This window comes from Achromobacter sp. KK8 (assembly GCF_054188005.1).
This window is the reverse complement of sequence record NZ_CM135178.1, coordinates 2976985-3033273: the sequence shown is the minus strand read 5'-3', so window position 1 is coordinate 3033273 and position 56289 is coordinate 2976985. Positions and strand designations below refer to the sequence as shown.

Here is a 56289-nt window from a genome sequence, read left to right as displayed (position 1 = left end):
GGCACCTCACATTATGCTCCCGTCGAGGCGGGAACCGTCCACGCCGTCCGCATGACGGACGGCGCGCCCCGCATTACAGCGGCTTGGACAGCTGTTCCAGGATGGCGGGATTTTCCAGCGTCGACACGTCCTGCGTCACTTCCTCGCCCTTGGCCACCACGCGCAGCAGACGGCGCATGATCTTGCCGGAGCGGGTCTTGGGCAGGTTGTCGCCGAAGCGGATGTCCTTGGGCTTGGCGATCGGGCCGATTTCCTTGGCCACCCAGTCGCGCAGCGTCTTGGCGATGGCCTGGGCGTCGGCGCCTTCGGGACGAGCGCTCTTGAGCACCACGAAGGCCACCACGGCCTCGCCGGTGGTGTCGTCGGGACGGCCGACCACGGCGGCCTCGGCCACCAGTTCGTGCGCGACCAGCGCCGACTCCACCTCCATCGTGCCCAGGCGGTGGCCCGACACGTTCAGCACATCGTCGATGCGGCCCATGATCCAGAAGTAGCCGTCCGCGTCGCGCTGCGCGCCGTCGCCGGCCAGGTAATAACCGCGCAGTTCCGACGGGAAGTAGCTCTTCTTGAAGCGCTCCGGGTCGCCCCAGATGTTGCGGATCATCGCCGGCCACGGGCGCTTGATCACCAGGAAACCGCCATTGCCCTGGTCGACGTCGCCGCCGGTCTCATCGACGATGGCGGCGGCGATGCCCGGCAGCGGCAGCGTGCACGAGCCCGGCTTGGTCGGGGTGGCGCCCGGCAGCGGCGTGATCATGTGGCCGCCGGTCTCGGTCTGCCACCAGGTGTCGACGATGGGGCAGCGCTCGCGGCCGACGTTCTTGTGATACCAGATCCAGGCCTCGGGGTTGATGGGTTCGCCCACCGTGCCGATGATGCGCAGGCTGTCCAGGTCGTACTTGGACGGATGGGTGTCGGGCGCCGCTTCGGCGGCCTTGATCAGCGAGCGGATCGCGGTGGGCGCGGTGTAGAAGGTGGTGACCTTGTGGCGCGCGATCATGTCCCAGAAGCGGCCGGCGTTGGGGAACGTCGGCACGCCTTCGAACACCACCTGCGTCAGGCCCGCGGCCAGCGGGCCGTAGGTGATGTAGGTGTGGCCGGTGACCCAGCCCACGTCGGCCGTGCACCAGTAGACGTCGTCCTTGCGGGCGTCGAAGGTCCACTTGACGGTCAGCAGCGCCCACAGCAGGTAGCCGGCGGACGAATGCTGCACACCCTTGGGCTTGCCGGTGGAGCCGGACGTGTACAGGATGAACAGCGGATGCTCGGCGTTGACCGGCACCGGTTCGCAGGTGTCGGCCTGGCCGGCCTCGACGTCGTGCATCCAGAGGTCGCGGCCTTCGTTCCAGGCGACCTTGCCGCCGGTGCGGCGGTAGACGATGACGCGCGTGACGGCGTCGCAGCCGCCCATGGCGATGGCTTCCTCCACCGCCGGCTTGAGCGGGATGGTCTTGCCGCCGCGCACCTGTTCGTCGGCGGTGATGACCAGCGAGGCGCCGACGTCGACGATACGCTCCTGCAGGCTCTTGGCCGAGAAGCCGCCGAACACCACCGAATGCGTCACGCCCAGGCGGGCGCAGGCCTGCATGGCCACCACGGCCTCGATCGACATGGGCATGTAGATGATGGCGCGGTCGCCCTTCTTGTAGCCCAGCTTGGCGATGCCGTTGGCGAAGCGGCACACGCGCGCCAGCAGTTCGCGGTAGCTGACCTTGGTGACCTTGCCGTCATCGGTCTCGAAGATGATGGCGGTCTTGTCGGCGTTGCCGTTGGTCAGGTGCACGTCCAGGCAGTTGGCCGAGACGTTCAGTTCGCCGTCGCCGAACCAGCGGTAGAACGGCGCGTTGGACTCGTCCAGCACCTCGGTGAACGGCTTGGTCCATTGCAGGTTGTCGCGGGCCTGGCCGGCCCAGAAACCGTCGAAATCCTTCTCGACCTGCGCGCACAGCGCGTTGTACGCGTCCATGCTGGGAATCGCGGCGCCCTGCGCCGCGCGCTCGGGCGGCGGGAACACCCGGGTTTCCACCAGTACGGACTCAATAGCATTCGACATGATCTTGTCTCCAATCTGTGATTCTGTTGTTGATGCCGCTTTTATCTGACTGCCACTCGCAACCGTATCGCCGCGCTCTTACGGGCACCTTACGCAAAATACGGGCCATAAGCCCGTATTCCGCAGGAACGCGCGCCAATCGTGACGGCAACGGCATCGACAACCGACAACGCAATACGCAACCCGCCGGATGCCGCCGCGCCGCGAGGCGCCGCGGCGGCATCCGGGACTTCATAAGAATATCAGTTGCGGCGACCGCACGCGCCCTTACGCGGCGCGGCGCGCCAGGCCGCGCGCCATGTCCACGCGCGACAGCAGGACCAGGCCGCCGACGAAGAACAGTCCGGTCACCAGGATCGCCAGGCGGTGGTTGCCATGCGTGCCCCAGGTCACCAGACCGTAGGTCAGCGGTCCGATGACCGCGGCCAGTTGCACCGCGAACGTCCACAGCGAGAAGAACTCCGCCAGGCGCCCCGCCGGCGCCAGCGCGCCGGTCATGGCGCGGCCCGCGCTCTGGGTCGTGCCCATGCACAAGCCGGCCAGCGTCGCGGCCACCCAGAACACAGGCGCCGTCACCGCGGCGTAGGCCACCAGCACCATCAGGATCCAGCCGCACAGCGTGATCGCCAGCGCCGGCTTGTGGCCGATGCGATCCTGCACATAGCCGAACGAGAACGCGCCGGCCGCCGCGCCGATGTTCACGGTGAACACCAGCAGCATGATCTGCGGCGTGGTGAACCCCATGACCTCGGAGGCATACACCGCCGCCAGCGTGATCACGACCGAGATGCCGGCCTGATAACAGGCGATGCACATCAGCAGCCGGCGGAACTCGGGAAAATGCTGGCCTGTCTCGCGCCAGGCGTAGGCCAGCCGCTTGAGCATGGCCAGCGCCGCCTGCGGCTCGCCGGATGGCCGCGCGCGTTCGCGCAGCAGGAAGAACGAGGGCAGCGCCGCCAGCGCGAACACCGCGCAGGTCACCAGGATGACGCGCGGCACGAAGTGCTCGGCGTCGAGCCCGTCGGCCTCGGCCAGTTTCACCACCACCAGCGACAGGCCCAGGGTCAGCATGCCGCCGCAGTAGCCGAAGCTCCAGCCCCAGCCCGACACCCGCCCCAGCGCCGACGGCTTGGCCAGTTCGGGCAGGAACGCCGCCACCACGGACTCGCCGACGCAGTAGCAATAGTTGGAGACAACGATGGCGGCCAGCGCCAGCCAGACGTCGCCCGGCCCGGCCTGGGTCAGCACCAGCGTGGCCGCCACGCAACCGATGGTGCTGCTGTAGAGCAGCCGCCGCTTGCCGGCGCGGGCGTCGGCGCGCGCGCCCAGCGTGGGCATCGTCAACATGATGAGCAGGTAGGACAGCGACAGCGCCGCGGTCCAGGCCAGCGTGGCCCACGGCGCGCGGCCGCCGACCACACCGACGAAATACGTGCTGAACACCGCCGTGAGGATCACGGTGGTGTAGCCGGAATTGGCGAAGTCGTACATGGCCCAGGCCCAGACCTCGCGCTTGGCCACGCCGGGGTTCAGCGGACTGCCGTCCGCCTCCCCGCCGGCGGACGCGGCGGCGCCGGCGGGCGCCTGCCGCGGCGTTTCCTGGCTCACAGGCCCAGCGCGGCGATGCCAGCCTGGGCGATCTGGGCGTCTTCGGTCGACTTCACGCCCGACACGCCGACCGCGCCCACCACCTGGCCATTGGCCACGATCGGCACACCGCCTTCCAGCATGCCTTCGATCAGCGGGGCCGACAGGAAGGAATAGCGGCCGTTGTTGATGATCTCTTCGTAGACGCGCGATTCACGGCGGCCCAGGGCCGCGGTCTTGGCCTTGGCCGGGGCGATGTGCGAGGAAATGGGCGCGGCGTCGTCCAGTCGCAGCATGCCCAGCAGGTGGCCGCCGTCGTCCGACACGGCGATGGTGACTGCCCACTTGTTCTGCAGGGCGTGTGCCTCGGCCGCGGCCAGGATCTTCTTGACGTCTTCGGCGGTCAGCACGGGTTTGGTGTTCATTGCAGCGACTCCTTGATCTGTTCTAGGGCGGTGGGATCCTCGATCGTGGTCAGGTCGCCGGGATCACGGCCTTCGCATACCGCGACGATCGCGCGGCGCAGCACCTTGCCCGAGCGGGTCTTGGGCAACGCGCCCACGAACCGGATGCGGGCGGGCCGCGCCACGGCTCCCAGCTGATCTTCCACCAGCCGCATGATATCCGCTTCCAGCTGCTTTGCGCCCTCCGGCGTTTCGGCCGCGGCGGGATTCTTCAGCACCGCGAACGCCATCGCCGCCTGCCCCTTGAGCGCGTCGGCCACGCCCACCACCGCGCATTCGGCAATACCGCTGTGGCTGTTGACGGATTCCTCGATCTCGCGCGTGCCGAGCCGATGGCCGGCCACATTGATCACGTCGTCGGTGCGGCCCAGGATGAACCAGTAGCCATCCGCGTCGACCAGGCCCCAGTCGAAGGTGGAATACACCTGGCGCCCCGGGATCGACGTGAAATAGGTCTGGACGAAACGCTCGTCGTCGCCCCAGATGGTCGACATGGCGCCCGGCGGCAACGGCGGCACAATGGCGACCACGCCCTTCTGGTCAGGTCCCAGGTCCTCGCCGCTGGATTCGCTGACGATGCGCGCATCGAAGCCATAGACCGGGAACGACGGGCTGCCGAAGCGCGTCGGCACCCTTTCCACGCCCGGCTGCGCCGACAGGATCGGCCAGCCGGATTCGGTCTGCCAATAGTTGTCGATGATGGGCTTGCCCAGGCCTTCGGAAATCCAATGCGCGGTGGGTTCATCGAGCGGCTCGCCGGCCAGGTACACCGCCCGCAGCGAAGACAGGTCGTGCTTGCGCAGCAAGGCCGGGTCCTGGCGCTTGAGCACCCGCACCGCCGTCGGCGCCGAGAACAGCGTGTTGACGCCGAACTGCTCCACCAGCTTCCACAGGATGGCGCCGTCCGGGCGCACCGGCGTGCCTTCGTACAGCACCGTCGCCTGTCCGCCGATCAGCGGGCCATACACAATATAGGAATGCCCCACCACCCAGCCGATGTCGCTGGTGCAGAAGAACGTGTCGCCCGCCTTGCCGTTGAACAGGTACTCCATCGACGACGCCAGCGCCACGGCGTAGCCGCCGGTGTCGCGCTGAACGCCCTTGGGCTTGCCGGTGGTGCCGGACGTGTACAGGATGTAGCTGGGTTCGGACGACTCCAGCCATGCCACCGGCACGCGGGCGCCGCGCTGGGCGGCGCGCAGGGTGGCATAGTCCAGATCGCGGCCGGCCACCGGTTCGAACGGCGCCAGGCCGCGGTCGAACACCACCACCGAAGCCGGCGGCGTCTTGCACAGGGCCAGCGCCCGGTCCAGCAGCGGCTTGTAGGGCACCACCTTGCCGCCGCGCGAGCCGCCGTCCGTGCACACCACCACCTTGGGCGCGGCATCGTCGATGCGCTGCGCCAGGTTGACCGAGGCAAATCCGCCGAACACCACCGAGTGCACCGCGCCGATGCGGGCGCAGGCCAGCATGGTAAAGACCGCCTCGGGCACCATCGGCATGTAGAGCAGCACCCGATCGCCGCGCCCCACGCCCAGGTCCTGCAGCATGGCGGCTGCCGCGTTCACCTCTTCATAGACGTCCTGGCGGGTGTAGACCCGTTCGCGCTCGACCTCGGTGGAGACCCAGATCAACGCCGGCTTGTCGGCCTGGGTCGGCAACCAGCGGTCGACGGCGTTGTAACAGAGGTTGGTCGTGCCGCCCACGAACCACTTGGCGAATGGGGGCCGCGAAAAATCCAGGACGGATTCGAACGGCGTTTCCCAGTGCACCCGATCGGCCTGCTCGCGCCAGAAGGCATCGCGGTCGTGCACCGAGCGGTAATGGAAATCCCTGGTTTTTTGCATTTTTGTCTCCTGTTATTGTGCATACGCCTTATGGCTGATTGCTTTCTTTTTGAATCCTTCGGTCATTTTGGTCGGCAAACCTTGCACCAGGCTTGCCGCAGGTCAAAAAATTCTGCCACGCGTCTACGCCGCACGGGCGCCGGGCTGGTTACAGTAACGAACCAGTCTTAAAAGTTTGGTAGAATCCCCGCGAAGTTGTACACAACATATCTGTTGGTTGGCTGCTTGATTTCAGCTATTCAGGTGTTTTTTAGCGTTTTTGACGCTTTATTACCCCGAAAAATGCGAAACAGGCGACAACCTTCCCCAGGCGAATGCATCGACACTCCAAAAGCGCGCGACTGAATTCATCCTCTGGCCAGGCGAACCGCGGTCTGCGTTTGCTGGCGCTGGTGGCGTGCGTCGCGGGTCTGGCGGGTTGTGCAAGCACCAATCAAAAGTCCACCGCCTATACGTCCGAGATCGATCCCTACGAGACGGAATGGGTTGCCACCGCCGATGATCCCATCGGCATGCTGGTGGTGCAGAAATTCAAGCGCGAACGCCAACGCAGCCACAGCGGTGTCAGCAGCGACAACGCCATGGTCAGCGAAGCCCTGAACTACCTGGGCATCCGCTACCGCTTCGGCGGCAGCTCCCCCGATACCGGCTTCGATTGCAGCGGCCTGGTGGCCTACACCGCCGAGCGCTCGCTGGGCCTGAAACTGCCCCGCAACGCCGCCGAGATCGCGCAGCAAGGCGTTTCCATCGCCAAGAACGAGCTCAAGGCCGGTGACCTGGTCTTCTTCAACACCATGGGCCGCCGCTATTCCCACGTCGGCATCTACCTGGGCGACGACCGCTTCGTGCATTCGCCCAGCTCCGGCGGCGTGGTGCGCGTCGAGAACATGACCATGGCGTATTGGTCCAAGCGTTACAACGGCGCCCGCCGCATCGACAACAGCCTGCTCGCCACGGCTCGCGCCGCCAACTGAACCCAAGCCCGCGCAAACATTCTTGCGCCCTCGCGCGCTGCCCGCAATCCTCCATACGGCAAAACGCCGCCGGACCATTCCAGTCCGGCGGCGTTTTACATTCCTCTTCGCGACCTTTGGGGCCGCAGGCCGTTTCGGCCTCCCCAGTAATCGGTGTGTACGGCGGTCCGTACGACGGTCAGGCGCGGTATCAGTGAACCGCGGCTCCCGCAGCTCCTGCGCACAGGCCGCATTGCTGCAGGGCCTGCTGCATGCTGCACACCGAACGGCGACAAGCCACGACACGGATGCCACCGCGCTGCGCCGCGTTGCGGAAGGTCTTCATGACGTTGTGGCCCAGGAAGTCGGTCAGCAGGATGACCAGCTGGGTGCCCGAGGGCAATTGCAACGTCTTCTTCTGATGCGAAGGATCACGGCCACTGATGTGGTGGGTGATCGAAATATTGTGTCCTTTGAGCAGATCCGGGATGTTGCCGAGCCTGTCGGCGCCCACTACCACTGCACTCAATCCTGCCGTCATGTTGAACCTCACTGGGTCGTTGAGACTGGATGTAATGATAATGATTCCTATTTTTTAGTCAACTCAAATGAGATCAGTTCTTATTTAATAATTTTTATGAGCTCGTGGAAAGGGATAGCGAGCCCCCCTCTCCGGCCACCCGCCACGCCCCTGCCACGGGCGCGCGGGCAAAAAAAAACGGCTCCCCGGAAGGGGCGCCGCCTTTCGTCCGACTGCTCCGGCGCGCGGCCGGGCAGCCCTATTTCGGCGTGCCCTGCACCGCTTCCGTGACGACGGCGCGGGTCAGCGACGGCGCCAGCATTTCCAGGAACGTATAGACATAGTCCCGCAGGAACACCCCGGCCTTCACGCCGACGCGGGTGGTGTGCGTGCCGAACAGGTGCCCCACCGGCAAGCCCACCAGGCTGGAATCCCGACGCGGGTCATAGGCCACGCCCGCGATGATGCCGATGCCCAGGCCCACGTCGACGTAAGTCTTGATCACGTCCGCGTCGATCGCTTCCAGGACGATGTCCGGATGGATGCCCTGGTTGGCAAAGACCTCGTCGATCGTGCTGCGGCCGGTGAAGGCGCGGTCGTAGGTCACGATGGGGTATTCGGCCAATTGCGCCAGCGACAGGCGCTTGGCGGCGCTGGAGGTCAGCTCGGCCAGCGGATGGTCGGGCCGCACCACCACGGTGTGCTCCCAGGCGTAGACCGGCAGGGTGGCCAGGCCGGGCGTCAGCGCCAGCGATTCGGTCGCCAGCGCCAGGTCGGCCTGCTCGTGCAGCACCATTTCGGCCAGTTGCGCCGGGCTGCCTTCGGCCAGCGACAGATGCACCTTGGGAAATTGCTTGCGGAATGCCGGGATCACGCGCGGCAGCAGATAACGCGCCTGGGTGTGGGTGCAGGCGATCACCAGGCCACCCTCGTCGCGGCGCGCGAACTCGTCGCTGACCTTCTTGAGGTTGTCGACCTCGCGCATGATGCGGTCGATGACCTGCGAAACCGCCAGGCCGGGCTTGGTCAGCCCTTTGATGCGCTTGCCGTGGCGCTCGAAGATCTTGATACCGAGCTCGTCCTCGAACTCGATGATGGCCTTGGACACCCCCGGCTGGGAGGTATAGAGCATCCGGGCGGCTTCGGTCAGGTTGAAGTCGCGCCGGATGGTCTCGCGCACGAAACGAAATTGCTGCAGGTTCATGAAATTGGCCCCTGATAGACGGGCCAATTATAAGTAATAAGAACGCCTTGTTATATGACTTATTTATATAAGCTTAGGACAAGGCGTCCCTGTTTCAGCGCATCGAGATCGTGGTGTTCACGGTCTTGGCATGGGCGGACCAGCGCGCCGTGACGGTCTTGGTCTGGGTCCAGAACTGCACCGCCTGCTTGCCGTTGGGACCCAGGTCGCCCAGCTTGGAACCGCGCGAACCGGTGAAGCTGAACCATGCCACCGGCACCGGGATCGGCACGTTGATGCCGACCTGGCCGACGTCGATGTTGTTCTGGAAGTAACGCGCCGCGCCGCCATCCTGCGTGAACAGGGCCACGCCGTTGCCGTTGGGGTTGCGGTTGATGAATTCCACCGCTTCTTCCAGCGTTTCCGCGCCGACAACGCACAGCACCGGGCCGAAGATTTCCTCGGTGTAGATGGTCATGTTCTCGGTGACGCCCTCGAACACGGTCGGGCCCACGAAGTTGCCCTGCTCGAAACCGGCGACCTTCAGATTGCGGCCGTCCAGCAGCAGTTTGGCGCCTTCGTCCACGCCCTTCTGGATCAGGCTTTCGACGCGCTTCTTGGCGTTCGGCGACACCAGCGGGCCCAGGTCGGCGGCGCGGTCCATGCCGGAATTGACCTTGAGCTTCTTGGCGCGCTCGACGAAATCAGGCAGCCAGTTGCGGGCCTCGCCCACCAGCACGGCCACCGACGAGGCCATGCAGCGCTGGCCTGCGGCGCCGAACGCGGCGCCCAGCAATTGGTTCAGCGCGACTTCCGGATCGGCGTCCGGCAGGATCACGCAGTGGTTCTTGGCGCCCATCATCGACTGGCAGCGCTTGCCGGCGGCCGAGGCGCGGTTGTAGATCTCGGTGCCGACGCGGGTCGAACCGATGAACGACACCGCCTTGATGTCGGGATGCTCGCACAGGCCGTTGGCCGTTTCCGGACCGCCATGCACCACGTTCAGCACGCCCGGCGGCAGGCCGGCTTCCAGCGCCAGCTGGGCCAGGAACAGCGACGAGGTCGGATCCTGCTCGGACGGCTTGAGCACGAAGGTATTGCCGCAGGCCACCGCGATGGGAAACATGAAGCACGGCAGCATCACCGGGAAGTTGAACGCGGTGATGCCCGCGCACACGCCCAGCGGCTGGATCAGGGTGTAGACGTCGATGCCGGAGGCGGCGTTCTCGGCGTACTCGCCCAGCTGCAGGTTGGCGATCGAGCAGGCGTGCTCGACCACTTCCAGGCCGCGTCCGACTTCGCCCTCGGCGTCCGGCAGGGTCTTGCCGTGCTCGCGGGTGATCATCTCGGCCAGCTTGGCGGTATTGGCGCGCAGCAGTTCCTGGAACTTCAGCATGACGCGCATGCGCAGGCCCTGGCCGCTGTTGCGCCAGGTCTTGAAGGCTTCCTTGGAATTGGCGATGGCCTCGTCCAGTTCGGCGCGCGTGGCGAACGGCACCTTGGCCACGACTTCCTGGGTGGCGGGGTTGATCACGTCGCGCCATTCGGTGGTCTTGGACTGCACGAGCTTGCCGCCGATCAATAGCGGAACGCGGGGGACTTCACTCATTTGATGCTCCTCACAACTGCATAGTCGATGCGGATGGAATCCGCGTTCTTGGATCTCGCGCGGGCGCCGCCGGGTCTGCCGGCGGCGCGCCGCGCCTTACTTCTGCACCAGCGGGCAGGCCGAATCGGCCAGCGGCTGGAAGGCCTCGGCCGCCGGGATGGTGGCCACCAGCTTGGAATAATCCCAACCGCCCTTGGATTCGGACGGCTTTTTCACCTCATACAGGTACATGTCGTGGATCACGCGGCCGTCGGGCCGGATCGAAGCATTGCGCATGATCGGATCCTTGATCGGCAGCTCGCGCATCTTGTCGGCCACCACCTTGCCGTCGGTGCTGCCCGAGGCCGCCACCGAACGCAGGTAGTGCAGCGCGCTGGAATACACGCCGGCCTGCGTCATGGTCGGCTTCAGGCCGCGGAAGGCCTTCTCGAAGCGCGTCGACCACTGGCGCGTGGCGTCGTCGTAATCCCAGTAGAAGCCGTCCACGTACGACAGCCCCTGGGCGCTTTCCAGCCCCAGCGCGCGCAGGTCGGACAGGAAGATCAGCAGCGACACCAGGCGCTGGCCCCCGGCCACGATGCCGAATTCGCGCGCCTGCTTGACCGCGTTGACGGTGTCCTGGCCGCCGTTGGCCAGCGCCACCACCTGCGCCTTGGAGCTTTGCGCCTGCAGCAGGTACGAAGCGAAGTCCGGCGCGTTCAACGGATGCCGCACGCTGCCGGCGACGGTACCGCCCAGCGCCTTGACGGCCTTGGCGGTATCGGCCTCCAGCGAATGGCCGAAGGCGTAGTCGACGGTGATGAAGTACCAGGACTTGCCGCCCGCCCTGACCGTGGCCTTGGCGCCGCCGGCGGACTGCGAATAGGTGTCGAACATCCAGTGGAACCCGACCGGCGAGCATTCCTTGTTGGTCAGCGCCGTGGTGGCCGGGCCGGAGAACATCACGACCTTGTTCTTTTCGCGCGCGATGCCCTGCACCGCCAGCGCCACGGCCGAGTTGGTCAGGTCGGCGATGGCGGTGACGCCGTCGCGGTCGAACCACTCGCGCGCCTTGGCCGCGCCCACGTCGGCCTTGTTCTGGTTGTCGGCCGACACCAGTTCGATCTTCATGCCCTTGCATTCCGCGGCCAGGCAATCGTCGATGGCCAACTGCGCCGCCGCCACCGAACCCGGCCCGCCCATGCCGGCGTAGGTGCCCGACATGTCGGTCAGGATGCCGATCTTCACGGGCGGTTTATCCGCCGCGTACGCCTGACTCAACAGGGCAGCGCCCAGACACAAGCCTGCGGCCAGCCCGCGTGCGTGCAATTCCATGGATTTGTCTCCTGAGTTTTATGCGTTATGGCGCCGTCTTTGCGGCCTGCGGCTCCTGGCGGTTGTCCCCCAGGGCTGCCGACCCAGTGTAGATGTGTGAAAATCAACAAGCAACACCAGAAATGCACATTCCTTGTGCATCAATGCACAAGCCTGTCAGGAGCGAAAAACGTGCTGGATTGGGACAGTCTGCGGTATTTCCTGGAGGTCGCCCGTACCCAGCGCGTCAGCGCCGCGGCGCGCAGGCTCGGGGTCGAGCACACCACGGTATCGCGCCGCATCCGCGCGCTGGAAACCGAACTGGACACGCTGCTGTTCGAGAAGTCGCGCAGCGCCGGCTTCGTGCTGACCGAGGATGGCCAGCGCCTGTTCGTGCACGCCGAGCAGATGGAAAGCACGGTGCACAGCGCCCGCGAAACCCTGTCGGGGATCGGGCAGGCGCTGTCCGGCCACCTGCGCATCGGCGCCACCGAGGGCTTCGGCAGCTACGTACTGACGCCGCTCGCCGCCGACTTCCAGCGGCGCTATCCGCACATCACGCTGGACATCCTGCCGGTGCCGCGCTTTGTCAGCCTGTCCAAGCGCGAGGCCGACCTGGCGATCACCATCGAGCGCCCCCAGCGCGGCCCGTACGTCTGCAGCAAGCTGTGCGATTACACCTTGCGCCTGTACGGCACGCCCGAGTACCTGGCCCGTCATCCACCGATCCGGGGCCGCGCCGACCTGGCCGGGCACAGCTTCATCGGCTACGTCGACGAACTGCTGTTCAGCGAACGCCTGCGCTACCTGGAAGACCTGCTGCCCGCCAGCCGCGTAGTGTTGCGCAGCACCAGCGTGGTGGCGCAATACCACGCGGCGCTGCAGGGCCAGTCGCTGGCCATCCTGCCCTGCTTCATCGCGGCGCAGGATCCGCGGCTCAAGCCGGTGCTGGAAAAGGAAGTGGAGATCACGCGATCGTTCTGGATGTACTGCCACGAGGACCTGCGCAAGCTCAAGCGCGTGACGGTGCTGTGGGAATTCATCCGCAAGTCGGTGCTACGGAACGCCGACCTGCTGGCCGGCAAGCGCGGCACCATGAAATACCTGCCCTGAGCAGGCCTGGCAATCCGGGACCGGGGCAGCCGCGCCTCAAGCGCGGCGGCCACCCTCGGCCGGCCGCCATGATTGCGTGGCGGGGCCGCGCTTTCCGCCCCTAGCTGTTCTTGGGCGCCTTGACCCGCAGGCGGCGCATCAGCAGGAATGCCGTGAACATGGCCACGACGACGTGGATCGCCACCGTGCCCACGCCGAAGCTGAGCTTGCCGTTCGAAATCCAGGCGCGCGACAGGTTGATCAGGTTCATGTAGAGCAGGCCCACCAGGCCGGCGATGAGCAGGTCGCCGGAACGGCCCAGGCGCGGATTCACCGCCCCCAGCGGGATCGCCAGCAACGCCAGGTTGAGCGCGGCCAGCGGCAGCGAAATGCGCCACATCACCTGCGACCAGCTGCTGCTGGTGTTGTCGGCCATCAGCTGCGGCGTGGTGCGGGCCTTGGACGAGCGTTCGGCGGCCGCGCGGGCCTCGGCGACCGGGTCATCGCCGCCCTTGCTCTCCAGGCGCAGGCCGTATTTCTCGAAGTGCACCAGGCGGATCTCGGGCGTGCCCGGCTTGAGGTCATAGCGGTGCCCTTCACCCAGCACCAGGAAGCGGTCGCCATTGGGCAGGGTTTCGCTATGGGCACTGCTGGCGGTCAGGACGCTCAGCCATTCGGGGCCGGTTTCGCGCGCGAACACATTGCCCAGTTCGTCGGTAGGCTTGGCCGGGTCCTCGGCGAAGAACACGCGACTGCCGCCAGCCGACTCCGCGAACTGGCCCGCGGTCACCTTGGACAGGTCGGAGCGTTGCTCGAAGCGTTCATGGTATTCGCCGATCTGGCGATAAGCCCACGGCGCGGCCACCAGCGTCAGGCCCGCGACCGCGATGGCCACGGGAACGGCGACGCGCAGCACCGGCTTGAGCCAGTCTGCCAGCGACAGGCCGCTGGCGAACCACACCACCATCTCGGATTCCCGATAGTTGCGCGTGACCGTGGTGAGCACCGCGATGAAGACCGACACCGCCAGGATGGTCGGCAAGGCCGTGATGGTGGACAGCGCGGCCAGCACGAGCACGACGTCCGCCCCGATGTTGCCGCCCGCCGCCTCACCGAGCAGGCGCACCAGCAGCACGCTGAGCCATACGATGAGCAACGTGGAAAAGACAACGCCAGCGTGACTGGTGATCTCGCTGACGACAGAGCGTTTGAATAGAGACATGGGAGAATATGCGGGATAATCGACCGCATCATACAGACGCACACGGGAAACCCTCATGGAATTTAGCACACAGACCACCGCTTCCCTGCACCAGATCAAAACCGCCGCGCTGGCGGTCGGGATCTACGCCGACGGCGTGTTGAGCCCCGCCGCCGACCTGATCGACCGCGCCTCCAACGGCGCCGTGCGCGCCGTCGCCAAGAGCGAGTTCCGCGGCCGTGCCGGCTCGACCCTGGTGCTGCGTTCCCTGCCGGGCGTGTCGGCCCAGCGCGTGGTCCTGGTCGGCCTGGGCAAGCAGGACGAATACTCGGCCCGCGCCCACGCCTCCGCCGAACAGGCCTTCGCCGCCGCCTGCGTCGCCGCGCAACTGACCGAAGGCGTGTCGACCCTGGCCGCCAACCCCATCGCCGACGTGGCCCTCATCGCCCGCGCCCGCAGCGCGGCCATCGCCGCCGGCAGCGCCACCTATCACTACGACGCCAGCTTCGGCAAGCCCGACCGCGACGCCCGTCCCAAGCTCAAGAAGATCGTGCAGATCGTCGAGCGCGCCGACGCCAGCCAGGCGCAGAAGGGCCTGCGCGAAGGCGCCGCCATCGCCAACGGCATGGAACTGACCCGCACCCTGGGCAACCTGCCGGGCAATATCTGCACCCCCACCTACCTGGGCGACACCGCCAAGCGCCTGGCGCGCGAATTCAAGTCGCTCAAGGTCGAGGTCATGGACCGCAAGCAGGTCGAGGCCCTGGGCATGGGCTCGTTCCTGTCGGTGGCGCGCGGCTCCGAGGAAGCGCTGCGCTTCATCGTCCTGCGCCACGCCGGCAAGCCCGCCAAGAAGGGCGCCAAGGCGTCCGACGGCCCCATCGTGCTGGTCGGCAAGGGCATCACCTTCGACGCCGGCGGCATCTCGCTCAAGCCCGCCGCCACCATGGACGAAATGAAGTACGACATGTGCGGCGCCGCCAGCGTGCTCGGCTCGTTCCGCGCGCTGGCCGAACTGGAACTGCCGCTGGACGTGATCGGCCTGATCCCGGCCTGCGAAAACCTGCCCAGCGGCAAGGCCAACAAGCCGGGCGACGTGGTCACCAGCATGGCCGGCCTGACCATCGAGATCCTCAATACCGACGCCGAGGGCCGCCTGGTGCTGTGCGATGCGCTGACCTACGCCGAGCGCTTCAAGCCGTCCACCGTCATCGACATCGCCACCCTGACCGGCGCCTGCGTCGTGGCCCTGGGCCATGTCAACACCGGCCTGTTCACCAAGGACGACGCGCTGGCCGAGGCCCTGTCCGCCGCCGGCCGCCAGTCCCTTGACACCGCCTGGCGCATGCCGATGGACGACGCCTACCAGGATCAACTCAAGTCCAACTTCGCCGACCTGGCCAACATCGGCGGCCCCCCGGCCGGCGCGGTCACGGCCGCCTGCTTCCTGTCGCGCTTCACCAAGTCGTACCGCTGGGCCCACCTGGACATCGCCGGCACCGCCTGGAAGAGCGGCAAGGACAAGGGCGCCACGGGCCGTCCCGTGCCGCTGCTGATGCAGTTCCTGCTGGACCAGGCTTGAACCGCCACGCACGGAAACCGGCATGACGCGCATCGATTTCGCCTTCGGCGCGCCCGACCGCCTGCGCATGGCCTGCCAGGTGGTGCGCAAGCGCTACCTGGCGGGTCAGCGGCTGGTGGTGTACTGTAAGGAAGGCTCGCGCCTGGCGGCCTTCGATCGCATGCTCTGGGCCTTCGACGACACCTCGTTCGTGCCGCACGTCCTGGCCAACGATCCGCTGGCGGCCGAAACGCCCGTCGTCCTGACCGCCGGAGATCCCTGGCAGGCGGCCCAGGCCGCCGTCGCGGACGGCCAGCCCCAGCCCTGGCTGCTCAATCTCGACGATGCCTGCCCCCCGGGCTTCGACGCCTTCGAGCGCCTGCTCGAAATCGTCTCCGACGATCCCGACGACAAGCAGGCCGCGCGCCAGCGCTGGCGCGCCTACCAGGGCGCCGGCCATACGCCGCAGAGCCACGACCTGAGCCAGCGCCAGTCGGGCGCCTGAGCGCCCTTTACGCCCCTCGCGCCGCCCCGGGCGGCGCCATCTCGATCCTCGGGAGCCCCCATGCCCCACCACCCTTCCGATCCCGGCATCCCCACCCTGACCCAGCGGGCCGAACCGACGCTGTCGCCATCCGCGCCGCCGGTCGGCGCGGCGCGCGGCGCCACCGATGCGTACCCCGATGACGCCTTTCCCCTGCTGACGGAAGTGGCCGACGCGGATGTCCCCGTGCTGACGGATCCGGCCGGCGGCGACGATTTCCCGCTGCTCACCAACCCCGTCGACGACCACGGCGTGCCGCTACTCACGGACGCCCCGGATGACGGCGCCGGCACGGCCATGCCGTCCGACACGCCCCCGCCCGCGATCCTGGCCGCCCGCCTGCAGGCGGAAGTCGAGCAGGCCATGCGCGCCGCCCTGGCCGACGCCATCACCCGGATCCAGGCGCACATGGACGAAGAACTGCCCCGCATCGTCGCCCGGGTGCTGCGGGACGTCAGGCCAGGTTGAAACCGGCGCAAGCGTCCCCATAATGGGGTCATACCGCAGGATCATGCGGGTCCGCCCGATGCGTTAATTCCTTCGAAAACTGGATTCTTCAGGGAACTGTAAGGTATCCTTGGCATCTAAGCCTTCTAGGCAAATCAATTTCTGCCGTACACAGGAGTCCTCCATGAACGAATATCGTCCGTCCCCCTTCAACCGTTCCGGCGCTCTCGCCGGCGCGCCGGGCGAGGTCGTGCGCAACAAAGTGCTGCGCAACACCTATTGGCTCCTGGCGCTCTCGCTGATCCCGACCGTGCTGGGCGCGGCCGTCGGCCTGTACACCGGCATCAACCGGGTCATGGGCGCCAGCCCGGGCCTGTCCGCCATCGTGTTCCTGGTGGGCGCCTTCGGCATGATGTTCGCCATCGAGAAGAACAAGAACAACTCGCTGGGCGTGGTGCTGCTGCTCGCCTTCACATTCTTCATGGGCGTGATGCTGTCGCGCCTGCTCGGTTTCGTGATGGGCTTCAGCAACGGCTCGCAGCTGGTCATGACGGCCTTCGGCGGCACCGCGATCGTGTTCGGCACGATGGCCACGCTGGCCACCACCATCAAGCGCGACTTGTCCGGCCTGCAGAAATTCCTGTTCATCGGCGCCGTCGTGATCCTGGTGGCGGCCCTGGCCAACATCTTCCTGCAGTTGCCCGCGCTGATGCTGACCATCTCGGTGCTGGCCATCGTGATCTTCTCGGCGTTCATGCTGGTCGACCTGCAGCGCGTCGTGAACGGCGGTGAAACCAACTACGTGTCCGCCACGCTGGCCATCTACCTGGACGTCTACAACGTCTTCTCGAACCTGCTGATGCTGCTGGGCATCTTCGGCGGCAACCGCGAATAAGCGCGCCGCGCTACAGTCGCAAGGGCCTGCATGCAACATGCAGGCCCTTTTTCATTGGAGCGAGCCATGCCCGACCGCCGCCGATTCCTGCAAGCCGCCGCCTGCGCTTCCCTGCTGGCCCAGCCGTGGGCGGCACGGGCGCTGACCACGCGACAGCCGATGCTGGCCCGCCCCATCTGGTCGACCGGCGAGATGCTGCCTGTGGTCGGACTCGGCACGGCCGACACCTTCAACGTATCGCCGTCGGATGCGGCCGCGATGGCCCCGCTGGCCCAGGTGGTGGACGCGCTGCTGGACGGGCGCGGTTCGCTGATCGACACCGCCCCCAGCTATGGCCTGGCAGAGACCGTCACCGGCGCGCTGCTGGCGCGCGAGCCGGACCGGCGTCCGCAGGTATTCCTGGCCACCAAGATCAGCGTCCAGGGCCACGATGCGGCCAGGCGCCAGATCGAACAGTCGCGGCGCGCGCTGCGCACCGACAAGCTCGACCTGATCCAGGTGCACAACCTCATCGACACCCGCAACCAACTGGCGTTGTTGCGCGACCTGAAGCGGCAAGGCCTGACGCGCTACATCGGCATCACCCACTACACCGACCACGCCCACGACGAACTCACCGAACTGGTCGAACGCGAGAAGCCCGACTTCCTGCAGATCAACCTGTCGGTCGGCGCCCGCAACGCCGAAAAGCGCCTGCTGCCGGCCTGCCAGGCCAATGGCGTCGCGGTGCTCATCAACCGGCCCTTCCAGGACGGCGCGCTGTTCCGCCAGGTCAAGGGCCGGCCGCTGCCAGAGCTGGCCGCCGAAATCGGCTGCACCTCGTGGGCCCAGTTGTTCCTGAAATTCATCATCGGCCACCCGGCCGTCACCGCAGTCATCCCCGCCACCTCCAAGCCGGCCAACATGGCGGACAACGCGCGGGCCGGTTTCGGGCCGCAACCGGACGCGGCGCTGCGCGAACGCATCGCCGCCCTGCTGGGCTGAAGCCATGCGCGCCGCCGGATCCTGGCGCCAGCGGGCGGCGCAAGCGCTGGGGATTCAACCCGACGAACTGCCTGCGGGCGCCTGCGGCTTCGCGTTTTTCTTTTGCCTGTTCTGCGGCTATTTCATGCTGCGCCCCATCCGCGAGACGCTGGGCATCCAGGCCGGCGTCGACCAGTTGCAGTGGCTCTTCACCGCCACCTTCCTTGCCATGCTGGCGGTGGTGCCGTTGTTCGGCTGGCTGTCGGCCCGGGTGGCGCGCGCCACGCTGGTGACGTGGGCCTACGCCGCCTTCGCCGTCACCATGGCCGGCTACGCTGCACTGTTCCACTGGCGGCCGGACAGCGTCTGGGCCGCGCGCAGCTTCTACGTCTGGCTGTCGGTCTTCAACCTGTTCGTGGTCTCGCTTGGCTGGAGCCTGATGGCCGACGTGTTCCGCATGGACTCGGCCAAGCGCCTGTTCGCCTTCATCGCCGCTGGCGCCAGCGCCGGCGGGCTGTGCGGCCCCTTGCTCGGCGGCCTGTTGGCCGGCGCGCTGGGTCCGGCGGGCCTGTTGCTGCTGTCGGCCCTGCTGCTGACGGCCACGCTGCCGCTCAAGCGTTGGCTGCTGCGCTGGCGCGCCGCCGTTCGCCCCGAGGCCGACACCGCCGAACTGGCGACGCCGATTGCGGGCGCGACGCTGGCCGGCCTGGCTCGGGTGTTCCAATCGCCCTTCCTGCTGGGCGTCGCCGTGCTGGTGCTGCTGCTGGCCACCCTCAACACCTTTCTCTACATGGAACAGGCGCGGCTGGTGGCCGGCGCCTTCACCGACACGGCGCAGCGCATCCGGGTCTTCGCCGCGCTGGACTTCACGGTCCAGGCGCTGTCGCTGTTGTCGCAACTGTTCCTCACCAGCCGCCTCGCCGCCCGGCTAGGGGTGCGCTTCCTGATGGCGGCGGTGCCGCTGGCCATGGCGCTGGCCTTCCTGGTACTGGCGATCCATCCGGTGTTCGCCGTGCTGGCGGGCGCGATGATCCTGCGTCGCGTGGGGGAATACGCCCTGGTCAAGCCGGGGCGCGAGATGCTGTTCACCGCGGTGCCGCCCGAAGACAAGTACAAGACCAAGAACGTCATTGACACCGTCGTCTACCGCGCCGGCGACGCGGCCAGCGGCTGGGTCAAGGCCGGCATCGACGCGCTCGGCCATGGCGTGGCGCTGATCGCCTTGCTGGGTGCGCTGTGCGCGCTGGCGGCCGCGGCGCTCGGCTATGGATTGGGCCGCCAGGCGGACCGGCGGGCGCCAGACAGTCATTAGATTTCTCCAAACATCCATCTGAGCAAGGCGAACGGATTTCCCTCGCGGCCGCCGCACAATAGCGCAGCCCATCCACGTTACGGGAATCGCCATGACACGCATTGCCAGCCTTGCCGCCCTGTTGCTCAGCCTGACCGCCGCGCCCGCGCTGGCCGATTACCCCGAACGTCCGATCACCTTGATCGTGCCCGCCGCCGCCGGCGGCAATGCCGACATCACCGCGCGCCTCATCGGCCAGGAGATGGCGCGCGTGCTGGGCCAGGCCGTGGTGGTGGAAAACCGCGTCGGCGCCGGGGGCCGCATCGGCACGCAGGCGCTGGTGCGCGCCCCGGCCGATGGATACACCATCGGCTACGCCCACGTCGGCACGCTGGTGTTGCATCGCTACCTCTTCAAGCAACAGCTGTACGACCTGGACCGCGATATCGCGCCGGTCGGATTGGTGGCAGAAACCCCCAACGTCATCGTCGTCAACGCAGCCTCGCCGTACCGCGATCTCAAGAGCTTCATCGACGCCAGCCGCGCCCAGCCCGACCGGCTGACCATGACCTCGGCCGACCCCGGCACCACCAGCGAGGTCGGCGTCAAGCTGTTCATCGCGCAGACGGGCGCCGCCGTGCGCCAGATTCCGTACAAGGCCACCGCCGCCCAGTTGGCCGACCTGCTGGGCGGCCACGTGGACTCGATGATGGAGAACCTGCCCCCCCTCATCGGCAACCTGAAGGATGGCCGCCTGCGCGCCCTGGCCGTAACCACCAAGCGCCGCGCCGCCTCCAATCCGGACGTGCCGACCGTGGCCGAGCAGGGCTACCCGGACTACGAGCAATCGGCCTGGAGCGCGCTGGTGGCGCCGGCCGGCACCCCGCCCGCCGTCATCGCGCGGTTGAACGCCGCCATGAACACGGCGCTGCATTCGGAAGCCGTCGCCCGCGAACTGCGCAGCCGCTCGCAGGAACCGCTGGGCGGCACGCCCGCCGACGTCAAGACCCAGATTCAAAAGGAACTGCCCAAATGGGAAAACATCATCAAGGCAGCCGGCACCACGCTGGACTGATGACGGCCCGCCCCCACGCCGGAGACGCGCCATGGCCAAGGTAAGCCGAGAGGATTTCACCTGCGCCGCGGCCACCAATGCCTCGGCCTACCGGCGCATCACGGTGCCGGTGCTGAAGATCGAGGCCGGGCCCGGCCCCGCCGTGGCGCTGATGGCCGGTGTGCATGGCGACGAATGGGAAGGCCAGGCAGCCATCCTGCAACTGTGGCAACTGCTGCCCGGCGTCCTGCAGCGTGGCACGGTCTATCTGCTGCCCGCCGCCAACGCCGAGGCGTCGCTCGCCGGCACCCGCCTGTCGCCCTCGGATGACGGCAACCTCAATCGCGCCTTCCTGGGCGCCCCCGCGCGCGGCTATACCGAAAGCGTGGCCGCCGCGCTGGAAGCACGGCTGCTGCCGCGCATCCAGGCGCTGGTGGACGTGCACAGCGGCGGCGCCTCGCTGCGTTACCTGCCGTCGTCGGTGATCACCCGCTACGGCAACGATGCGCTCGATGAGCGCCTGCCGGCGCTGGCACGCGCCTTCGGCCTGCCGCATTGCGTGTTCTTTCGCGGCACCGAGAGCGGCTCCCTGCCGGCCGCCGCCAGTCGCCTGGGCGTACTGCGGCTGAGCGCGGAGATCGGCGGCGGCCGCGAAACCACCCGCGCACTGGTCGAACGCTGCCGCGACGGCCTGCTCGGCTGCCTGGCCGAACTCGGCCTGCTGGCCGGCGCTTCCTCGCGCCAGGCCAGCCCCACACTGCACAACCTGGAGCCCCCCGCCGCCACCCTGCGTGCGCGCGAGAGTGGCGTCTTCATCCCCGCGGTCGACCTGGGCCAGACCGTGACGGCGGGCCAGACCATCGGCCAGTTGATCGAACCGGCGCGGCCCGACCTGCCCGCGCGCAACCTGGCCAGCCCGCAGGCCGGCACCGTCGTCTGCCTGCGCGCCATCGCCCGCAGCGACGACGGCGACTGCCTGCTGCAGGTGGCCCCCGCCCTTTCCCTGGACTCCCTAGCCTCGTTGTACTGACCCATGCAGATGAATCCCCGCTTGTCCGGCCTGCGCTGCCTGCGCTGCGAAGCCCTGCTGCCTCCCGCCGACTACCCAGAAGGCTGCCCCCACTGCCTTGAAGCCGGCCATCCCGCGTCGCTGGAATGCCGCTACGATGCGGCGCCCGGCGATGCCATGGACCTGCCGGTCTGGTCTCCGGCCACCCTTGGCGAGGGCGCCACGCCCTGCCTGGAGGCCGGGTCCCTGGCGCAGGCCGAAGGCGTCGGGCGGTTGTGGCTCAAGTGCGAAAGCGCCAATCCTACCGGCAGCCACAAGGACCGCATGGCGGCCCAGCTGGTGTCGCGCGCGCGCCTGGCCGGCGCCACACGCGTGGCGGCGGCCTCCAGCGGCAATGCCGGCGTGTCGCTGGCGGCCTACTGTGCCGCAGCCGGGCTGCAGGCCGACATTGCCATCACCCGCAATTGCCCGCCCCTGCAACGGGAGGCCATGCAGCGCTTCGGCGCCCGCCTCACGGCCTTCGACGACAGCCTGGCGCGCTGGCCGCACGTGGCGGACCTGTGCCGCAACCAAGGCGCCTTCGCCGGCACCAATTACCTGAATCCGCCGGTGGGCACGCATCCGTACGGGGTCGAGGGCTACAAACCCATTGCCCAGGAAATCCTCGATGCCTGCGGCCTGCCCACCGATATCGTGGTGCCGACCGCGCGCGGCGACCTGCTGTGGGGCATCCTGCTGGGTTGGCAGCACCTGCTGCACGCCGGCCGCATCCCGCGGCTGCCGCGGCTGCACGCGGTCGAGCCCTATGCCCGCCTGTCGCGGGCGCGCAGCACCGGCGACGCGCGCGGCCTGTGGGAAGGCGCGACCGACCAGTACTCGATCGCCGGCGGCACCGTCACGCTGCAATCGCTGGAAGCGCTGAAGCGCTCGGGCGGCTCGCCGGTCGAAGTCTCCGACGCCGCCGCCGCCCAGGCGCAGCAGCGGTTGGAACGCATGGGGGTGGCCACCGAACTGTCGTCGGCGGCGGCGCTGGCGGCGGTCACGCGCTTGCGGCGCGCCGGCCAACTGGACGCCGAATCGTCGGTGGTGCTGATCCTGACGTCCGACGGCCGCCGCGGCTGACCGCCAAGGCCGGCGCGAGGACCCGTCGCGCCGGATCGGCCGCCTCCCGGGCCTGCGATCGACCTTCGGCCTCAGCCGCGCTTGAGGCCGTAGCGTTCCACCAAAGGCGCCAGGGCCGCGCGCAGGCAGGTCGCCCAGAACTTGCCGGCTTCCGACAATGGCCGGCTGCCATGCACGATCATGTGGCATTCGAAATGCACCGGCGCCGCCAGCGGCCGGTGGCACAGCCCCGCGGCCTCCAGGCCCACGGCCGTGGCGGGGTTGGCGATGCCGACGCCGTGTCCCGCCAGCGCCAGGTGGCACACGGTGCTCGAATACGGCGTCTCGATCGCGATCTTCAGCCCCAGGCCGGCCTGCAGCAACAGCGCGTCCAGGCGCTGGCGCGAGGCGTCCTCCGCATTGAGCGCAATCACATCGGCTTCGGCCAGTTGGGCCAGGCCGACCTGCTGCAGACGCGCCAGGGGATGCCCATCGGGAAATACCGCCACCGCCCGCAGGCTTGCCAGGCGATGGCCGCGCAGGCCTTCGAGTTCGGACTCATCGGCGACCGCGGCCAGGTCCAGCTCGCCCGATACCACCATGTCGCGCAAGGTATTCGAATCGCGGATCTGCAGGTACAGCGGCGTATCGGGATAGCGCTGGCGAAAACGCGTGATCGCGTCGCTGACGATCGCGCCGCTGTAGGCATGGATACAGCCGATGCGCAGGCGCGGCTGGGCCGCGCCGCGGATGGCGCGGATCTTGCGGCCCAGGGTTTCCAGGCCCACGTTCAGGCGGCGGATTTCCTCGTACAGCAGCGTGGCCTCGGGGGTGCGCTGCATGCGCTGGCGCACGCGTTCGAACAGGCGCAGTTCAATCGCGGCTTCGAGCGCGGCCAGGGTGGCGCTGACGGTGGCCGGCGACACATCCAGGCGCCGGGCCGCGGCGGTGACGCTCTCCGTTTCGTAGACGGTGCGGAAAGTCTCGACCTGTTTGAGCGTGAAGGTCATGGCCGGGCGCGCCGCGGGTTCAGATGCGTTGCAGATCCATCAGCACCCGGCGCGTGGCCAGGGGCCGGCCCGCCAGGTTCTCGGCCAGCCGCTCGCGCAGATCGCGGCGCAGCGCCGGCTCGATGACGGGGTCGTCGAAGTCGGGCTCGGCCTCGTCCACGCCATAGCCGGTTTCGCGCAGCAGCGTCCATTCGAAGCGGCGCAAGGCGCCGGCCGCGCGCGTGCCGCCCGACAACTGCTGCAAGGCCATGTCGTAGGCGTCGAACAGCAGGGGATGGGCGTCTTCGCGCGGCAACAGCCGCAGCAACAGTTCATTCATGTACCAAGCCGACATCAGGGCAGTGCCGTTCAGGGCGCGCACGCCCATGATCTCGGCGCGGGTCAGGGTCTTGACCTCGCCGTTGCCGGTCCAGGACAGCAGCAGCGGCTGGAACGCCGACAACACCGGACGCAGCACGGAATACGGGCGCTTGGCGCCCTTGGCGACCATGGCCACACAGCCGTGGTCGCGCGAGAAAGTCTGAACGATGAGGGACGTCTCGCGCCACGCCGTGGCGTGGAGCATGTATCCCGGGCGGTCCTGGACGCGAGGCGCCCGTCTACTCATAGCCCAGGTCGCGCAGCGCACTCTCGCGGTCGGACCAGCCCTTGCGCACCTTGATGTAGATCTCCAGGTGCACCGGCTTGTCCAGCAGCTTGGCGATGTCCTGCCGCGCCTCGGAGGCGATGCGTTTCATGTGCATGCCGCCGGTGCCCAGCAGGATGGGCTTGTGGCTGTCGCGCTCCACCACGACGCAGGCGGCGATGCGCGCGCCCTTGTCGGTCTCTTCCCATTGCTCGATCACGACCGTACAGCCGTAGGGCAGTTCGTCGCCGACCAGGCGGAAGATCTTCTCGCGCACCAGTTCGGCCGCGATGAAGCGCATCGGCCGGTCGGTCAGGGTGTCTTCCTCGAACATCGGCTCGCCTTCCGGCAGGCGCGCGGCGATTTCCTGCAGCAGCTGGTCGAGCTGCTGGTTCTTGGTGGCGCTGACCGGCACCACGGCGCCGAACGGATGCAGCGCCATGATTTTCGAGACGAAGGCGAACAGCTCGTCGCGGTTCTTGAGCGCGTCGATCTTGCTGACGGCCAGGATGGTGCGCTCCGGCGCCGGCAGCAACGGCAGCAGCTTGGCGTCGCCCTCCGACCACTTGCCAGCCTCGACCACGTGCACCACCACGTCGACGTCGGCCAGCGCCTGCGTCACAACGCGGTTCATCATGCGGTTCATGGCGCCGCCATGACGCGTCTGGAAGCCCGGCGTATCGACGAACACGAATTGCTCGTGGTCGCGCGTCAGCACCCCGTGGATGCGGTGGCGCGTGGTCTGCGCCTTGCGCGACACGATGGAAATCTTGGAACCGATCAACGCGTTCGTCAGCGTGGACTTGCCCACGTTGGGGCGGCCCACGATGGCCACGAAACCGGTACGGAAAGGGGTATCGCTCATTTAGTCTCTTGGGACACTGCCACGGGCAGCGACAACTGCGCGGTCTTGCGCGCCTTGCCCGACTTGCGGGCGGCCTTGGACGCCGGGCTGATGGCCTGCGCCGCCTCCAGCGCCAGCTTGGCGGCCGACTGCTCGGCCGCGCGGCGGCTGGCGCCGGGCGCGTTCACCTTGATCTCGAGCGCCGGAATGGCGCATTCGACCTCGAACTGCTGGCTGTGGGCCGCGCCATGCGTGGCCACCACGGTGTACACGGGCAAGGCCAGCTTGCGGCCTTGCAGGAATTCCTGCAGCAAGGTCTTGGCGTCCTTGCCCAGGGTCTTGGGATCGACCGAGGCCAGCACCGGCTGGTACTGGCGCACGATCACGCGGCGGGCGGCATCGAAACCGGCGTCCAGGAACACGGCGCCGAACAGGGCCTCGACCGTGTCGGCCAGGATCGACGGACGACGGAAACCGCCGCTCTTCAATTCACCCTCGCCCAGGCGCAGGTATTGGGACAGTTCCAGGCGCTGGGCGATATCCGCCAACGAGGCCTGCTTGACCAGATTGGCGCGCAGGCGCGACAGGTCGCCCTCGTCGATTTTCGAATAACGCTCGAACAGCATCGCCGCGACGACGAAGTTGAGCACGGAATCCCCGAGGAACTCCAGGCGCTCGTTGTGGCGCGCACCGTGGCTGCGGTGGGTCAGCGCCTGTTCAAGCAGTGCTGGGTCACCGAAGTGGTGATCCAGCCGGTTTTCTAGCGTGGCTAGCGACATAATCAGTTGAACCGGCCGATGCGGCTGAGATCGCTGAAATTCATCCAGATGAAGAACGCCTTTCCGACGATATTGGATTCCGGCACGAAACCCCAGTATCGGCTGTCGGCGCTGTTGTCCCGATTATCGCCCATGGCGAAGTATTGCCCCTCCGGTACTTTGCAGCGTACCCCATCGCGGGAATATTGGCAGTTCCCGAGGTTGGGAAATTGGTATTGCGGGCGATATTCCTGCGGCCTGCCTTCATCAAGCAGGATATTGTGGCTAACTTCGCCTAATTTTTCTTTATATTGTGCGATATAAGAGACACGGTCGGGTTCGAAATAATCGCCATCCCGCACATGCGTCACCAATTGGCCGTTCACGTACAGCTTTTTGTCGATGTACGCCACTTCGTCGCCTGGCAGGCCCACCACGCGCTTGATGTAGTCGACGTCCGGGTCCACCGGGTAGCGGAACACGAACACGTCGCCGCGCTGCGGCTTGCCGATATCGACCACCTTCTTGTCGATGACCGGAAGGCGCAGGCCGTAGCTGAACTTGTTCACCAGGATCAGATCGCCGGATTGCAGCGTCGGCAGCATCGAACCCGACGGAATGCGGAACGGTTCCACCACGAACGATCGCAGCACGAACACGAACAGGATCACGGGGAAGAAGCTGACCGCGTATTCGATCCACCACGGCACGCGACGGGCCTTGTCGCCGGCCTCGCGCCGCAGGCGCTCGGCTTCTTGCGAATCGCCGATCAGCGCCGCGTCGTACTGCGCCATCGCCTCTTGCGCCCGGCGCTCGCGGCCGCGCCGCAATACGGCCAGATCGAGCGCCCAGATAATGCCGGTCAGCACCAGCAGAACAAACAGGATCAGGGCAAAGTTCCAACTCATCAGCTAACCGCCTTCTCGGGTTCTATTTGTCTTCCACCTGCAGGATGGCCAGGAAGGCCTCTTGCGGAATTTCCACGGTACCGACCTGCTTCATGCGCTTCTTGCCCGCCTTCTGCTTTTCCAACAGCTTCTTCTTGCGCGAGATGTCGCCGCCGTAGCACTTGGCCAGCACGTTCTTGCGCAGCGCCTTGACGTTCTCGCGGGCGATGATTTCGGCGCCGATGGCGGCCTGAATCACCACGTCGAACATCTGCCGCGGAATCAGGCCGCGCATGCGCGTCACCACGTCGCGCGCGCGGTGGCGGGCGTTGCTGCGGTGGACGATCACGGCCAGCGCGTCGACGCGGTCGTTGTTGATCAGCAGGTCCACCCGCACCACGTCGGCCGAGCGGTATTCGAGGAACTCATAGTCCATCGAGGCATAGCCGCGCGACACCGACTTGAGCTTGTCGAAGAAGTCCAGCACGATCTCGGCCAGCGGGATCTCGTACACCAGGTGCACCTGGCGGCCGTGATAGCTCATGTTGATCTGCACGCCGCGCTTGTTGTTGCACAGCGTCATCACGGGACCGACGTAGTCCTGCGGCATGAACAGCGTGACCTTCACGATCGGCTCGCGGATATCGGCGATCTTGCCGATTTCCGGCATGCGCGACGGGCTTTCGACGGTGATCACCGAACCATCGCGCTGCTCGACCTCGTACACCACCGACGGCGCGGTGGTGATGATGTCCATGTCGAACTCGCGCTCCAGGCGCTCCTGCACGATCTCCATGTGCAGCAGGCCGAGGAAGCCGCAGCGAAAGCCAAAGCCCAACGCCTGCGACACTTCGGGCTCGAACATCAGCGCGGCGTCGTTCAGCTTGAGCTTCTCGAGCGAATCGCGCAGCTGGTCGTATTCGGAGCTTTCGACCGGGTAGAGGCCGGCGAACACCTGCGGCTTGACTTCCTTGAAGCCGGGCAGCGGCGCGGCCGCAGGCTTGCTCGCGAGCGTCACGGTGTCGCCCACCTTGGCGTCCTCGAGTTGCTTGATGCCGGCGATGATGAAGCCCACCTCGCCTGCCGACAGGTGCGGACGCTGCTGCGACTTGGGCGTGAACACCCCGGTCTGCTCGCACAGGTGGGTGGCGCCGGAAGCCATCAGCAGGATCTTGTCCTTGGGCTTGAGCATGCCGTTGACGATGCGCACCAGCATCACCACGCCCACGTAGTTGTCGAACCACGAATCGATGATCAGCGCCTGCAGCGGCGCCTCGGGATCGCCCTGGGGAGCCGGCACGCGCGCCACGATGGCCTCGAGGATCTCGTCGATGCCCATGCCGGTCTTGGCGCTGGCCAGCACCGCCTGCGAGGCGTCAATGCCGATGACGTCCTCGACCTCCTGGCGCGCGCCGTCCGGATCGGCCTGCGGCAGGTCCATCTTGTTCAGCACCGGCAGCACTTCCACGCCCAGCTCGATGGCGGTGTAGCAGTTGGCCACGGTCTGCGCTTCGACGCCCTGCGAGGCGTCAACCACCAGCAGCGCGCCCTCGCAGGCGGAGAGCGAGCGGCTGACTTCGTACGAGAAGTCGACGTGCCCCGGGGTGTCGATCAGGTTCAGGTTGTAGATCTTGCCGTCCTGCGCCTTGTAGTGCAGGGCGGCCGTCTGGGCCTTGATGGTAATGCCGCGCTCACGCTCGATCTCCATGGAGTCGAGCACCTGGGCCGACATTTCGCGATCCGCCAATCCGCCGCAGCGCTGGATCAGGCGATCGGCCAGGGTCGATTTGCCGTGATCGATGTGGGCAATGATGGAGAAGTTGCGAATATGCTGCATGCTTGAGTTTAAAAGGGACGGAACATTCGGCAAACTGCCGGAAGACGCCGCCACCAGGGTAGGCACGGCTGACAGGGTTGCGGCTGGCGCGTCAAGGGCGGATGCCCGCGGTCGCGCCGCCCGGCCGCCCTGCCCGCCCGCGATCGACGGCGGCACGGGCAAAAACGAGGGGGCGCCAGGCGCCCCCTCTTGCGGCAACCAGCCATTTTAGCCGGTCTTGGGCCTTATTTGCTTGCGGGCACCGCCACCCACTGGGTCTGCTCGCCGCGGCGTACCAGCAGACCGACCGCGCGGCCCTTGTCCAGCTTGCCGACCAGCTCCGCGAACTGTTTGGCGCCGGTGACGTCGGTGTCGTTCAGAGCCAACACAATATCGCCTTCCTGCAGCCCGGCCTTGGCGGCCGCGCCTTCGGCGACCTTGACCTGCACGCCGCCCTTGATACGCAGCTTCTTCTGCACGTCGGCGGGCACGTCCACCACGCCAAGACCCAGCGCATTGGTGACTTCCGGCGCGGGCGTCGCGCCCTTCTTGCCCGGCACTGCCTTGTCCACGGGAATCTCGCCCACCTTGACCGACAGGGTCATCTTCTTGCCCTTGCGCCACACTTCCATGTCGGCGCGCGTGCCCGGCTTGGTTTCACCGACGATGCGGGGCAGATCGGTCCAGCGCTTGATCGGTTCCTTGTTGAAGGTCAGGATCACGTCGCCCGGCTGCACGCCGGCCTGTTCGGCCGGACCATCGACCTCGACACTGCTCACCAGGGCGCCTTCGGCCTTGGGCAGCCCGATGGCCTCGGCCACGTCCTTGCCCACTTCGCCGATCTGGACGCCCACGCGGCCGCGCGTGACCTTGCCGGTGGCGCGCAGCTGGTCCACCACCCGCATCGCCTCGTCGATCGGGATGGCCAGCGAAATACCCATGAAGCCGCCGCTGCGCGAGATGATCTGGGAGTTGATGCCCACCACCTCGCCCGCCAGGTTGATCAGCGGACCGCCCGAATTGCCCGGGTTGACCGCCACGTCCGTCTGGATGAACGGCAGGTATTCGCCCGTATCGCGGCCGATGGCGCTGACGATACCCGACGTGACGGTGGAATCCAGGCCGAACGGCGAGCCGATCGCCAGCACCCACTGGCCCTTCTTGAGCTTCTTGGGATCGCCGATCACCAGCGGCGTCATGTCCTTGGCTTCGATCTTGATCAGCGCCACGTCGGTGCGCTCGTCGGTGCCGATGACCTTGGCCTTGAACTCGCGGCCGTCGGTGAGGGTGACGTAGATGTCGGTTGCGTCGCTGACCACGTGGTTGTTGGTCATGATGTAGCCGTCATCCGAGATGAAGAAACCCGAGCCCACGCCACGCGGCACGGTACGCTCCTCGGGTTGCTGCGGCTGCGGACGCTGGCGCGGACCGGGCGCCTGGCCCGGCGGCTGGAAATCGGGGCCGAAGAACCAGCGGAACAGCTCGGCGGGATCATTGCCGCCCGGGCCCACTCCGCGGATCGGCACCGTCGCCGTGGTGCGGATGTTCACGACCGCCGGATCGGCCTTCTCGATGATGCTGGTGAAGTCAGGCAGCGCCACCGTCGGAGTCGGCGTGTCGGCCGCCGGGGCCTGCGCCAGGGAGACGGGCGCGAACGCGGCCGACATCAGGAGCCCCGCCGTCGCGGCCGCCAGGAAGCGGCGCAGACCGGGGTTCGACACCATCAATGCTTTCATATGTTGCTCCGAAATCACTTCTTGCCGCGGCGGCCGCGCTTCACTTGGAATCGGCCGCCGGAGCGTTCGTCACGGGTACGTATTCGGTCGCTTCCGCCAATTGTTCCAGCGTCGCCACGGGCACTTCGCCCACGGCCGTCAGCCAGTAGTCGGCGATGCGCGTGCCATACACGGTAATGGAACCGCGCTGCGCCGCGCCAGGCGGAGGATGATGGCCGCGCTGGCTGTCGTAAGGCTCGATGAACACCGAAATGGCCGCCAGTCCATCCGACAGCACCATCTGGTTGACCGTCGCGCCGCGCCCCATCGAGCGCGCCACCTGCATGACCACCACAAAGCCCTTGGGCGCCGGGATGCGCCAACCCTGGGCGCTCAGGTCCACGGACTTCATCGAAGGCTCGAGCACGCGCCAGTCGCGCGTGTTCCAGCGCGACGACAGCGATTGCGGGTCGACGTCGGCTCCCAGGCGCAGGGACGTGAACGACACCTGCTCGACCACGCCGCGGGCGGCATTGAGGGTCTGGGCCTTCAGCAGCAGATTGGTTTCGACATCGGCACAGAGGCGATAGCCATAGCGCAACTTGTCCAGCGGTTCGATAGTGATCAACCGGCATTCGCGCCCGGCGACGCGGTGCAGCGCCGACTCGGTGCGGATCTTGTAGTGTTCGGTCAGGTTGGCGGGATCGCCCAGCAGCAGCCCAGGGAAGCGATCGCCGCGGCGGCGTTCGAGCAACACCGTTTTGCGCTCGGGAATCAGGCACTGCACGTCTTCGTTGTGGCGCAGGTATTCGCGCGGCTGGCCATCGAGGATCTCGAGGCGCTCGCGCTCGCCGGTGCCGTCGACGACGTGCACCAGGCGCGACGACTGGATCGTCTCGCCCTGCTGATACATGAATACGCCGGCGTAGTCCTGCTTGCGCGCAGCCTGCTGGATGCGCGAGAGCAATTGGACCACGTCATCGCCCTGCTGGGCGGGAGCGGCGTCGGCGGCGCGCGCGGGGTCATGCGCGGCCAGAAAAGCGGTCAGAAGCGTAGCGGCGAACCAGCCGGCGCGGTGGGCCTGCCACGAGGCAGCCCTTCCCAGCACCGGCCAACGGGTCGGAAGCACAAGGGCCATCAGCGCCCCGCTCCGACATCGAACGACACCTGGCGCACCGCGCTGGGGCCGGCCATCTGGCGATGGGCCTCCAGGTAGTCGCTCAGGCCCGAAGTGTCGGTGGAGCTGCCCAGGCTGGCGTCGGCCAGCACGCGGGTTTCAGCGCCCGGATTGCCGCCCGCCAGGTAGGGCTGGGCCACCCAGGCCACCGTGGCGACCGCGGCCGCCACCGCCAGGCCGGACAGGCCCAGGCGCAGCGGCGAGCGGCGCCGCGGCGCGGCCACGATCGGCAGCTCGGCATCCAGCGCGCGCGACAGGCGGGCATGGAAACTGGCGCTGGGCGTCAGCGCCAGATCACTGTTGCGCAGGGCATCACCAATGAGGTGATAGGTATCCCAGGTCTGCCGCCCCTCGCGGGTCAACAGGCCGGGAAGAATATCGTCGGTTTCTTCTCCGTCCATCCAGGCGGAAACGGATTCCTCCCAGGAGGACTCCGAGGAAACGACGGACTTGGCTGCTGTAGTCTGCATGACTGCCACTCCTTACCAGCGACGCTCGGCATCGGTGCCTAGCAATGGGCGCAACTTGGTCGCGATGGCCTCTCGCGCACGGAAAATGCGGGAGCGCACCGTACCAATGGGGCAGTCCATGCTCTGGGCGATGTCTTCGTAACTCATACCTTCGATTTCACGCAGGACGATTGCGGTGCGCAGTTCCTCGGGCAATTCCTCGATGGCCGCGTTCACCGTCTCGGCGATCTCGCGGCTGGCAACCATCGACTCCGGCGTGCTTATATCGGTTAGGTTGTCGGTTTCGTTAAAAGTTTCACCGTCTTCCGTTTCTATCGCGTTGGGCGCGCTCGGCCGCCGCCCCTGCGAGGCGAGCCAATTTCGGGCCGTATTGATGGCGATACGATACAACCAGGTATAGAACGCGCTCTCGCCCCGGAACTGGGGCAGGGCCCGATAGGCCTTGATGAACGCTTCCTGGGCCACGTCCTCGATCTCGGCCGGATCGCGGATCATGCGAGCCAGCAGGCGCAGGATCTTGCGCTGGTATTTGAGCACCAGCAGATCGAACGCTTTCTTGTCGCCGCGCTGGACACGGGCGACAAGCTCGGCGTCGACTTCGCGCTCGCTCATGGAGCCTCCCGCAAGCGCACCGCCGCAGGCTCGCGCCGCGCCGCGCCAGCCAATAGGCACAGGCGCCGCCAGCCGTCGGCCGGCAAGGCCGTCTGCCAGACGGTAAAAGTTACTTGTTGGTCGTTAAAGGCCATACTCCCGGAGGGCAAGGGCTGCAGGGTGAGAGTGAGCCATGCCGGTCCGCGTCGCTGATCCACCAGCGACGCTTCCCGCCAGCCGCCCGGCAGGCGTACCTGCCAGCGGCCAGCCCCGGCTGCCGTGCGCAAAGCCGATACCGGGGACGGGCTGAAACGGATCGAGTGTAACAGCCCCGCCGCCAACAGCAATGCGGCCAGTGCGGCGCCGGCCAGCCAGGCCGTGCCGTGCCAGAAAGCCGCGGTCACGATGCTGGCCACCGCGGCGGCCAGCCCCAGGACTGGCAACGCCGCGACGCCGCGCGGCCGCAGGACAGGCACGCCAAACGTCCAGCGCCCCTTGCCCGGGCCTTCCAAATCAGATCCGGCGAACGGCCATGGAGCCGTTGGTGCCGCCGAAGCCGAAGGAGTTGGACAGGCCGACATCGATCTTCATCTGCCGCGCCTCGTTGGCGCAGTAGTCCAGGTCGCATTCCGGATCCTGGTTGAAGATGTTGATGGTCGGAGGCGAGACCTGGTTGTAGACGGCCAGCGTCGTGAACACGGCCTCGATGCCGCCGGCGGCGCCGAGCAGGTGGCCGGTCATGGACTTGGTCGAGTTCACCACCAGCTTCTTGGCGTGGTCGCCGAAAGCCAGCTTCAGCGCATCGGTTTCGTTCTTGTCGCCCAGGGGCGTCGAGGTGCCGTGCGCGTTGACGTACTGGACGTCTTCCAGGTTCAGGCCGCCGTTGCGCAGCGCGTTGAGCACGCCGCGGCGCGGGCCGTCCTTGTCGGGAGCCGTGATGTGATGCGCATCGGAGCTCATGCCGTAGCCCGCGAACTCGCCATAGATGCGCGCGCCACGCTTCTTGGCGTGTTCGTATTCTTCCAGCACCAGCACGCCCGCGCCCTCGCCCAGCACGAAGCCGTCGCGGTCGCGGTCCCAGGGACGCGAGGCCGTCTGAGGATCATCGTTGCGCGTCGACAGCGCGCGCATCGCGGCGAAACCGCCGATGCCCAGCGGCGACACGGTCGATTCGGCGCCACCAGCCACCATGACGTCGGCATCGCCGTACTCGATCAGGCGGGCCGCGTCGCCGATGCAGTGCAGGCCCGTGGTGCAGGCCGATACGACGGCGTAGCTGGGGCCCTTCATGCCGTAGGCGATGGACAGATGGCCGGAGATCAGGTTGATCAGCGAACCCGGCACGAAGAACGGCGAGATGCGGCGCGGACCCTTGGCCATGTATTCGACCTGGGTTTCCTCGATGCGCGGCAGGCCGCCGATGCCCGAGCCGACGATCACGCCGATGCGTTCGGCGTTGGCTTCGGTGACTTCCAGGCCGCTGTCGCGCCAGGCCTGCATCCCGGCAGCCAGGCCGTAATGGATGAAGGTATCCATCTGGCGGGCTTCCTTGGCCGAGATATAGGCGCTGATGTCGAAGTCCTTGACTTCGCCGGCGATGTGGGTGGTGATGGCCGAGGGATCGAAACGGGTGATGCGGCTGATGCCAGAACGTCCGTTGACGATATTGTCCCAAGCGGTGGTCAGGTCGTTGCCGACAGGCGACACGATACCAAGGCCAGTGATGACGACTCGTCGCTTCACGGATGACTCCTCAAACAGACAAAAGAAAGGCGGTTTTCGGGATGCACTGCGCGTGCGGCACACGCAACAGCGGGTCGGGCGTCAATGCCCTTCCCGCGCGTGGACCACACGGCAAATTCCTGAAACCGCCCCGGTTCCCGGTTGGCGCCGAAATCGAATTCGGGGCAACCGGAAGGATATAGGCTGAGCTTACTGCTTACCGTTCGAATTGATGTAATCAATCGCTTGTTGCACGGTCGTGATCTTTTCGGCCTCTTCGTCGGGGATCTCGGTCTCGAATTCGTCTTCGAGCGCCATGACCAGTTCGACCATGTCGAGCGAATCGGCACCGAGGTCGTCAAGGAAGGAGGATTCGTTCTTGATCTCGGCTTCGTTCACGCCAAGTTGTTCAGCGACGATCTTCTTGACGCGCTGTTCGATGCTTTCCATGCAGATCTCCAAATGGGAAAAATCCCGCGAATTATAGCCAAGCGCAGAGTACTGCAAACGCCAGGCCGTGACAAAAATAACACCGCACACTTTGATCTGTCGCCCACGGGGCGCAGGAGTGCCGATATGCGGCGTTTCCGGATGAAGCGCGCGTTGCCCCGCGCCGGAAAGCCCGGCTGCGGCGCGGCGGCCTGGGCCGCCCACGCGCTTCGTGACTTATTGCATGTACATCCCGCCGTTGACGTGCAGGGTGGTGCCGGTAATGTAACCCGCCTGCGGCCCGGACAAAAAGGCCACCGCATGGGCGATATCCGTCGGCGAACCCAGGCGGCCCAGCGGAATCTGCTGCAGTAGCGCCGCCGTCTGGCTCTCGCCCAGGGCGCGCGTCATGTCGGTATCGATGAAGCCGGGCGCCACGCAATTGACGGTGATGTTGCGGCTGCCCAGCTCACGCGCCAGCGCGCGCGACATGCCCGCCACGCCGGCCTTGGCCGCGGCGTAGTTGGCCTGGCCGGGATTGCCGCTCGAGCCTACCACGGAGGTGACGTTGATGATGCGTCCCCAGCGGGCCTTCATCATGTTGCGCAGCACCGCGCGCGAGAGGCGGAAAACCGACGCCAGGTTGGTGTCGATGACGGCGGACCAATCGTCGTCTTTCATGCGCATTGCCAGCGTATCGCGGGTGATGCCTGCATTATTGACGAGGATATGGGGGCCACCGCCTTCTTTGCCGAGCGCGTCGATCAAGGCGTCGCAGGCTTCGGCATTGGTCACGTCCAGCACCACGCCACGGCCGCCGAACGGGGCCAGCGCCTCGGTGATGGCGGCAGCGCCGGATTCCGACGTGGCGGTGCCGATGACAACCGCGCCGCGCGCGGCCAGTTCCTGCGCAATGGCGCGGCCAATGCCGCGCGTGGCGCCCGTGACCAGGGCGATCTTGCCCTGCAGTTCGATCGAGGTGTTTTCCATGGTCTTAGTTTCCGTTGACCGCGGCCAGCGCGGCTTCGAGCGAGGCCGGATCCGTGATGGCCAGGCCGGTGAGCTCGGGGTCGATACGCTTGGTCAGGCCGGTCAGGACCTTGCCCGGACCGCACTCGATGACGTGGGTCACTCCCTGGGCCTTCATGGCGCGCAGCGTTTCGACCCAACGCACAGGATGCCACGCCTGGCGCACCAGCGCATCCCGGATTGCCCCGGGTTCGGTCGGGGCGGCGACATCGACGTTGTTGATGACGGGCATCTGCGGCGCCGCCACCGTCACCGCGGCCAGCGCGCCGGCCAGCACGTCGGCGGCGGGCTTGAGCAGGCTGGAATGGAACGGCGCCGACACCGGCAGCAGCAGCGCGCGCTTGGCGCCGGCGGCCTTGGCCAGCTCGCAGGCGCGCTCGACGGCGGCCTTGTGGCCGGCGATCACGACTTGCGCCGGCGCATTGAAGTTGACCGCTTCGACCACTTCACCCTGGGCCGCCGAGGCGCAGGCAGCGCGCACGGCGTCATCGTCCAGGCCGAGGATGGCGGCCATGGCGCCAGTGCCGACCGGCACGGCGGCCTGCATGGCGTCGGCGCGCACGCGCACCAGGCGCACGGCATCTTCGAGCGCCAGCGAGCCGGCGGCCGTCAGCGCGGCGTATTCGCCCAGGCTGTGGCCGGCGACGACATCGGGATTACGGCCGCCCGCCGCGCGCCAGGCCGCGAAGAACGCGGCGCCGGCCGTCAGCATGGCGGGCTGGGTGTTGGTGGTCAGGTTGAGCTGTTCGGTGGGGCCCTGCGCGATCAGCGCGCCCAGGTCCTGGCCCAGCGCCTGCGAGGCGCGCGCCACGGTGTCGGTCACGGCAGCGACGTCGGCCCAGGCATCGAGCATGCCGACTGCTTGCGAACCCTGGCCGGGGAAGACAAAAGCGATTTTCATGATTGACCGTGTGGATTGATTCTGAGTCTGTGGAATGTCGAGCGTGCCATCCGGCAGGCGCGGCACTCCGCGCCATGCCGGACTCGCCCTTACATGCGGGCCAGTACCGAACCCCAGGTGAATCCGCCGCCCACGCCCTGCATCAGGACCAATTGGCCTGCCTTGACGCGGCCATCACGGCGCGCGGCGTCCAGCGCCAGCGGCACGCTGGCCGCGGAGGTGTTGGCGTGGCTGTCGACGGTGATGACAACCTTCTCGACCGGCACGGCAAGCTTGCGCGCCAGGAAATTCAGGATGCGGACGTTGGCCTGGTGCGGGATCAACCAATCGACATCGGCGATCTCGATCCCGGCTTCCGCGCAAGTATCACGGGCCGAGCGGTCCAGCACCGTGACGGCCTGCTTGAACACCGCCTGGCCGTCCATGCGCAGGAACGGATCGCCGGTGACGTCACCATAGGCCACGTTGCCCGCGGCGCTGAGGATCTTCATCTGGCTACCATCGGCATGCAGCTGCGCGGCCATGATGCCGGGCTTGTCGGAAGCCTTGAGCACCACCGCGCCGGCGCCGTCGCCGAACAGCACGCAGGTGCTGCGGTCGTTCCAGTCGAGGATGCGCGAAAACACTTCGGCGCCGATCACCAGCGCGCAACGCGCGCGGCCGGCGCGGATGAAGCTGTCGGCGGTGGTCAGGGCGTAGACGAAACCGCTGCACACGGCCTGCACGTCGAAGGCCGCGGAGCCCTTGGCGCCCAGGTTGGCCTGCACCAGGCAGGCGGTGCTGGGGAACACGAAATCGGGCGTGGAGGTGGCCAGCACGATCAGATCGACCTCGGACGCGTCGACACCGGCATCGGCCAACGCGCGGCGCGCGGCCTCGGTGGCCAACTGGCTGGTGGTCACGCCGCGCTCGGCCAGGTGGCGCTGCCGGATGCCGGTGCGTTCGACGATCCACTCGTCGGACGTGGCGATATCGCGCGTCGCCAGTTCGGCCGCCAGGGCGTCATTCGAAACCACGCGTTCCGGCAGGAAGCTGCCGGTGCCCGCGATCGCGGAATATTTCATTGCGGTATCCATCAAGCGGTGTCCCCAGCCGCGCCCGGTTCGAGCGCCGAAACACCCGAAGCCGACTGGACGCGCTGGTTGATCTGCGCCACCGTCTGAGCGGTGCGCTCCAGCAGTTTACTCACCACGGCCTCGCGGGCCCGTTGCAAGGCGAAGCCGAAAGCGTAGGCATCGGCCGAACCGTGGCTCTTGATGACCACGCCACGCAAGCCCAGCAGCGCCGCGCCGTTGTAGCGACGGTTATCGACGCGATTGCGCAGGCGGTTGAGCACCGGCTTGGCCAGGGCGCCGACCAGCAGCGTGATCAGGTTGCGTTTGAACTCTTCGCGGATGACGCTGGACAACATCTTGGCCAGTCCTTCCACGGACTTGAGCACGACGTTGCCGACGAAACCGTCGCAGACGACGACGTCGACCGTGCCCTTGAAAATGTCATTGCCTTCCACGTTGCCGTAGAAGTTCAGCGGGCTGGCGCGCAGGAGCTCGGCGGCTTCCTTGACGACCTCGTTGCCCTTGATGACTTCTTCGCCGATGTTGAGCAGCCCCACAGTGGGGCTGTCGCGATGGTCCACCGCCTGCGACAGCGCGGCGCCCATGATGGCGAATTGCAGCAGGTGCTCGGCCGTGCAGTCCACGTTCGCGCCCAGGTCCAGCACCGTGGTGGCGCGGCCCGTCTGGTTCGGAATGGACGTGGCGATCGCGGGGCGGTCTATGCCGTCCAGCGTCTTGAGCACATAGCGGGAAATGGCCATCCATGCGCCGGTGTTGCCGGCGGAAACGCAGGCGTCGGCGCGCCCGTCCTTGACGGACTGGGCGGCCAGGCGCATGGAGGAGTCTTTTTTGCGGCGCAGGGCGACCTCGACCGGGTCGTCCATGGTGACGACTTCGGAAGCCGCCACGATCTCGAAGCGATCACGCTCGACGCCGCGATGCTCGGAGAGCGCCGCTTCGATAGCGTCCGGAAGCCCGACCAGCAACAGCCGGGTGTCCGGAAATTGCCGGGCGAACTCGATCGCAGCCGGAATCGTGACGGGCAGACCGAAGTCTCCGCCCATACAGTCTATGGCGATGCGTATCACGGGTGCCAGGTATCAGCGCTCAGCCGAAATGGTCCGAGTACGAGTTCGGCCCGGGGGCCTTATTCGTCGGCCTTGGTCTTCAGGACCTTGCGGCCACGGTAGAAGCCGTTGGGGCTGATGTGGTGACGCAGGTGCGTTTCGCCCGTGGTGGGTTCGATCGCGGTCGACGGATTCACCAGAAAATCGTGCGAGCGGTGCATACCGCGCTTGGACGGGGACTTCTTGTTTTGTTGAACGGCCATGATGACTCCTAGAAACGGGGCGCATTGTACGCCATGCGGCCCGATGTTGATCTCAATCTTTGTGCTTCAGTTGTTCCAGCACCGCAAACGGCGACGGACGCTTGACAACGGGCTCTTGGGAAGCCTCGCTGTCCTTGGCCTGCGCGCCCGGGCATACATCATGCTTGGGCACATACGGAACGCTCAGAATGAGCTCATCCTCGATCTGGGCCAACAGATCGAAGTGATGCGAACCCACCACCTTTTCAGGCTGGTTGGACACAAAACCATTTCCTGCGTTTCCTGCCTCGCCGTCCTCGTCCTCGTCGTCGAAACCCGCGGCGTGATCGCCGGAGGTAAAGCCGTCGTCGAGGTCGGCTTCGGACTTGACCAGTTGCAGCAGGACCTCGCTGTCCACCGGATAGGCGAACGGCTCATTGCACCGCTGACACACCACGACCGGATTCGCCCGCACATGTATGCGCAGGAGCGGCTGACCTTGCAGCAGCCCGGCCTTGCCCATCTCGCCGCGCACGGACCACGTCACAAGGCCGGCCTCACCCGCCGGTTGCTCGGGAAGTCCGTCAACCGCGCGCGTCAACCGCACAAGAGGTATGGTGCCTTGCGCTTCCTTGCCCGAATGGGCGAATGCGAATGCGTCGATGGGCTTGATGTTCTGTCCTTTCGCACGAGGCCGCCGGAAATGCGCATTCGCGCACAACCCGCACATCCCGTGCATTCGCGGCCATCCCAGGGCGCCAAACCGATGACTGACGCAGGGTGCGCCCCGCCCAAAAGTCATGCCGCCCTGCAAAAATGCCGCAAAACGTTAGATAATACTGTGACTTACGTCCCAGCGTCAAATATCGAATGCCCTCACAACCCAGCCTGATCCTCGCCTCCAGCTCGCGCTACCGCAAAGAACTGCTCACCCGCCTGCGCCTGCCCTTCACCGCCATTTCGCCCGATGTGGACGAAACGCCACAGCAAGGCGAATCACCCGAAGCGCTGGCGCTGCGCCTGTCGGTGGCCAAGGCCATGGCGGTGGCCGGCGGGCACCCCGGCAGCGTCGTCATCGGGTCGGATCAGGTTGCCACGGTGGACGGCCAACCCATTGGCAAGCCTGGCGATTTTACGCGCGCCCAGGCGCAATTGCGCGCACTTTCCGGGCAGATCGTGGAATTTCACAGCGCGTTGGCGGTGACTGACGGCCTCCGAGTGGAAAAAGCCGATATCGTGACGCGGTGCAGATTCCGGCGCCTGAGCGACCAGGCCATCGACGCCTACCTACGCGCCGAGGAACCCTACGATACCGCAGGCAGCGCCAAGGCGGAAAGCCTGGGCATCGCCCTGATGGAGAGCATCCAGAGCGATGACCCCACCGCCATCATCGGCCTGCCGCTGATCGCCCTGACCCGGATGCTGGCCGGCTTCGGCCTGGACCCCCTGACGGCGCCCGGAGCGGCCGCATGAGTGGCTCGCTGCACCTGATTCCCGTGGGGCTGGGCGACGCCGCCCCCGAAAGCTGGCTGCCCGCCGACGCGCGCGAGCGGGCCGGCAGCCTGGACACCTACATCGCCGAAAACGCCAAGACGGCGCGGGCATTCCTCAAGCAGGTCGGCACCACCCGGCCGCTGCAGGAAATCACCATCCATACCCTGAGCGACAAGACCGACGCCGCCCAGATCGGCGCCTGGCTCGAGCCGGTGCGCCGCGGCGCCGACATCGGCCTGGTATCCGAGGCCGGCTGCCCGGCGGTCGCCGACCCTGGCGCCAAGGTGGTGGACGCCGCCCACCGGCTCGGCATCACCGTCAAGCCCTGGGTCGGCCCCTCCTCCATCCTGCTGGGCCTGATGGCCAGCGGGCTGGACGGCCAGCGCTTCGCCTTCCACGGCTACGCGCCGGTGGACGCCGGCGAGCGCGCCAGGCAGCTCAAGGCGTGGGAACAGCACTCCGCGCGGCACAACCAGACGCAACTGCTGATCGAGACCCCCTACCGCAACGCCGCCATGTTCGCCACATTGCTGGCCAGCCTGAAGGGCGACACCAAGCTGTGCGTGGCGCGCGCGCTGACCACCGCCGACGAATGGATCGTCACCCGCACCATCGCCGACTGGAAGAAGCAGCCCGCCCCGCAGCTGGACAAGATGCCCACCCTGTTCCTGTACCTGGCGCGCTGACGATGATCCGATCTGCAGCGGTATTGCTGGCCCTGGCGGCCCTGGCCGGTTGCGCCCAGCGCGGCCCCGCGGGCCTGGACCTGGACACCTCCATCACCGCGGCCAGCCAGAGCAGCCGGGTGCGCTTCGTGGTCCTGCACTACACCTCGACCGACGACGCGCTGTCGATGAAGCTGCTGTCGCAGGGCAAGGTCAGCGCCCATTACCTGATCGATACGCCCGGCCGCGCCTACCGGCTGGTCGATGAGTCCCGCGCCGCCTGGCACGCCGGCGAAAGCGCCTGGTACGGCCTGAACGCCATGAACAGCACGTCGGTCGGCATCGAGATCGTCAACCCCGGCTGGACCGACGGCGATGACGGCAAACCGCAATGGCATGCCTACGGCGACCGCCAGATCCGGGCGCTGACCATCCTGCTGCGCGACATCATCCAGCGCCACGGCATCGCGCCCCGGAACGTGGTCGGCCACAGCGATATCGCGCCCCAGCGCAAGGTCGATCCCGGCCCGCTGTTCCCCTGGAAGCAACTGGCCGCGGCGGGCATCGGCCGCTGGTACGACGAAGCCGGCGCCGCCGCGCACCTGGCACGGCTGCAGGCTCAGGGCACGCCCGACGTGGCCTGGTTCCAGCAGCAACTGCAACGCCTGGGCTACACCAGCCCGCAAACCGGCACCCTGGACCGCGCCACCATCAATGTGCTGGCGGCCTTCCAGATGCACTATCGGCCCGCCCTGCACGACGGCCAGCCCGACGCGGAGACCGCGGCGATCATGCTTGCCATGCTGTAGCCCGACGCCCCGGGCGGTGACCGCGAAAGACACGGCACGCCCGACGAGATGGGTTCACCCCGGGCGGCGGCGCCACCAGGCGACCAGCCGCCACCCCAGCAGCAGCGCCAGCACCGAGGCATAGAGGATCGGCTGCGACAGGTCGTTCTTGCCGGCCTTGTGCCACCAGTAATGCAACACCGCCAGCAGGCCGATGAGATAGATGGCGCGATGCAATTGCTGCCAGCGCCTGCCCAGCTTGCGCATGGCCCACTGGGTGGAGGTGGCCGCCAGCGCCGCCATCAGCACGAAAGCGGCGAAGCCCACCGTGATGAAGGGCCGCTCGCCAATATCCTGCAGCATGGCGACGGGATCGAGACCACGGTCCCACCAGACCCAGGCCATGAAGTGCATGGCGCCATAGAAGAAGGCGAACAGGCCGCACATGCGGCGCACGCGCACCAGCGCCGGCTGCCCGGTCAAGCGCCGCAAGGGCGTGATCGCCAGCGTCACGAGCAGGCACACCAGCGTCCAGGTGCCCGACGAACGGGTCAGGAATTCAACCGGGTTGGCGGTCAGGCCGTTGGAAAAACCCAGCCAGATCCAGCGCGCGAACGGCGCCAGGCCCAACAGGAACAGCCAGGGTTTGGCGCGCCCCACGGCCCGCGCCGACCATTGCGGCTTGCGCGCCGCGGCCGCGCCGGCGCCATCGGCCACCGGCGGCTTCAATAGTTGGCCTTCAGGTCCATGCCCTGGTAGAGCGACGCGACCTGCTCGGCATAACCGTTGAACATCAAGGTCTTGCGCTTGGGCGTGAACAGGCCGTCCTCGCCGATGCGGCGCTCGCTGGCCTGGCTCCAGCGCGGATGCGGCACGGTCGGGTTGACGTTGGCATAGAAGCCGTATTCCTGCGGCGCGGCCTTGATCCACGACGATACCGGCTGCTTTTCCACCAAACGGATCTTGACCAGCGACTTGCCCGACTTGAAGCCGTATTTCCAGGGCACGGCCAGCCGCAGCGGCGCGCCGTTCTGGTTGGGCAGCATCTTGCCGTAGACGCCGAACACCAGCATGGCCAGCGGATGCATGGCCTCGTCGATGCGCAGCCCTTCGACGTAGGGCCAGTCGAGGATGGCGGCGCGCACGCCCGGCATGTTCTCGCGCTGCACGGCGGTCACGAATTCCACGTACTTGGCATTGCCGGTGGGCTCGACCTGCTTGAGCAGCGCCGACAGCGAATAGCCGACCCAGGGAATCACCATGGACCACCCCTCGACGCAGCGCAGCCGGTAGACGCGCTCTTCCATCGGCGCGAGCTTGAGCAGTTCGTCGATATCGAAGGTGCGCGGCTTGCCGACCTCGCCCTCGACGCTGACCGTCCAGGGCCGGGTCTGCAGCTTGCCGGCGTTGGCCGCGGGCTCGCCCTTGTCGACCCCGAATTCATAGTAGTTGTTGTATGACGTGATATCAGCGAAGGACGTCTGTTTGTCCATGACGCTGAACGCCGCATTGGCCTGGCCCGCCAGGACGCCGGCACCGGCGCCCTGGGCGAAGGCGCTGCGCGTCGCCCACCCCGGCAACCCCAGCCCCGCCGCCGTCACGCCGGCGCGCAGGATCAGGTCGCGGCGCGACCGCCAGACCGCTTCGGTCGTGATCTCGGACGGAACGATGTCATCGGGCTTGCGTATCAACATGGGAATCTCCTGGGGGCCGGCGCGGCGAGTCGCGTCGCTGCCGCCCCGCTCAAACCGTGGACGTTTCGCGACCCCATGATATTCCGCCGGCGTAGCCGGCGGCGATCGGTAATAGACCGCCCCGCTCTCCCGGCGTTCCCGCCGGGACGGGACGCCCGCGGCCGTCAGGCAGCGGCCGTCAGGGTCCGGCTGAGCAGCCAGTCGCGCACCAGCGGCACGCTCTCCAGCACCGCTTGCGGGCCACAACCCTCGAGTTCCTTCAGGGTGTGTGCGCCGTAGGTCACGCCCAGGCCGTGCACGCCGGCATTGGTGGCCATCTGCATGTCGTGGGAGGTGTCGCCCACCATCACCACGCGGGCCGGATCGACGTCCAGCTCGCTCATCAACTCGTGCAGCATGGCCGGATGCGGCTTGCTGAAGGTTTCGTCAGCCGTGCGGGTGGCGTCGAACATGGGACCCAGGCCGGTCGCGGCCAGGGCGCGCGTCAGGCCCACGCGGCTCTTGCCGGTGGCCACGGCCAGGCGCACGTCGCGCTCGGCCAGCGCGTTCAACAGCTCGGGAATGCCGTCGAAAAGGCGCAATTCAGGATCGCGCAGCAGGTAGTGGGTGCGGTAGCGCTCGAGAAAGCGCGGCAGCATCGCCTGCGTCAGCTGCGGCACGGCACGGCGCAGCGCGCTTTCCAGCGACAGCCCGATCACCCAGCTGGCGTCGGAGGCCGACGGCACCGGCAGCTCCAGGTCGCGGCATGCGCCCTGGATGGCGGCCACGATGCTGTGCGTGGAATCCATCAGGGTTCCGTCCCAGTCAAAAACGACCAGCGAATACGACATATCAGACCGACTCCAGTTGTTTCAGTATTTTCCGGCAGGCGGGCGGCAGTTCGGCCGTCAGCGTCATCGGCTCGCCCGTCAGCGGATGGTTCAGGGTCAATTGGTGGGCATGCAGGAACATGCGGCCAAAGCCCATGCGCGAGAATTCGGCGCGAACCTCGTCGTGGCCGTACTTGTCGTCGCCCACGATGGGAAAGCCGCTGGCCGCCAGATGCACACGGATCTGGTGGGTGCGCCCGGTGCGCAGTTCCGCGTCCACCAGGCTGTAGCGGCCGAAGCGCTGCTTGAGCGTGATGATGGTGTGGGCGGTCTGGCCGTCGGGATCGACCTTGACGCGGCGCTCGCCCGACTGGGTGGTCCACTTGGACAGCGACAGCTTGATGTGCTGGCGGTCGTTGACCCAGTCGCCCTCGACCAGCGCGTAATAGTGCTTGTCGCTGCGCCCCTCGCGCAGCATGGCGTGCAGGGCCAGCAGCGCGCTGCGCTTCTTGGCGACCATCAGCAGGCCGGAGGTTTCGCGGTCGAGCCGGTGCACCAGTTCCAGGAACTTGGCCTCGGGGCGGGCGGCGCGCAACTGCTCGATGACGCCAAAGGACACGCCGCTGCCGCCATGGACCGCCACGCCGGCGGGCTTGTCCACCACCAGCATCGCGTCGTCCTCGAACACCACCGGGAATTCGGCCGCCGGCACCGGCCTGGGCTTGCCAGGGTCGGGCAGGCGCAGCGGCGGAATACGGACCATATCGCCTTCCGCAACCCGATAGTCCACCGAGATGCGTCCCTTGTTTACCCGGACCTCGCCGCCGCGGATGGCCTTGTAGATGTGGGTTTTGGGGACGCCCTTGCACAGGCGCATCAGGTAATTATCCAGGCGCTGGCCGGCATGCTCGGCGCCCACTTCCACCATGCGGACGGAGGGGGTGGCCATAGGGGAGGAAGTTTCTTTGCGCATTGCGGAAAGCGACATATAATCGGGACAGCCTTAAGGGGCTGAATCAGCCGCTGGCGTAGAGATGCAACTCAAGTACGCAACTCCGTCGAGCGCGTGGGCCGCCATTGTACTGCCTGCTCATTCAACCCCTGGGTCATTTGGTCGCCGGCGCAACCGCGCCCTGCCGGATAGTGGTGTGGCATTCATTTTGCCCGCTGTCCCAGCAGGTCCGTTGCCTGCCGCAAGCGGCTTGAAGCACTGCAAGAATCGTCGCATATTTAAAGCACCAGCTGCGCGTCGGCAACCAATCCGGCCGCAACTGCCGTTCACAGCACATTTCCGTCAAACCACATTCAGTGAAGCTGACCCTCCTGCTGAAAGAACCCCGTGCCCCACGGCACGACGTGCCCGCCTGACCCGCGGCGGATACGCCTGGGCGCCGCCCAGGTACGGTCCGCATCTTCTTGCCCGCTTCAGCCGCAGCCCGAGTGGCCCGAGGTCACGCGCCGATATCGGCGCGTCATGACAACGGAGAAACCCTCTCATGAAGCGCATGCTGTTCAATGCGACGCACCAGGAAGAATTACGCGTCGCTATCGTCGATGGGCAAAAACTCATCGACCTCGACATCGAGACTGCCGGCCGCGAACAACGCAAAGGCAACATCTACAAAGGTGTCATCACCCGGATCGAACCCGGCCTTGAAGCTTGCTTCGTCAACTACGGCGAAGACCGCCATGGCTTTCTTCCCTTCAAGGAAGTGGCCCGCAGCTTCTTCAAGGAAGGCGTCGACGTCCGCACCGCCCGCATCCAGGACGCCCTGCGCGAAGGCCAGGAACTGATCGTCCAGGTCGAAAAGGAAGAGCGCGGCAACAAGGGCGCCGCCCTGACCACGTTCATCTCGCTGGCCGGCCGCTACCTGGTCCTGATGCCCAACAACCCCCGTGGCGGTGGCGTTTCGCGCCGCGTCGAGGGCGAGGACCGCCAGGAACTGCGCGACACGATGGAGCAGCTCGAGCTGCCCCAGGGCATGAGCATCATCGCCCGCACCGCCGGCATCGGCCGCAACGTCGAAGAACTGCAATGGGACTTGTCGTACCTGTTGCAGCTCTGGACCGCCATCGACGGCGCCGCGCGCGACAACTCCGCGCCCATCCTGATCTACCTGGAATCCAGCCTGGTCATCCGCGCCATCCGCGATTACTTCTCGCCCGAGATCGGCGAGATCCTGATCGACACGGACGAGATCGCCGACCAGGCCACCGCGTTCATGAGCGTGGTGATGCCGGACAACGTCCAGCGCGTGAAGCGCTACCGCGACGACATCCCGCTGTTCTCGCGCTTCCAGATCGAACACCAGATCGAAACGGCCTACTCGCGCACGGTGCAGCTGCCCTCGGGCGGCGCCATCGTCATCGACCACACCGAAGCGCTGGTGTCCGTGGACGTCAACTCGGCCCGCTCGACCCGCGGCGCCGACATCGAGGAAACCGCCCTGCGGACCAACTCGGAAGCCGCCGACGAAGTGGCCCGCCAGCTGCGCTTGCGCGACCTGGGCGGCCTGATCGTCATCGACTTCATCGACATGGAAGACAGCAAGAACCAGCGCGCCGTCGAACAGCGCCTGCGTGACGCCCTCCATTTCGACCGCGCCCGCGTCCAGATGGGCAAGATCTCGCGCTTCGGCCTGATGGAACTGTCGCGCCAGCGCCTGCGTCCGGCCCTGAACGAAGGCTCGCACATCACCTGCCCGCGCTGCAACGGCACCGGCGTGATCCGCGACGCCGAATCCAGCGCCCTGCACGTCCTGCGCCTGCTGCAGGAAGAAGCCATGAAGGAAAACACCGCGGCGGTCCACGCCCAGGTGCCGGTCGACGTGGCGACCTACCTGCTGAACGAAAAGCGCGCCGACATCACCAAGATGGAAGCCCGCCTGAAGGTCAACCTGGTGCTGATCCCCAACAAGCACCTGGAAACGCCGCATCACCACATCGAGCGCCTGCGCCACGACGATCCGCGCCTGGAAGAAGTGAAGACCAGCTTCGAACTGGTCGAGGCGCCGGCCACGGACGCTCCGTGGCAGCCGCGCGAAAGCGAGATCAAGGCCCGCCCCGAAGCGCTGGTCAAGGGCATCACGCCCTCGCAGCCGGCGCCCGTGTCGACCCCCGCCCCGGCGCCCGCTCCCGCGGCCGCCCCGGCGCAATCGGGCGGCGGCCTGCTCAAGCGCCTGTTCGGCTGGCTGACCGGCAATTCCGAGCCCGCCAAGACCGCGCCCGCCGCTGCCCAGGAAGAAACCAGCGCCAAGCGCACCGCCTCGCCGGCACGTGGCAAGGGCCGTGGCGCCCATGACGGCCAGGAACGCCGCGGCGAACGCCATGGTTCCGACCGCAATCGCAACCGTCGCGGTGAATCGCGCACGGAAGGCGCCGAGGGCGGCGAAGGCGGCCGTCATCACATCCGTGGCAACCGCCGACCCGAAGGCGAGCGCGGCGAACGCCAGGAACGCGGCGAGCGCAACAATCGCAACGAGCGTGGCGAACGCGACCAGGCAGTGCAGGCCGCACAGGCCTCGAACCGTCCCGATGTCGCGCCGGAAGCCGCTGGCGACGACGCCGGCGCCGGCCGCAACCGCCGCCGTGGCCGTGGCCGCAATCGCCGCGAGGAAGGCCAGGCCGATACGCCGATGAGCGAACAGGAAAGCATGGTCGCCGCGCTGGCCCAGTCGGTCGCGACCGCCCTGCCTGAAGCCAAGCAGCCTGCCGATGCCCAGGCCGAACCGGCGGAAGCCGTCGAACTGGCCGCCGAGGGCGTGCCCGCCGCCGAAGGCACCGATGCCGGCGCCGATCCGGAACGCAAGCGTCGCCGCCGCCGCAGCCGTCGTGGCCGCCGCAGCGCGGACGAGGCCGGCGTGGCTGGCAGCGACGAGCAGCTGGAAGACGGCGCCGAAGACGACGCCGGCGAACAGGCCGAGAACCTGACCGCCTCCGCGCCGGCAGCAGCCGTCCCGGTGGCAGCGGCAGCCCCTGCGGCCGACGTCCCCGCGACGCCGGTTCAGGCTCCCGCGCAACAAGCCGAAGCCGTCCAGGCTGAAGCCGCGCCGGCGCCGGTCCAGGCCGAACAGGCGCCCGCCGCCGCGATCGAGCCGCAGGCCGCGCAGCCCACCCAGACTGCCGCGCCCGAGGCGACCGCTCCGGTGGCCGTCGAGCCCGCCAGCCAGGTTTCCGAGCCGGCCGCGCCCGTCGCGGCGCCGGTGCAAGCCGCTGTGGTGGAACCGGTGGTCGAACCCGTCGTGACGACGGCGCCCGCCGCCCCGGCCGAACCCGAAGCCGCTGCGGCCCCGGTGGTCACGCCCGCCCCGGCCGCCGCGCCGGCGCAGGCCGCGCCCACCAGCGCCCAGCCCATCGTGGTGCCGGCGACGGCTCCCTCGGCCAAGGCCCAGGCCCTGCATGAAGTGGTCAACGCCGCTGGCCTGCAGTGGGTGGAAACCGATCCCGAACGCCACGCGCAGACGCAACTGCGCATCGCCGCGGCGCACACGCCGGTCCGCCTGGGCCGCGAGCGCAAGCCGGTGGCGCCGGTCTCGAACGAACCCCTGGTTCAGGTCGAAACCCGCCACTGAGGCAAGCCGCAAGCAAAAGCCCCCATCGAATGATGGGGGCTTTTTTATTGCCTGTCGCTTGCCGCGCAAGCGTCTGGCACGGCCCGGCGAGGCCGAAAAAAAACCCTCGTCACCGAGGGCTTTTCATCAGGCCGGATCGCGCAGCGATCAGAACTGGTACGTGTAGGTCAGCTGCACCGTATCCAGGCCCGGGTTCGGGCGCTTGATGCTGGCGTTGGAAAAGTGCGAATAGCGCAGGCCGATGCGGTTGTTCGGCGTCAGCAGGAAGCCCAGGCCGACGTGGTCGCCGAACTGGAAGGCGGTGCTGATGTTCTCGTTGGCGAAGCGGGTGCGCGAGAACACGGTAGCGCCGATACCGGCTTCGAGGTAGAAGCGCTCGCCAGTCCACCAGCGGAACATCGGGATGGCGTTCAGCTGCCACACGCTGCTGGGCGAACGGTCGCCATCGGCCCACCAATACGACACGCCCAGTTCAGGCGTGAGATCCAGGCGCCCCCAATTGCCGCCGAACTGGTGGGTCCAGACCGACGGGGTTTCGTAGTTCAGCGTGAAGCGCTGGTAGTGGTCTCCCACGCCGTAGTGCAGGCTCACCCCGCCCTGGGTACCTTCGGACGACTGCGCGCTGGCGATGGTAGCGGCGCCAGCCAGGGCCAAACCGATGAGGCGGACAAGCATTTTCTTCTTCGTCGACTGCATTGGGAGCAACTCCGTATTTTTGTTGGGGCAAAAATCCCGGCATGATTCACGAGATTTTTCATCACTACGCAACATAGCAAAAACCAGACCAGAAGGCTTGCCCTGTGTCGCAATCTGGCAACACAAATCATGGAAAACACTGTTCCGCCCGGAGAACGAAAAATTCCATTTCCGGATCGGCTCGCATGTGGATGAAAAACGCCGCCGGCACGGTCATGGCGGCGGCGTCTGCGTGCGGGCAGGAGGATCAGGCAGCCGTGACGACGTCGGCCGGCTGGTTGGTCAGCAGCGCGAGCAGGCGCGCGATTTCCTCGCGCAACTGGCGGCGGTCGACCACCATGTCGATGGCGCCCTTCTGCAGCAGGAACTCGGCGCGCTGGAAGCCTTCCGGCAGCTTCTCGCGCACGGTCTGCTCGATCACGCGCGGGCCGGCGAAGCCGATCAGGGCTTTAGGTTCGGCGATGACCACGTCGCCCATGAAGGCGAAGCTGGCGGACACGCCGCCCATGGTGGGGTCGGTCAGCACGCTGATGAACGGCAGGCCCGCGGCCGACAGGCGCGTGAGCATGGCGTTGGTCTTGGCCATCTGCATCAGCGACAGCAGGCTTTCCTGCATGCGCGCGCCACCAGAAGCGGCGACACAGATGAAGGGCGTCTTGTTGTCCAGGGCAGCCTGGGCGCCACGCGCGAAGCGCTCGCCGACCACCGAACCCATGGAGCCCCCCATGAACTCGAACTCGAAGCACGCCAGCGTCGCCGGCACGCCGCGGATGGAGCCGCTGACCACCACCAGCGCGTCGGTTTCACCGGTCTGCTTGACGGCTTCGGCCAGGCGCTCGGGGTACTTGCGCGTGTCCTTGAATTTCAGCGTGTCCACCGACCGCGTCGACTGGCCGATCTCGACCCGGCCTTCGAGGTCGAGCAGCGAATCGATACGGGCGCGGGCGCCGATGCGCATGTGATGATCGCACTTGGGGCAGACGTGCAGGTTGGCCGCCAGGTCTTCGCTGTACAGCACCGTTTCACACGACGGGCATTTCACCCACAGGCCTTCGGGCACGCGGCGGGCGCCGCTGTCGCTGGTTTTGTTGATGCGAGGCGGCAGGAGTTTTTCGATCCAGCTCATTGTTTGTTCATCCCGTAAGGAGGTCGCGCCGGGCCGTTCAGGCCGACACGCTCGGTCGTTTCACTTGATCCAGCGCCTGCCGGATGGTGCGCAGCCAGCCGCTGGCGGCGGCGACTGCGGCGTCGGTTTGCTGGGCCGCGGGGACGTTCGCCACCGCCTGCTCCATGGTTTCAATCAGTTTGCTGCCGATGACGACCGCGTCGGCCACGCGCGCCACGCGCTGCGCGCTGTCGGCATCGCGGATGCCGAAGCCCACGCCGACCGGGATATCGCGCACGTGGCGGCGGATCACCGCCACGCGTTCGGCCACGTCGTCGGTGTTGAGCGAGCCGGCGCCCGTCACGCCCTTGAGCGAGACATAGTAGACGTAGCCGCGGGCCACCCTGGCCACGGCCTGGATGCGTTCCTCGGTGGAGGTGGGCGCCAGCAGGAAGATCGGGGCGATGCCGTGGCGCCCGAGGGTGCCGGCGAACTCGACGACTTCTTCGGGCGGGTAGTCGACCACCAGGACGCCATCCACGCCGGCGGCTTCGGCACGGCGAGCGAATTCGGCCTGGCCCATGCGTTCGATCGGGTTGGCGTAGCCCATCAGCACGACCGGGGTGGCCGTGTCGCGCTGGCGGAACTCGGCCACCAGGTCGAGCACGCGGCCCAGGCCCATGCCCTGGGCGATGGCGCGCTCGGCGGCGCGCTGGATCACCGGGCCGTCGGCCATGGGATCGGAGAACGGCACGCCCAGTTCGATGACGTCGGCGCCGGCCTCGACCAAGGCGTGCATCAGCGGGACGGTGGTGGCGGGCGACGGATCACCGGCGGCGATGTAGGGAATGAGCGCCGCGGCGCGGCCGGATTCGGCGGTGCGCGCGAAGGCGGCGGCAATACGATCGGAGCGGGAAGTCGTCATGTTAGAGCTCGATACCGGCACGTTCGGCGACGGTATGCATGTCCTTGTCGCCACGGCCCGACAGATTGACCAGGATGACGGCGTCGCGCGGCAGCGTGGGGGCCATCTTCACGGCCTGGGCGATGGCGTGGGACGACTCCAGCGCCGGCATGATGCCTTCGATGCGGCAGCAATCGTGGAAGGCCTTGAGGGCTTCGTCGTCGGTGATGCCGGCGTACTCGGCGCGGCCGGAGTCCTTGAGCCAGGCGTGCTCGGGGCCGACGCCGGGGTAGTCCAGCCCGGCCGAGACCGAATGGGTTTCCTGGACCTGGCCGTCGGCGTCCTGCATGACGTAGGTGCGGTTGCCGTGCAGCACGCCGACCTGACCGGCAGCCAGCGACGCGGCATGCTTGCCGCTGTCCATGCCTTCGCCGGCGGCCTCGACGCCGATCAGGCGCACGTTTTCGTAGGGAATGTAGGGGTGGAAGATGCCCATGGCGTTGGAGCCGCCGCCGACCGCGGCCACGACGTAGTCGGGCTGGCGGCCGATGGCCTCGGGCATCTGCGTCAGGCATTCATTGCCGATGACGGTCTGGAAATCGCGCACCATGCGGGGATAGGGATCGGGGCCCGCCACCGTGCCGATGATGTAGAAGGTGTTCTCGATGTTGGTGACCCAGTCGCGCATGGCTTCGTTGAGCGCGTCCTTCAGGGTGCGCGAACCGGACGTGACGGGCACCACCGTGGCCCCCAGCAGCTTCATGCGGTAGACGTTGGAGGCCTGGCGGCGCACGTCTTCGCTGCCCATGTAGACCACGCATTCCATGCCGTAGCGGGCGGCCACCGTGGCCGTGGCGACGCCGTGCTGGCCGGCGCCGGTCTCGGCGATGACGCGCGGCTTGCCCATGCGCTTGGCCAGCAGGGCCTGGCCGATGCAGTTGTTGACCTTGTGCGCGCCGGTGTGGTTGAGGTCTTCGCGCTTGAACCAGATCTGGGCGCCGCCCAGTTGTTCGGACCAGCGGCGGGCGTGATAGACGGGGCTGGGACGGCCGACGAAATGCTTGAGCTCGTAGTTGAACTCTTCCAGGAAGGCGGGATCGACACGGTAACGGTCATAGGCGGCACGCAGCTCGTCGAGCGCGTGCATCAGCGTTTCCGCCACGAAAACACCGCCATAAGGGCCGAAATGGCCCTGGGCATCCGGAAAATCGTAAGGTTTCACCAAGCATCTCCCCCGGCATCACGGCCAGCCTCTGCGGCCCGTGAATCCGGTTTGCAACCCGTCATTTTACCTGACGCCGGTCGCGGGCGGGGGCCGCGCCCCCTGCCCCCTCACCGGGCGCCCCGGGGCCGGGCCTGCCCGGCCAGGCGCTTCAGAGCGATTGCCCCATGCGGCGCAGGAAGGTCTCGCACGCGGCGAGCTGGTCAAGCGCGACGAACTCATTGGGCTTGTGCGCCTGCTCGATGTGGCCGGGGCCGCAGACCACGGTAGGAATGCCGATGCCCTGGAACAGGCCGGCCTCGGTGCCGTAGGCCACTTTGCGGGTGGCGCGGTCTTCGGTCAGGGCGCGCACCAGCTGGGTGATGGCGGCTTCCTCGGAAGCTTCCAGGGCAGGCGCGGCGGCGCCGGTCTCGATCTCGATGCTGGCGCCGTCGAATTCGGCCTTCATGCGCGGCAGGAGCTCATCACGCACGTATTTTTCGACTTCGGCCTGGATCTGGTCGGGTTGCATGCCCGGCAGGTTGCGGAATTCGTAGGTGAATTCGCACAGTTCGGGAATGGTGTTGACCGCGATGCCGCCCCGGATCTGATTGGTCGTCATGGTCGAGAACGGCACGTCGTAGAACTGGTCGTACGGGCCGTTGGCCTTGAAGCTGTCGGCCAGGTCGCGGATGCGACAGATCAGGCGGGCGGCGTATTCGATGGCGTTGCAGCCGCGCGGCGTCAGCGACGAGTGCGCCGCCTTGCCGTGCACCTTGCAGCGGAACAGGTTGATGCCTTTGTGCGCCACCACCACCTGCATGCCGGTGGGTTCGCCCACCACGCAGCCTTCGGGACGGATGCCGCGCTCGTGCAGGTCGGCCAGCATGTACGGCGCGCCGGCGCAGCCGACCTCTTCGTCGTACGAGAACGCCAGGTGGATCGGCTTCTTGCGCGGCATGGCCAGGAATTCCGGCACCAACGCCAGCGAGCCGGCAATGAAACCCTTCATGTCGCAGCTGCCACGGCCGTACAGGAGGCCGTCTTTCTCGACCAGCTTGAACGGGTCCGTGCTCCAGTCCTGGCCATCCACCGGCACCACGTCGGTGTGGCCCGACAGGACGATGCCGCCCTGCTGGTTGCCGTCCTGGGCCGGCAGGGTGGCGAAGAGGTTGGCCTTGGTGCGCTCGGGGTTGTGCGCCAGCCACGCATCGACGCCCTGGCCCTTGAGCCAGTCACGGACGGTTTCGATGAGGGCAAGATTGGAATTGCGGCTGGTGGTGTCGAAACCGACCAGCGTCTCCAGCCAGGTGCGCGCGTTCATGTAGCAACTCTCTTGGGGAAAAGGGAGAGTGTAAAGCCAGGACGCGTCCGCGTCGCGCGCCCGGGAACGGACCCGGGCCGCGCCTGGGCCTAGAATGACGGCCTTGAAACAGCACAAGCCCCCAAGGAGAAACCGTGCAGCACAAAGCAGTTCCCACGCGCAACATCGTGGCGGCAGTCATCGGCAACGCCCTCGAATGGTATGACTTCCTGGTGTTCGCGTTCATGACGCCGATCATCTCGAAGCTGTTCTTTCCGACCGATCCCAGCGTTCCCGGCAGCGAACTGAACGCCATCCTGATGACCACGGCGATCTTCGGCGTCGGCTTCTTCATGCGGCCGGTGGGCGGCATCATCCTGGGGCTGTATGGCGACAAGAAGGGCCGCAAGGCGGCCATGGTGCTGGTGACCTCGCTCATGGCGGTGTCCATCGCCCTGATCACCGTGGCGCCCACCTATCACGCGGCCGGCATCCTGGCCCCCATCTTCATCCTGATCGCGCGGCTGCTGCAGGGCTTCTCGGCCGGCGGCGAGTTCGGCACCTCGACCGCCCTGCTGATCGAGATGGCGCCCAATGGCAAGCGCGGCTTCTACGGTTCGTGGCAGATGGCCGGGCAGATGCTGGCGCTGCTGATCGGCGCGGCCTGCGGCACGCTGATCACCGAATTCTTCACGCAGGAGCAGATCGCGGCCTGGGCCTGGCGCCTGCCGTTCGCCTTCGGCCTGGTGATTGTGCCGATCGCCATCTATATCCGCCGCAACATCGACGAAACCGACGCCTTCAAGCAGATGAAGGAAGACGAGCGCCAGGCCGCCGCGCGCGGCGAAGTACAGCGCCTGAGCCTGGGCGAGATGGTCCGCACGCACACCCGCGAGACGCTGATCGGCGTGGGCCTGGTGGTGACGGCGACGGTGTCGATCTACATCACCTTCACGTACCTGGTGACCTACTCGACCCAGATCCTCAAGCTGCCGCTGAACCAGACCTTCCTGGTGCAGATGGCGGGCGCCGCGCTGATGGTGCTGCTGACGCCGTTCATGGGCGCCTGGTCCGACCGCGCCGGCCGCCGCCCCATCGTGATCGGCTCGCTGATCGGCTACCTGGTGGTCCTGTATCCGCTGTACTACTGGCTGTCGGACGCGCCGTCGATCGGCCGGCTGCTGACCGTGCAGATCGTGGTGTGCTTCTTCGTGTCGGCTTTCTTCGGCGTGTTCAGCACCGTCATGGCGGAACTGTTCCCGGCGCGGGTACGCTCGGTGGGCCTGTCGCTGGCCTATAACGTGGCGGTGATGATCTTTGGCGGTTTTGCCCAGTTCATCGTGACCTGGCTGATCAAGACCACGGGTTCTCCCATGGCGCCGGCCTACTACGTGATGTTCGGCGTGGCGCTGGGGCTGGTGGCGTCGTTCTTCATGCGCGAACGCGCCCACGAGAACCTGGATCACTGATATTCCCGGGCCGCGATGGCCCGGGCGATGGTCCATTACGGGGCGCCCCTGGCAACGGCCTTGCATGGGCGCCCTCTTCCGAGCCGCCCGTCCCCGGGGCGGCCCGTCTTGCGTCGCAGGCTAGCGGCGCACCGCCGACGACACGCCCGGCACTTCCGCCAGGGCATCCAGCGCGCGCGCCAGCGATTCGCCGCCGCGCACCTCCACCGTGAACACCATATGGGCCAGCGACTGCCGGCTCTGGGTGTTCACGCCCACCACGTTCAGGCGCAGCCGCGCGAACACTTCGGACAGGTCGCGCAGCAGGCCGGAGCGGTCGTGCGCGCGCACGCTGATGTCGACCGGATAGAACGTGTCCGCAGGGGTCTCGCCCCAGGCCACCTCGATCACGCGCTCGGGCTCGCGCGCGGCCAGCGCCAGATAGCTGTGGCAGTCGCTGCGGTGGATCGACACCCCGCGCCCGCGCGTCACGAAACCGGCGATGGCGTCGGGCGGCGCCGGACGGCAGCAGCGCGCCAGCTGCGTCAGCAGCGAGCCCACGCCCACCACCAGCACCCCGCTCTTGCCGCTTTTCTCGGCGCTGCC

The 56289-nt window shown here is 67.1% G+C and carries 54 protein-coding genes (1 of these 54 only partly in view); 16 read left to right on the top strand and 38 right to left on the bottom strand.

Annotated elements, in window-relative coordinates; genetic code table 11:
• Positions 1-73: 73 nt before the first annotated feature.
• From acs to ACVN9Z_RS14010, 4 genes are all read right to left on the bottom strand, one after another.
• The gene (gene acs, locus ACVN9Z_RS14025; RefSeq protein ID WP_053501352.1) at positions 74-2053 is read right to left on the bottom strand and encodes an acetate--CoA ligase; all 1980 of its coding nucleotides are present in this window, start codon (positions 2051-2053) and stop codon (positions 74-76) included.
• 267 nt (positions 2054-2320) lie between these two features.
• Positions 2321-3661 carry an MFS transporter gene (locus tag ACVN9Z_RS14020; protein ID WP_006389320.1) on the bottom strand — a complete coding sequence of 447 codons (1341 nt, stop codon included), beginning with the start codon at positions 3659-3661 and terminating at the stop codon, positions 2321-2323.
• Complete coding sequence (locus ACVN9Z_RS14015; RefSeq protein WP_024068118.1) at positions 3658-4065, bottom strand: heme-binding protein; 408 nt, start codon at positions 4063-4065, stop codon at positions 3658-3660. The genes ACVN9Z_RS14020 and ACVN9Z_RS14015 overlap by 4 nt, the downstream gene beginning before the upstream one ends.
• Positions 4062-5951 (bottom strand): propionate--CoA ligase, encoded by a 1890-nt coding sequence (locus ACVN9Z_RS14010; RefSeq protein WP_458213477.1) that lies wholly within the window; start codon positions 5949-5951, stop codon positions 4062-4064. The genes ACVN9Z_RS14015 and ACVN9Z_RS14010 overlap by 4 nt, the downstream gene beginning before the upstream one ends.
• 314 nt (positions 5952-6265) lie before the next feature.
• On the opposite strand from ACVN9Z_RS14010, the gene ACVN9Z_RS14005 reads away from it, so the two are divergent.
• The gene (locus tag ACVN9Z_RS14005; RefSeq protein WP_026382559.1) at positions 6266-6925 is read left to right on the top strand and encodes a C40 family peptidase; all 660 of its coding nucleotides are present in this window, start codon (positions 6266-6268) and stop codon (positions 6923-6925) included.
• Positions 6926-7115: 190 nt separating this feature from the next.
• On the opposite strand, the gene ACVN9Z_RS14000 is transcribed toward ACVN9Z_RS14005, so the two are convergent.
• The 4 genes from ACVN9Z_RS14000 to ACVN9Z_RS13985 all read right to left on the bottom strand — a co-directional run bounded on the left by ACVN9Z_RS14000 (position 7116) and on the right by ACVN9Z_RS13985 (position 11530).
• Positions 7116-7445 carry a DUF2325 domain-containing protein gene (locus ACVN9Z_RS14000; RefSeq protein ID WP_006389316.1) on the bottom strand — a complete coding sequence of 110 codons (330 nt, stop codon included), beginning with the start codon at positions 7443-7445 and terminating at the stop codon, positions 7116-7118.
• Between the two features lie 238 nt (positions 7446-7683).
• Positions 7684-8628, bottom strand: coding sequence for a CysB family HTH-type transcriptional regulator (locus ACVN9Z_RS13995; RefSeq protein ID WP_006389315.1), 945 nt, complete (start codon positions 8626-8628; stop codon positions 7684-7686).
• Positions 8629-8722: 94 nt separating this feature from the next.
• Positions 8723-10216: a CoA-acylating methylmalonate-semialdehyde dehydrogenase gene (locus ACVN9Z_RS13990; protein WP_024068116.1), complete on the bottom strand. Its 1494-nt coding sequence runs from the start codon at positions 10214-10216 to the stop codon at positions 8723-8725.
• 96 nt (positions 10217-10312) lie between these two features.
• On the bottom strand, positions 10313-11530 hold the full coding sequence (locus ACVN9Z_RS13985) for an ABC transporter substrate-binding protein (protein WP_458213476.1): 1218 nt from the start codon (positions 11528-11530) through the stop codon (positions 10313-10315).
• A gap of 171 nt (positions 11531-11701) precedes the next feature.
• On the opposite strand from ACVN9Z_RS13985, the gene ACVN9Z_RS13980 reads away from it, so the two are divergent.
• Positions 11702-12622: a LysR family transcriptional regulator gene (locus tag ACVN9Z_RS13980; RefSeq protein WP_006389312.1), complete on the top strand. Its 921-nt coding sequence runs from the start codon at positions 11702-11704 to the stop codon at positions 12620-12622.
• A gap of 100 nt (positions 12623-12722) precedes the next feature.
• Here ACVN9Z_RS13980 and lptF read toward each other — a convergent pair whose 3' ends face one another.
• Complete coding sequence (gene lptF / locus ACVN9Z_RS13975; RefSeq protein ID WP_053499405.1) at positions 12723-13823, bottom strand: LPS export ABC transporter permease LptF; 1101 nt, start codon at positions 13821-13823, stop codon at positions 12723-12725.
• Positions 13824-13878: 55 nt separating this feature from the next.
• On the opposite strand from lptF, the gene ACVN9Z_RS13970 reads away from it, so the two are divergent.
• The 9 genes from ACVN9Z_RS13970 to ACVN9Z_RS13930 all read left to right on the top strand — a co-directional run bounded on the left by ACVN9Z_RS13970 (position 13879) and on the right by ACVN9Z_RS13930 (position 22688).
• On the top strand, positions 13879-15384 hold the full coding sequence (locus ACVN9Z_RS13970) for a leucyl aminopeptidase (protein WP_020924680.1): 1506 nt from the start codon (positions 13879-13881) through the stop codon (positions 15382-15384).
• 22 nt (positions 15385-15406) lie between these two features.
• A complete protein-coding gene (locus ACVN9Z_RS13965; protein ID WP_006389309.1) occupies positions 15407-15868 on the top strand; it encodes a DNA polymerase III subunit chi in 462 nt (153 codons plus the stop codon).
• A gap of 60 nt (positions 15869-15928) precedes the next feature.
• Positions 15929-16375 carry a hypothetical protein gene (locus ACVN9Z_RS13960; RefSeq protein ID WP_458213475.1) on the top strand — a complete coding sequence of 149 codons (447 nt, stop codon included), beginning with the start codon at positions 15929-15931 and terminating at the stop codon, positions 16373-16375.
• Positions 16376-16538: 163 nt separating this feature from the next.
• Positions 16539-17249: a Bax inhibitor-1/YccA family protein gene (locus ACVN9Z_RS13955; RefSeq protein WP_006389307.1), complete on the top strand. Its 711-nt coding sequence runs from the start codon at positions 16539-16541 to the stop codon at positions 17247-17249.
• Positions 17250-17315: 66 nt separating this feature from the next.
• Positions 17316-18233 carry an aldo/keto reductase gene (locus ACVN9Z_RS13950; RefSeq protein WP_024068112.1) on the top strand — a complete coding sequence of 306 codons (918 nt, stop codon included), beginning with the start codon at positions 17316-17318 and terminating at the stop codon, positions 18231-18233.
• Positions 18234-18237: 4 nt separating this feature from the next.
• Positions 18238-19524, top strand: a complete 1287-nt coding sequence (locus ACVN9Z_RS13945; protein ID WP_006389305.1) for an NTP/NDP exchange transporter — start codon at positions 18238-18240, stop codon at positions 19522-19524.
• 91 nt (positions 19525-19615) lie between these two features.
• Entirely contained in the window at positions 19616-20578 is a 963-nt protein-coding gene (locus ACVN9Z_RS13940; RefSeq protein ID WP_006389304.1) for a Bug family tripartite tricarboxylate transporter substrate binding protein, read from the top strand.
• Positions 20579-20609: 31 nt separating this feature from the next.
• Complete coding sequence (locus tag ACVN9Z_RS13935; protein WP_238874143.1) at positions 20610-21587, top strand: M14 family metallopeptidase; 978 nt, start codon at positions 20610-20612, stop codon at positions 21585-21587.
• A gap of 3 nt (positions 21588-21590) precedes the next feature.
• Entirely contained in the window at positions 21591-22688 is a 1098-nt protein-coding gene (locus ACVN9Z_RS13930) for a pyridoxal-phosphate dependent enzyme (RefSeq protein ID WP_070781266.1), read from the top strand.
• Positions 22689-22759: 71 nt separating this feature from the next.
• On the opposite strand, the gene ACVN9Z_RS13925 is transcribed toward ACVN9Z_RS13930, so the two are convergent.
• The 19 genes from ACVN9Z_RS13925 to ACVN9Z_RS13835 all read right to left on the bottom strand — a co-directional run bounded on the left by ACVN9Z_RS13925 (position 22760) and on the right by ACVN9Z_RS13835 (position 39735).
• On the bottom strand, positions 22760-23677 hold the full coding sequence (locus ACVN9Z_RS13925; protein WP_020924688.1) for a LysR substrate-binding domain-containing protein: 918 nt from the start codon (positions 23675-23677) through the stop codon (positions 22760-22762).
• A gap of 19 nt (positions 23678-23696) precedes the next feature.
• Positions 23697-24284, bottom strand: a complete 588-nt coding sequence (gene recO / locus ACVN9Z_RS13920; protein WP_026382568.1) for a DNA repair protein RecO — start codon at positions 24282-24284, stop codon at positions 23697-23699.
• A complete protein-coding gene (gene era, locus ACVN9Z_RS13915) occupies positions 24277-25167 on the bottom strand; it encodes a GTPase Era (protein WP_006389299.1) in 891 nt (296 codons plus the stop codon). Before era ends, recO begins: the two co-directional genes overlap by 8 nt.
• Positions 25164-25925, bottom strand: coding sequence for a ribonuclease III (gene rnc, locus ACVN9Z_RS13910; RefSeq protein WP_006389298.1), 762 nt, complete (start codon positions 25923-25925; stop codon positions 25164-25166). Before rnc ends, era begins: the two co-directional genes overlap by 4 nt.
• A gap of 2 nt (positions 25926-25927) precedes the next feature.
• Positions 25928-26812 carry a signal peptidase I gene (gene lepB, locus ACVN9Z_RS13905; RefSeq protein ID WP_006389297.1) on the bottom strand — a complete coding sequence of 295 codons (885 nt, stop codon included), beginning with the start codon at positions 26810-26812 and terminating at the stop codon, positions 25928-25930.
• Positions 26813-26834: 22 nt separating this feature from the next.
• Positions 26835-28628 (bottom strand): translation elongation factor 4, encoded by a 1794-nt coding sequence (gene lepA / locus ACVN9Z_RS13900; protein WP_006389296.1) that lies wholly within the window; start codon positions 28626-28628, stop codon positions 26835-26837.
• A 224-nt stretch (positions 28629-28852) separates the two neighbouring features.
• A complete protein-coding gene (locus ACVN9Z_RS13895) occupies positions 28853-30274 on the bottom strand; it encodes a DegQ family serine endoprotease (RefSeq protein ID WP_370445592.1) in 1422 nt (473 codons plus the stop codon).
• 109 nt (positions 30275-30383) lie between these two features.
• Positions 30384-31460, bottom strand: coding sequence for a MucB/RseB C-terminal domain-containing protein (locus tag ACVN9Z_RS13890; RefSeq protein ID WP_006389294.1), 1077 nt, complete (start codon positions 31458-31460; stop codon positions 30384-30386).
• The gene (locus ACVN9Z_RS13885; protein ID WP_006389293.1) at positions 31460-31969 is read right to left on the bottom strand and encodes a sigma-E factor negative regulatory protein; all 510 of its coding nucleotides are present in this window, start codon (positions 31967-31969) and stop codon (positions 31460-31462) included. The genes ACVN9Z_RS13890 and ACVN9Z_RS13885 overlap by 1 nt, the downstream gene beginning before the upstream one ends.
• Before the next feature lie 12 nt (positions 31970-31981).
• Positions 31982-32581 carry an RNA polymerase sigma factor RpoE gene (gene rpoE, locus ACVN9Z_RS13880; RefSeq protein WP_006389292.1) on the bottom strand — a complete coding sequence of 200 codons (600 nt, stop codon included), beginning with the start codon at positions 32579-32581 and terminating at the stop codon, positions 31982-31984.
• On the bottom strand, positions 32578-33072 hold the full coding sequence (locus ACVN9Z_RS13875) for a hypothetical protein (RefSeq protein WP_006389291.1): 495 nt from the start codon (positions 33070-33072) through the stop codon (positions 32578-32580). Before ACVN9Z_RS13875 ends, rpoE begins: the two co-directional genes overlap by 4 nt.
• Before the next feature lies 1 nt (position 33073).
• A complete protein-coding gene (gene fabF, locus ACVN9Z_RS13870; RefSeq protein ID WP_020924694.1) occupies positions 33074-34303 on the bottom strand; it encodes a beta-ketoacyl-ACP synthase II in 1230 nt (409 codons plus the stop codon).
• A 189-nt stretch (positions 34304-34492) separates the two neighbouring features.
• Positions 34493-34732, bottom strand: a complete 240-nt coding sequence (acpP, locus tag ACVN9Z_RS13865) for an acyl carrier protein (RefSeq protein ID WP_005012191.1) — start codon at positions 34730-34732, stop codon at positions 34493-34495.
• Between the two features lie 216 nt (positions 34733-34948).
• Positions 34949-35701: a 3-oxoacyl-ACP reductase FabG gene (gene fabG, locus ACVN9Z_RS13860; protein WP_024068104.1), complete on the bottom strand. Its 753-nt coding sequence runs from the start codon at positions 35699-35701 to the stop codon at positions 34949-34951.
• Positions 35702-35705: 4 nt separating this feature from the next.
• Positions 35706-36641 carry an ACP S-malonyltransferase gene (fabD, locus tag ACVN9Z_RS13855; protein ID WP_026382572.1) on the bottom strand — a complete coding sequence of 312 codons (936 nt, stop codon included), beginning with the start codon at positions 36639-36641 and terminating at the stop codon, positions 35706-35708.
• 89 nt (positions 36642-36730) lie between these two features.
• A complete protein-coding gene (locus ACVN9Z_RS13850) occupies positions 36731-37717 on the bottom strand; it encodes a beta-ketoacyl-ACP synthase III (RefSeq protein ID WP_020924696.1) in 987 nt (328 codons plus the stop codon).
• Positions 37717-38784, bottom strand: a complete 1068-nt coding sequence (plsX, locus tag ACVN9Z_RS13845; protein WP_026382573.1) for a phosphate acyltransferase PlsX — start codon at positions 38782-38784, stop codon at positions 37717-37719. The genes ACVN9Z_RS13850 and plsX overlap by 1 nt, the downstream gene beginning before the upstream one ends.
• 59 nt (positions 38785-38843) lie before the next feature.
• Positions 38844-39026 carry a 50S ribosomal protein L32 gene (rpmF, locus tag ACVN9Z_RS13840; RefSeq protein WP_006389284.1) on the bottom strand — a complete coding sequence of 61 codons (183 nt, stop codon included), beginning with the start codon at positions 39024-39026 and terminating at the stop codon, positions 38844-38846.
• Between the two features lie 52 nt (positions 39027-39078).
• Positions 39079-39735 (bottom strand): YceD family protein, encoded by a 657-nt coding sequence (locus ACVN9Z_RS13835; RefSeq protein ID WP_047992206.1) that lies wholly within the window; start codon positions 39733-39735, stop codon positions 39079-39081.
• Between the two features lie 140 nt (positions 39736-39875).
• Between ACVN9Z_RS13835 and ACVN9Z_RS13830 the strand changes: the two genes are divergently transcribed.
• The 3 genes from ACVN9Z_RS13830 to ACVN9Z_RS13820 are packed head-to-tail and all read left to right on the top strand — an operon-like array spanning position 39876 to position 41973.
• Positions 39876-40478 carry a Maf-like protein gene (locus tag ACVN9Z_RS13830; protein ID WP_024068102.1) on the top strand — a complete coding sequence of 201 codons (603 nt, stop codon included), beginning with the start codon at positions 39876-39878 and terminating at the stop codon, positions 40476-40478.
• Entirely contained in the window at positions 40475-41185 is a 711-nt protein-coding gene (locus tag ACVN9Z_RS13825) for an SAM-dependent methyltransferase (protein WP_020924700.1), read from the top strand. The genes ACVN9Z_RS13830 and ACVN9Z_RS13825 overlap by 4 nt, the downstream gene beginning before the upstream one ends.
• The gene (locus ACVN9Z_RS13820) at positions 41182-41973 is read left to right on the top strand and encodes an N-acetylmuramoyl-L-alanine amidase (RefSeq protein ID WP_370445591.1); all 792 of its coding nucleotides are present in this window, start codon (positions 41182-41184) and stop codon (positions 41971-41973) included. The genes ACVN9Z_RS13825 and ACVN9Z_RS13820 overlap by 4 nt, the downstream gene beginning before the upstream one ends.
• A 54-nt stretch (positions 41974-42027) precedes the next feature.
• On the opposite strand, the gene msrQ is transcribed toward ACVN9Z_RS13820, so the two are convergent.
• The 4 genes from msrQ to ACVN9Z_RS13800 form a co-directional block, all read right to left on the bottom strand.
• On the bottom strand, positions 42028-42681 hold the full coding sequence (gene msrQ, locus ACVN9Z_RS13815) for a protein-methionine-sulfoxide reductase heme-binding subunit MsrQ (protein ID WP_006389279.1): 654 nt from the start codon (positions 42679-42681) through the stop codon (positions 42028-42030).
• Positions 42678-43646 (bottom strand): protein-methionine-sulfoxide reductase catalytic subunit MsrP, encoded by a 969-nt coding sequence (gene msrP, locus ACVN9Z_RS13810; protein WP_458213474.1) that lies wholly within the window; start codon positions 43644-43646, stop codon positions 42678-42680. Before msrP ends, msrQ begins: the two co-directional genes overlap by 4 nt.
• 164 nt (positions 43647-43810) lie before the next feature.
• Complete coding sequence (locus ACVN9Z_RS13805; RefSeq protein ID WP_020924704.1) at positions 43811-44476, bottom strand: HAD family hydrolase; 666 nt, start codon at positions 44474-44476, stop codon at positions 43811-43813.
• 1 nt (position 44477) lies between these two features.
• Entirely contained in the window at positions 44478-45443 is a 966-nt protein-coding gene (locus tag ACVN9Z_RS13800) for an RluA family pseudouridine synthase (RefSeq protein ID WP_006389276.1), read from the bottom strand.
• Positions 45444-45951: 508 nt separating this feature from the next.
• On the opposite strand from ACVN9Z_RS13800, the gene ACVN9Z_RS13795 reads away from it, so the two are divergent.
• Entirely contained in the window at positions 45952-49026 is a 3075-nt protein-coding gene (locus tag ACVN9Z_RS13795) for an Rne/Rng family ribonuclease (protein ID WP_458213473.1), read from the top strand.
• A 147-nt stretch (positions 49027-49173) separates the two neighbouring features.
• Here the strand turns inward: ACVN9Z_RS13795 and ACVN9Z_RS13790 are convergent, their stop codons facing one another.
• From ACVN9Z_RS13790 to argE, 5 genes are all read right to left on the bottom strand, one after another.
• A complete protein-coding gene (locus ACVN9Z_RS13790) occupies positions 49174-49722 on the bottom strand; it encodes an acyloxyacyl hydrolase (protein ID WP_006389273.1) in 549 nt (182 codons plus the stop codon).
• A 247-nt stretch (positions 49723-49969) separates the two neighbouring features.
• Entirely contained in the window at positions 49970-50848 is an 879-nt protein-coding gene (gene accD / locus ACVN9Z_RS13785) for an acetyl-CoA carboxylase, carboxyltransferase subunit beta (protein WP_006389272.1), read from the bottom strand.
• Positions 50849-50885: 37 nt separating this feature from the next.
• On the bottom strand, positions 50886-51752 hold the full coding sequence (gene trpA / locus ACVN9Z_RS13780) for a tryptophan synthase subunit alpha (RefSeq protein ID WP_006389271.1): 867 nt from the start codon (positions 51750-51752) through the stop codon (positions 50886-50888).
• Between the two features lies 1 nt (position 51753).
• Complete coding sequence (gene trpB / locus ACVN9Z_RS13775; RefSeq protein ID WP_024068098.1) at positions 51754-52953, bottom strand: tryptophan synthase subunit beta; 1200 nt, start codon at positions 52951-52953, stop codon at positions 51754-51756.
• A gap of 151 nt (positions 52954-53104) precedes the next feature.
• Positions 53105-54256, bottom strand: coding sequence for an acetylornithine deacetylase (argE, locus tag ACVN9Z_RS13770; protein ID WP_026382580.1), 1152 nt, complete (start codon positions 54254-54256; stop codon positions 53105-53107).
• A 134-nt stretch (positions 54257-54390) separates the two neighbouring features.
• Between argE and ACVN9Z_RS13765 the strand changes: the two genes are divergently transcribed.
• Positions 54391-55704, top strand: coding sequence for an MFS transporter (locus ACVN9Z_RS13765; protein ID WP_006389268.1), 1314 nt, complete (start codon positions 54391-54393; stop codon positions 55702-55704).
• 120 nt (positions 55705-55824) lie between these two features.
• Here ACVN9Z_RS13765 and ACVN9Z_RS13760 read toward each other — a convergent pair whose 3' ends face one another.
• Positions 55825-56289 carry the final stretch of a RelA/SpoT family protein gene (locus tag ACVN9Z_RS13760; protein ID WP_024068097.1) on the bottom strand. The gene runs 1827 nt beyond the window's last position, so only the last 465 of its 2292 coding nucleotides appear in the window; its start codon lies beyond the right edge, outside the window — the gene reads right to left on this strand; the stop codon is at positions 55825-55827.

Excerpts from the sequence above, each read along its gene's own strand:
- ACVN9Z_RS13790 (WP_006389273.1), bottom strand. The coding sequence starts at position 49,722 with ATGCAGTCGACGAAGAAGAAAATGCTTGTCCGCCTCATCGGTTTGGCC.
- rnc (WP_006389298.1), bottom strand. The coding sequence starts at position 25,925 with ATGTCGCTAGCCACGCTAGAAAACCGGCTGGATCACCACTTCGGTGAC.
- ACVN9Z_RS13835 (WP_047992206.1), bottom strand. The coding sequence starts at position 39,735 with ATGTGCGGGTTGTGCGCGAATGCGCATTTCCGGCGGCCTCGTGCGAAA.
- ACVN9Z_RS13885 (WP_006389293.1), bottom strand. The coding sequence starts at position 31,969 with ATGCAGACTACAGCAGCCAAGTCCGTCGTTTCCTCGGAGTCCTCCTGG.
- ACVN9Z_RS13985 (WP_458213476.1), bottom strand. The coding sequence starts at position 11,530 with ATGGAATTGCACGCACGCGGGCTGGCCGCAGGCTTGTGTCTGGGCGCT.
- ACVN9Z_RS13995 (WP_006389315.1), bottom strand. The coding sequence starts at position 8,628 with ATGAACCTGCAGCAATTTCGTTTCGTGCGCGAGACCATCCGGCGCGAC.
- ACVN9Z_RS13960 (WP_458213475.1), top strand. The coding sequence starts at position 15,929 with ATGCCCCACCACCCTTCCGATCCCGGCATCCCCACCCTGACCCAGCGG.
- ACVN9Z_RS13800 (WP_006389276.1), bottom strand. The coding sequence starts at position 45,443 with ATGTCGCTTTCCGCAATGCGCAAAGAAACTTCCTCCCCTATGGCCACC.
- ACVN9Z_RS13970 (WP_020924680.1), top strand. The coding sequence starts at position 13,879 with ATGGAATTTAGCACACAGACCACCGCTTCCCTGCACCAGATCAAAACC.
- rpoE (WP_006389292.1), bottom strand. The coding sequence starts at position 32,581 with ATGAGCGAGCGCGAAGTCGACGCCGAGCTTGTCGCCCGTGTCCAGCGC.
- ACVN9Z_RS13890 (WP_006389294.1), bottom strand. The coding sequence starts at position 31,460 with ATGGCCCTTGTGCTTCCGACCCGTTGGCCGGTGCTGGGAAGGGCTGCC.
- ACVN9Z_RS13850 (WP_020924696.1), bottom strand. The coding sequence starts at position 37,717 with ATGGATACCGCAATGAAATATTCCGCGATCGCGGGCACCGGCAGCTTC.
- ACVN9Z_RS14015 (WP_024068118.1), bottom strand. The coding sequence starts at position 4,065 with ATGAACACCAAACCCGTGCTGACCGCCGAAGACGTCAAGAAGATCCTG.
- ACVN9Z_RS14000 (WP_006389316.1), bottom strand. The coding sequence starts at position 7,445 with ATGACGGCAGGATTGAGTGCAGTGGTAGTGGGCGCCGACAGGCTCGGC.
- ACVN9Z_RS13935 (WP_238874143.1), top strand. The coding sequence starts at position 20,610 with ATGGCCAAGGTAAGCCGAGAGGATTTCACCTGCGCCGCGGCCACCAAT.
- era (WP_006389299.1), bottom strand. The coding sequence starts at position 25,167 with ATGAGCGATACCCCTTTCCGTACCGGTTTCGTGGCCATCGTGGGCCGC.
- acs (WP_053501352.1), bottom strand. The coding sequence starts at position 2,053 with ATGTCGAATGCTATTGAGTCCGTACTGGTGGAAACCCGGGTGTTCCCG.
- trpA (WP_006389271.1), bottom strand. The coding sequence starts at position 51,752 with ATGACGACTTCCCGCTCCGATCGTATTGCCGCCGCCTTCGCGCGCACC.
- acpP (WP_005012191.1), bottom strand. The coding sequence starts at position 34,732 with ATGGAAAGCATCGAACAGCGCGTCAAGAAGATCGTCGCTGAACAACTT.
- fabD (WP_026382572.1), bottom strand. The coding sequence starts at position 36,641 with ATGAAAATCGCTTTTGTCTTCCCCGGCCAGGGTTCGCAAGCAGTCGGC.
- ACVN9Z_RS14010 (WP_458213477.1), bottom strand. The coding sequence starts at position 5,951 with ATGCAAAAAACCAGGGATTTCCATTACCGCTCGGTGCACGACCGCGAT.
- ACVN9Z_RS13930 (WP_070781266.1), top strand. The coding sequence starts at position 21,591 with ATGCAGATGAATCCCCGCTTGTCCGGCCTGCGCTGCCTGCGCTGCGAA.
- ACVN9Z_RS13825 (WP_020924700.1), top strand. The coding sequence starts at position 40,475 with ATGAGTGGCTCGCTGCACCTGATTCCCGTGGGGCTGGGCGACGCCGCC.
- ACVN9Z_RS13945 (WP_006389305.1), top strand. The coding sequence starts at position 18,238 with ATGCGCGCCGCCGGATCCTGGCGCCAGCGGGCGGCGCAAGCGCTGGGG.
- lptF (WP_053499405.1), bottom strand. The coding sequence starts at position 13,823 with ATGTCTCTATTCAAACGCTCTGTCGTCAGCGAGATCACCAGTCACGCT.
- ACVN9Z_RS13895 (WP_370445592.1), bottom strand. The coding sequence starts at position 30,274 with ATGTCGGCCGCGTTCGCGCCCGTCTCCCTGGCGCAGGCCCCGGCGGCC.
- ACVN9Z_RS14005 (WP_026382559.1), top strand. The coding sequence starts at position 6,266 with ATGCATCGACACTCCAAAAGCGCGCGACTGAATTCATCCTCTGGCCAG.
- ACVN9Z_RS13795 (WP_458213473.1), top strand. The coding sequence starts at position 45,952 with ATGAAGCGCATGCTGTTCAATGCGACGCACCAGGAAGAATTACGCGTC.
- ACVN9Z_RS13830 (WP_024068102.1), top strand. The coding sequence starts at position 39,876 with ATGCCCTCACAACCCAGCCTGATCCTCGCCTCCAGCTCGCGCTACCGC.
- ACVN9Z_RS13940 (WP_006389304.1), top strand. The coding sequence starts at position 19,616 with ATGACACGCATTGCCAGCCTTGCCGCCCTGTTGCTCAGCCTGACCGCC.
- accD (WP_006389272.1), bottom strand. The coding sequence starts at position 50,848 with ATGAGCTGGATCGAAAAACTCCTGCCGCCTCGCATCAACAAAACCAGC.
- argE (WP_026382580.1), bottom strand. The coding sequence starts at position 54,256 with ATGAACGCGCGCACCTGGCTGGAGACGCTGGTCGGTTTCGACACCACC.
- rpmF (WP_006389284.1), bottom strand. The coding sequence starts at position 39,026 with ATGGCCGTTCAACAAAACAAGAAGTCCCCGTCCAAGCGCGGTATGCAC.
- fabG (WP_024068104.1), bottom strand. The coding sequence starts at position 35,701 with ATGGAAAACACCTCGATCGAACTGCAGGGCAAGATCGCCCTGGTCACG.
- ACVN9Z_RS13950 (WP_024068112.1), top strand. The coding sequence starts at position 17,316 with ATGCCCGACCGCCGCCGATTCCTGCAAGCCGCCGCCTGCGCTTCCCTG.
- ACVN9Z_RS13925 (WP_020924688.1), bottom strand. The coding sequence starts at position 23,677 with ATGACCTTCACGCTCAAACAGGTCGAGACTTTCCGCACCGTCTACGAA.
- ACVN9Z_RS13965 (WP_006389309.1), top strand. The coding sequence starts at position 15,407 with ATGACGCGCATCGATTTCGCCTTCGGCGCGCCCGACCGCCTGCGCATG.
- lepA (WP_006389296.1), bottom strand. The coding sequence starts at position 28,628 with ATGCAGCATATTCGCAACTTCTCCATCATTGCCCACATCGATCACGGC.
- recO (WP_026382568.1), bottom strand. The coding sequence starts at position 24,284 with ATGAGTAGACGGGCGCCTCGCGTCCAGGACCGCCCGGGATACATGCTC.
- ACVN9Z_RS13805 (WP_020924704.1), bottom strand. The coding sequence starts at position 44,476 with ATGTCGTATTCGCTGGTCGTTTTTGACTGGGACGGAACCCTGATGGAT.
- msrP (WP_458213474.1), bottom strand. The coding sequence starts at position 43,646 with ATGTTGATACGCAAGCCCGATGACATCGTTCCGTCCGAGATCACGACC.
- ACVN9Z_RS13990 (WP_024068116.1), bottom strand. The coding sequence starts at position 10,216 with ATGAGTGAAGTCCCCCGCGTTCCGCTATTGATCGGCGGCAAGCTCGTG.
- ACVN9Z_RS13955 (WP_006389307.1), top strand. The coding sequence starts at position 16,539 with ATGAACGAATATCGTCCGTCCCCCTTCAACCGTTCCGGCGCTCTCGCC.
- lepB (WP_006389297.1), bottom strand. The coding sequence starts at position 26,812 with ATGAGTTGGAACTTTGCCCTGATCCTGTTTGTTCTGCTGGTGCTGACC.